Source organism: Rhodococcus tukisamuensis NBRC 100609 (assembly GCF_001894985.1).
GTDB classification, from domain to species: Bacteria; Actinomycetota; Actinomycetes; order Mycobacteriales; family Mycobacteriaceae; genus Rhodococcus_G; species Rhodococcus_G tukisamuensis.
The window spans coordinates 1-42263 of record NZ_BCXG01000035.1; the positions used below are offsets into that span (position 1 = coordinate 1).

Consider the following 42263-nt stretch of genomic DNA (forward strand, 5'->3'; position numbering starts at 1 on the left):
GGGGTGGCGCCACTGGGTGGCGCCGAGCAGCGACCACGGCCCGCCGAGCCACTGCCAGGACCGGATCGTCTCGACCAGCACCCACCCGGCGGGCACCCCCACCACGGCGCAGGCCGCGCGGGGTCCGGTGACGGGCGCCCGCAGCAGCGCGCGGACGAGCACCGCCCACCCGGTCCACAGCAACGCGAGCGCACCGATGGCAAAGGGGAAGAAGAACACCAGGTTCGGCGCCAACCAGTAGAGGCCCGCGCCGAGGAAACCGACGCCGACCAACCATCCGAGCAGCGCGGCCTCACCGGGGGACGGCGCGGCCGCGATCAGGAGCAACAGCGGGACAAGCGCCACCCATGCCAGGACGGACAGGTCCGGTGCAGGGAAGGCCAGCGCCGGCAAGGCCCCCGCGGCCACCGCGGCCAGACGCGACGCCCACCGCGACTCACGAAATCTCGCGGGTCCCCGCCTCCCCCACGGCCAGGTGCGCGCGAACGAACTCGCCGACCCGCCCAATTGCGCGGCCGGCCTCCGGAACCCAGTCCGCCGCGGCATGGAAGACGTGGATCTGCCGGTCCCACACCTCGAGGGTGACCGGCACGCCCGCGGCGCTGAGGCGCTGCGCCATCAGTTCCGCGTCCGGGTACAGGATCTCGGTCGAGCCAACCTGGATCAGCACCGGCGGCAACGCGCCGAGGGCGGCGTCCACCGGCGAGACCCGGGGCGGGGACGACGGGTCGGCGTGACGCTCGGCCCGGTCCGCCAGAGCGGTCAGGACGGGCAGCACCGAGCGTGGGAACACCGGGCAGGCAGCGGCTTTCGGGTCGGCCAGCTTGGCCGTCGGGTCCATGTCCGTGAGCGGCGACAGCGCCACCAGCGCGGCCGGCTGCTGCAGGCCGCGCGCGTCGAGCTCGAGCGCGGTCGCGAACGTGAGGTAACCGCCCGCCGAGTCCCCGGCGATGGCGATGCGCTCGGGCGCGAAACCCTGTGCCAGCAGCCATCGGTACCCGGAGACCGCGTCGGCGACGGAGTCGGCGATCGTGTGCCTCGGCAGCATCCGGTAGTCGACGCTGAGCACGGCAGCCTTCGCGGCCGCGGAGACCCACGACTCCAGCCGGCGATGGGTGTTCAACCCGCAGACCAGGAACCCGCCGCCGTGCAGGTAGAGCACCGCGGACGCGTCGTCGACCGCGCCGGCCTCGAGCCACTCGGCGTCGCAGTGCGGCAGGCACACCCGGCGCCGCCGAACGTCGCGGACGGGCGGCAGGAAACGGGCGGCGAGGTCGACCAGACCCGCGGGCCACAGCGGCCCCGGACAGCGCGCCCAGAGCGCGATGAACGGCTTCACCGTGCATCGCACCGTCGCGGCGAGGACCTGCGACCGAAGGCTCGCGCCCGCCACGAACGTCGGCTCGGCGGCGGCCGCGATCGCCCGGGTCGCGGCGGGCTTGCGGCGCGGGCGCGCCCGCGCGCGAGCACCTTGGGCGGACCCTGCTGTCGACGTCGAATTCACGGACATCTTCGGCTCCCGGCATGTCTGGAACGAACACCTGATGCCGACCACGAGTGGCACGAACCAGGCACTGCCGAGACGCGAAGGGCAGCACCGACGATCGTACTTCGCGTAGATCACATTGACCAGAGTGGCGCGGGATGAACACGCAGGTCACAGCCCGATAAACGCGGTGGAGGACGGCGGTGGCGCACCCGTCGGCACACGCTTACGGTGGTTGGTGGAGGCCGCGCCGTGAGTGGGGCGGCCGAGTGCACGGGAGGGGCGATGGCCGCCCTGGGCGTACTTGCCTTGTTGCTCGGCGTGCTGCTGATCCTGGTGGAGGCACACGCCCCGACTGCCGGTGTGCTCAGCGGCATCTCGGTGCTCGCCATTGCCGCGGGCGTGTGGATGCTGTTCGTCGCCGGCGGCGCCGCCGAGACCCTGGCGGTGCCGATCGCCGCGGGCACCGCGGTCGTCGGCCTCGGCGTCACTGCGGTCGCGGGCCGCAAGGTGATCGCCGCCCGCCGCGAACCGGTGCGGGGCGGGGCACAGTCCCTGGTCGACCGCGAGGCGACGGTGACCAGTTGGTCCGGGTCGCAGGGCCAGGTGCAAGCCGACGGCGGCCTGTGGCGGGCCCGGATCGAGTTCGGCTACGACGCCGACCCGGCCCCCACTGCGGGCGATCCGGTGGTGGTGACGGGTGTGCACGGGCTCACCCTGGCTGTCCGCCGCGCGCAGCCATGGGAGGTGAGGTAAGTGACTGCACTCCTGGTCATCGTGGTGATTCTGGTCATCGCGGCCCTGGTCGTGCCCGGAACCGCGGTGCGGGTGCTGCGTGAGTACGAGCGGGCCGTCGTCTTCCGCCTCGGCCGGGCACTCGAGGTGAAGGGACCCGGCGTGGTGCTGCTGATCCCGGTGGTGGACCGGATGGTCCGGGTGGGCCTGCGCACGGTGACGCTGAAGGTCCCGGCGCAGGAGGTGATCACCCGCGACAACGTGCCCGCCCGGGTCACCGCGGTGGCCTATTTCCGGGTGCTCGACGCCGACCGCGCTGTCATCGAGGTGGAGGACTTCCTCGCCGCGACGATGCAGATCGCCCAGACCACGCTGCGGTCGGTCCTCGGCAAGGCGGAACTGGACACCCTGCTCTCCGACCGCGAACGCCTCAACGAGGACCTGCAGAAGATCATCGACCAGCAGACCGAGCCGTGGGGCGTCAAGGTCACCACCGTCGAGATCAAGGACGTCGAGATCCCCGAGAGCATGCAACGCGCCATCGCGCGGCAGGCCGAGGCCGAACGAGAGCGGCGCGCCAAGATCATCAACGCCGAGGGCGAGTTCCAGGCGTCCGCGAAGCTTGCCGAGGCCGCCGAGGTGATCAGCCGGAACCCGACGACACTGCACCTGCGCTACCTGCAGACGCTGCGCGAGGTCGGCGGCGAGCACAACTCGACGGTGATCTTCCCGTTGCCCATCGACCTGATCCGGCCCTTCCTCGACGCGAGCGCGCCGACCACGACGACGGCGGCTGCGTCGACGGCGTCGCCCGCGCGGCTGAACTCTGACCATTCCGGGGACAGTCCGCCGACCCGGACCTAGCCTGCTGTTCGTGCCCCGACTCCGGTTTCTCCGAAGCCCCGCAGCGGTCCGAACCGTCGCCCTCGTCCTCGCCCTGGCAGCGGCGCCGCTGATCGCCGCGGCGCCCGCGCAGGCCTCCCCGACCGACCTCGGCTCGGGCTTCGAGTGGGGCGTCGCGACCTCCGGGTTCCAGGCCGAGGGTCCCCCGCCGGACAGCAACTGGTCGCGGTACGTCGCGGCCGGCAAGACGCACGACGAGTACGGCTCCGGACCGGACTTCCGGCACCGCTACGTCGAGGACATCGCCAATGCGGCCGCGATGGGCGTGCAGGTGTTCCGGTTCTCCGTCGAGTGGGCACGGGTCCAACCCGCGCCCGGGGTCTGGGACGAGGCCGAGTTCGCCTACTACGACGACGTGGTCCGGCAGGTCCGCGCCCACGGCATGCGGCCGATGATCACCCTCGACCATTTCGTCTACCCGGGCTGGGTCGCGGACCGCGGCGGCTGGTCTGACGAGGGCACCGTCGACTCCTGGCTGGCCAACGCCGAGCGGGTGGTCCGGCGCTACGCCGGCGACGGGACCAACTGGATCACGTTCAACGAGGCGACCGTGTTCCTGCAGAAGGAGCTGACGTTCGGCGGGATCTCCCTGGCCGCGGCGCCGCAGATGCTCGACCGCATGGTCCGAGCACACCGCGCCGTCTACGACCTGATCCACCGGGTGGACCCGGCGGCACAGGTGTCGAGCAATGTCGCGTACATCCCCGCGGCGATGGGCGCGATGGACGGGATGTTCGCCGACCGGGTCCGCGACAAGCTGGACTTCGTCGGGATCGACTACTACTACGGCGTCTCGCTCGACAACATCACCGCCGCGAACGCGGTCACCGACGCGTTCTTCGACATCCGCCCGCAGCCGGACGGCATCTACCACGCCGCGATGTACTACGCCCGCAAGTACCCCGAGCTGCCGATCTACATCGTGGAGAACGGCATGCCCGGCGACGACGGCAAGGACCGGCCGGACGGCTACACCCGGTCGGACCACCTGCGCGATCACGTGTACTGGCTCGGCCGCGCCCAGGACGACGGCGCCCGCGTGATCGGCTACAACTACTGGTCGATCACCGACAACTTCGAGTGGGGCACGTACCGGCCCCGGTTCGGCCTGTACACGGTGGACGTGTTGACCGACCCGACGCTGACCCGCCGACCCACAGACGCGGTCGCCGCCTACCGCGACATCATCGCCGCGAACGGGCTGCCGGACGACTACCGCCCGATGGCACGGCAGTCGGTCTGCTCACTGGTCGACCCGCCGAAGAGCTGCCTGAACCCGCCCGCTGTCCCGGGTGTCAGCGATACCGGCTCTGCAGCATCGACAGGGTCGAGGTGATGCCCTCGCCGTTCTTCGCCGGAAACCCGGTGAGCTCGAGCATCTTTGCGAGCCCAGCCGACGAGTAGTCGAACACCTCGGTGACCCGGGTCCGCGGCGAGGCTGTCCCCGCCCCGGCCTCCGGCGCGGCTGTGCCACCGGTCGCGGCCTCCGGCTCGAACTCCCAACGCCACCGGTGCCCGAACGGGTGCCGCCACTCGATCAGCCGGCCCTCCTCGAAGGCCGTGACCCTGGAGGTGATCCGGTACGGGAAGCCGTACATCCGCATCGACACCGTGAACTTGTCGCCGAGTCCGAGCCGGTCCGGGCTCGACACCGCCCCCAGCACGGTTCCCGAGCCGTCCAGGTCACCGTGCCTCCGCGGGTCGGCGAGCTGGTCGAACAGTTCGGCGGCATCGGCATCCACGACGGCGCTGCGGGCAACCTGGCGTGGACCGCGGTCGACGGTGACGACGTCATCTGTGGCCATGCGGTTCAAGATACGCCTGGTTCGAGACGCGCCGGGGCGGTGACATATCGTCTCGGCTCATGGCATGGCAGGTGTGGTTGGCGTTCTTCGGCGCGGCGTGGGTGATCAGCCTCTCGCCCGGCGCCGGCGCCATCGCCTCGATGTCGTCCGGACTGAACCACGGTCTGCGGCACGGCTACTGGAACATCGTCGGGCTGCAACTGGGCCTGCTGCTGCAGATCCTGATCGTCGCCGCCGGCATCGGTGCGCTGCTCGCGAGTTCGGCGCTGGCCTTCACGGTGATCAAGTGGTTCGGCGTCGCCTACCTGGTCTACCTCGGCGTCCGGCAGTGGCGGGCTGCGCCCACCGAGGTGTCCGCCGACACCGAGGGACGCGGCCGGTCCGCGGCCGCGCTGATCGCGCGCGGGTTCCTCGTCAACGCGAGCAACCCGAAGGCCGTCGTGTTCATGCTCGCGGTGCTGCCGCAGTTCCTCGACCCGGCTGCGCCCCTGGCCCCGCAGTACGCGGCCATCGCCGCCACCATGGTCGCGGTGGACGTGATGGTGATGACCGGGTACACGGGGCTGGCGGCGCGGGTGCTGGCCGTCATGCGGTCACCGCGGCAGCAGCGCGTCACCGGCCGGGTGTTCGCCGGCCTGTTCTTCGCGGCCGCCGCATTCCTCTCGCTGGTGCGCCGAGGCACGACGGTGTGACGCGGGTGCGCGCCGCTCAGACGGCGGGACCCCCGATGTTGACCATCCAGCCGATCCCGAACCGGTCGTTGCACATGCCGAACTCGTCGCCCCACATCTGCTTCTCCAGCGGGACCAGAATCTCCCCGCCGTCGGTGAGCTTGTCCCAGTAGCCGCGCAACTCGTCGCCGTCGTCGCCGCTGAGACTCACGGTGATGTTGGTGCCCGGGTTGTACGCCATGCCCTCCGGGGTGTCCGCGCCCATCAGGGTGAATCCGCTGGGGGTCTCGAGCTTGCCGTGCATGATCAGGTCGGCGTCCGGACCGTCCTTGTCGCCGTACTCCCCGATGGTGGTCAGGGTGAGGGTGCCGCCGAAGACGCCCTTGTAGTACTCCATCGCCTCGCGGGCGTTGTCGGTGAAACTGATGTACGGGTTGAGACGAGAGGCCATCACGATCTCCTTAGCTCATGGGCACTTCAGCTCTGCAGCAAGGTACGGCTCTCACCCTAACGCGGCCTACATGTCCAGGCCGAGGTCCAGAACAGACACCGAGTGGGTGAGCCCGCCGACCGCGAGGTAGTCCACCCCGGTCCGGGCGAAGTCCGCGGCGACGTCGATCGTCAGCCCACCCGACGACTCGAGCCTCGTGCGCGGGGACTTCGTGTCCCGTCGCTGCACCGCGGCCTGCGTCTCCCACAGCGCAAAGTTGTCCAGGAGCACCAGGTCGACGCCCTCGGCCAGCACCTCGTCGAGCTGAGCGAGGCTGTCCACCTCGACCTCGCACTCGATGTCCGGTGCGGCGGCCCGGACGGCCCGCAGCGCGGCGACCACCGAGCCGGCGGCCGCGACGTGGTTGTCCTTGATCAGGGCGGCGTCGCCGAGACCCATCCGGTGGTTGACCCCGCCGCCCATCCGGACCGCGTACTTCTGCAGCGACCGCAGGCCGGGCAGCGTCTTGCGGCTGTCACGGATCTGGCAGTCGGTGCCGGCGACCTCGTCCACCCAGGCGGCGGTCGCCGTGGCGATCCCGGACAGGTGGCAGACCAGGTTGAGCATGGTGCGTTCGGCGGTGAGCAGCCCGCGGGTCGGCGCCAGCACGGTGAGCGCGGACTCCCCCGCCTCGATCCGGGCACCGTCGGCGACCCTGCCGAGCACCTCGTAGTTGCCCACTCCGAGCACCTCGTCGAGCACCAGCAGGCCCACGTCGAGTCCGGCGACGGTCCCGGCCGAGCGGGAGACCATGGCGGCCTTCGCGACGGCGTCGGCGGGCACGGTCGCCGTCGAGGTTACGTCGGGTCCGTACCGCAGGTCCTCGTCCAGCGCGACCCGCACCAGGGTGCGGATCTCCTCGAGGTCCAGTCCGTCGGGCAGTGTGGTCATCGTGCTCCTGTCAGGGTCAGGTCGGGGGTTTCCAGGGCACCGGACGCGCCGCGGCGCACCTCGATGCTGCGGCGCCAGCTCTCGGCCGGCTCCGGGTGGTCGCGGCGGGTGTGGGCACCGCGAGTCTCGGTCCGGGCCCGCGCGGCGAGCACCAGCGCGGACGCCGTCTCGGTCAGCGCGGCGTCCTCGAGGTCGGCGGTGGTCGCCGGCACCCGGTCGGGTGCCTCGGCGAGCGTGGCCGCGGCGATGGCCAGGCCGTCGCCGTCGCGGACCACCGAGGCGTGGGTGGTCATGGCGGACTGCAGTGCCGAGCGGTCCGCCGCGGCCTCGCGCGGCAGCGCCGCGTCGGTGACCTCGACCCGGACCCCGGCCCGTTCGGTCGCCGCCGCGCCGGCCCGCTCGCCGACCACGAGGCCCTCGAGCAGGCTGTTGGACGCCAGCCGGTTGGCGCCGTGCAACCCGGTGCGGGCCGCCTCGCCCGCCGCGTACAGGCCCGGTACCGCGGTGCGCCCGTGCACGTCGGTGACGACGCCGCCGCAGGAGTAGTGCGCGGCCGGGGCGACCGGGATCAGCTGGTGCGCCGGGTCGATTCCGACGGCCAGGCAGGACGCCGTGACGGTCGGGAAGCGCTCGGCGAATCCGCGCAGGTGGCGGGCGTCGAGGTAGACGTGGTCGGTGCCGAGCCCGCGCATCCGATCCGCGACCGCCCGCGACACCACGTCGCGTGGTGCCAGGTCGCCGAGCGGGTGGACCCCGGCGGTCACCGAGTTCCCCTCGGCGTCGACGAGTCTCGCGCCCTCGCCGCGGACGGCCTCGCTGACCAGTGGCCGACGCCCGACCCCGCCGGGGGTGAACAGCACGGTCGGGTGGAACTGGACGAACTCGAGGTCGGCGACGGCGGCGCCGGCGGCCAGCGCGAGCGCGACCCCGTCGGCGGTGGCGCCGGGCGGGTTGGTGCTGCACGAGTAGAGCTGACCGAGCCCGCCGGTGGCGAGCAGCACGGCGGGCGCATGGACGACGCCGACGGCGGTGCCGTCGACACCGTTGTCGGACAGGACGATCAGCCCGGTGACCCCGCGCTCGTCGGTGACCACCCGCGCGGCCGCGGCACCGAAGAGCACCGGCAGGCCCGCCGCGTTGAGGGCGCGCTGCACCTCGGCACCGGTGGCGTCGCCGCCGGCGTGGATGATGCGCCGGACACTGTGCCCGCCCTCACGGGTGCGGGAGACCGCGCCGTCCCGGCCGAGGTCGAACACCGCCCCGAGGTCGGTCAGCGCCGCGACGGCGGCGGGACCGCCCTCGACGATCGAGCGGACCGCGGCCTCGTCACACAGACCGGCGCCGGCCTCGACGGTGTCCGCGACGTGCCCGGCGACCGAGTCGTTCTCGGGCGCGACCACCGCGATCCCGCCCTGCGCGTACTGGGTCGCGGTGTCGGTGGGGCCGCCCTTGCTGACGGTGAGCACCCGCAGCCCACGCAACGACGCGGTGCGGGCCGCGGTCAGTCCCGCGACTCCGCCGCCGACGACGACCAGGTCGGCGTGAGCCTCCCAGCTCGCGCCCGGCACGGCCGTCGCCCCGCGCACATCCCCCGTCGCCTCGCTCGCCCCGCGCCGCGGGGTCACTACTCGCCGCCGCCCGGGTTGCCGATCTCGATCATCCGCTGCACGGACTTGCGGGCGCGCTCGGCCATCTCCAGGTCGACGTGCACCTCGTCCTTGCCCTCCACCAGGCAGCGCAGCAGCGCGGCCGGGGTGATCATCTTCATGTACGGGCAGGACGCGCGGTCGTTGACGGCCTGGAAGTCGATCTCGGGCGCGGCCTTGCGCAGCTGGTGCAGCATGCCGACCTCGGTCGCGACCAGCACCTGCTTGGCGTGGCTGGCCCGGGCGGCGTCGAGCATGCCGCCGGTGGAGAGGATCTTGACCTTGTCCTCGGGCACGAAGCCCTCGCCGGCGAGGTAGAGCGCCGAGGTGGCGCAGCCGCACTCGGGGTGCACGTACAGCTCGGCGTCCGGGTGCGCCTTCGACTGGGCAGTGAGCTCGTCGCCGTTGATCCCGGCGTGCACGTGGCACTCACCCGCCCAGATCTGCATGTTGGTGCGGCCGGTGACCCGCTTGACGTGTGCGCCGAGGAACTGGTCCGGGAGGAAGAGCACGTCCCGGTCCGGGTCGATCGAGTTGACCACGTCGACCGCGTTCGAGGAGGTGCAGCAGATGTCGGTCAGGCCCTTCACCTCGGCGGTGGTGTTGACGTAGGACACCACCAGCGCGTCCGGGTTGTCGGCCTTCCACTCGCGCAGCTGCTCGGCGTTGATCGAGTCGGCCAGCGAGCAGCCGGCCCGCTCGTCCGGGATCAGCACGGTCTTGGTGGGGCTGAGGATCTTGGCGGTCTCGGCCATGAAGTGCACGCCGCAGAACACGATGGTGTCCTCCGGGGCCTCTGCCGCGATGCGCGAGAGGGCGAGCGAGTCCCCGACGTGGTCGGCGACGTCCTGGATGGCGGGCAGCTGGTAGTTGTGCGCCAGCAGTGTCGCGCCGCGTTCGCGAGCCAGACGCTTGACCTCGGCGGCCCACTCCGGGGTCGCCTCGACTCCGGTGTACCCACCGGGGCCGTCCTGGATCTGCGAGGTCAGTCCCTCCCACAACGTCGTGCTCGTCATGGCGTTCTCCTTCACCGTGAACCCGGACGGGCTGGCCCGGATTTCCACTGTCGAGGTTTTCGTCTTAGAATCGAAAACGTGCCCAATAGTAACACCATCCACGAAGTGCTCACCGCGGTGTTCCAGGTTCGCCCCGTCCCCGACGCCGTCTCCGCAGGTGACGGGCCACACACCGGCCGAGGTGACGGCCAGCACAACGGCGGCGGCGAGGAACTCTCCGTGCTGCTGTGGCAGCGCGCCCTCGACCCCCAGAAGGGCACCTGGTCGCTGCCCGGCGGAGTGCTGCGCGACGACGAGGACATGACCACCTCCGCGCGCCGTCAGCTCGCCGAGAAGGTCGACGTCCGCGACGTCGCGCATCTCGAACAGCTGTCGGTGTTCAGCGACCCGCAGCGGGTGCCCGGCTGCCGCCTGATCGCGTCCACCTTCCTGGGACTGGTCCCCCTGCCCGCGGACCCGGACCTGCCGCCCGACACCGCCTGGCACCCGGTCTCGGCGCTCCCGGAGATGTCGTTCGACCACGGCGTCGTCGTCGAGCATGCCCGGGCCCGGCTCGCGGCCAAGCTGTCCTACACCAACATCGCCTTCGCCCTTGCCCCCGCGGAGTTCTCGATGTCGGAGCTGCGCGACATCTACTGCGCCGCACTGGGCTACCAGGTGGACGCGACCAATCTGCAGCGCGTCCTCAAGCGCCGCAACGTGCTCACCGCGACCGGCCACACCGCGCCGTCGGGGCGGGCGGGCGGCCGTCCACCCGCGCTGTACCGGTTCACCGACTCGGGTCTGCGGATCACCGACGAGTTCGCCGCGCTGCGACCGCCGGCCTGAGGCGCCGACGACGCCTGCCGGGTGCGGGCCTCAGAGGAAGTGTCTCCGCCGCACGAGCATCGAGAGCCGCTTGCACTCGCGTTCCATACCGCCGTGCCAGAGCCGGGTCTTCCAACCGTTCAGCGGGATGTCGTAGGCGCCGGTGTAGTCGGTGACCTCCTTGTTGAAGGTCCGCTTGAACTTGCCGATGCCGTAGAAGTAGTTGTCGGGATTGTCCGCCTCGGCCGAAGGCGGGGTGCCGCACATGTCGTACTCGGTCGCCCCGGCCTCCATGGCCCAGCGAATGACCTCCCACTGCAGCGCGTGGCCGGTTCCGTGCGAGCCCAGCCCGTTGACGCTCGCGTCGCCGGACGTCTTCCGGATCGATCCACCTTGCAGTCCAAGAGATTTGGTGCCGATCTTGACTTCGAAGGAACAGGCGAGGACCTCGTCGCCGATCTTGGCGAAGAACATCTGACCGTTCCCACTCTCGGCGTACCGGCGGTAGACGAATCGGCAGTACTCGCGGCTTCGGACGCCGAACCGACCGTTCCCGGTCGCCGCCAGCATGTCGTACATCGTGTCGCAGTTCGCGTCGGTGCTCGGCACCCGCTCGACCACGACGCCGTCGCGCTGTGCCCGCTTGATCGCGCGGCGTGCGTTCTTACTGAAGCCGGCGAGCACCTCCTCCTCGGTGCCGGACAGGTCGAGGACCACCGTGTACTGGTTGGGGGTGAACATGCCCGCGGGAACGTATCCCTCGGCCTGAAATCGTGACTTCACTGCGTCGTCGACCTTCAGCCGAGGATCGATACGCAGTGCGAATGCACCCTGCTCGGCGGCGTAAGTAGCAAGCACCTTCGCCTTCGGCAGCACCTCGTCCAGGGTCGCCCCGGACGGACCACTCGGCACGATCCAGATCGGCCCGAGTAGCGGTACGTCCTTCACATGCACCGTCACCGCGTCGTCACCGACGAAGAGGTACCGGATCGAGTACCCGAGAGTTTCCTTCGCCTTGGCGTTGTCGAGGCCACGCCACACGTCGCCGCCGTCGCGGGCCGCGACGACGAACTCGTCCCAGCGCGCAATCTCCGACACGTCCGCGGATCGAACCGCGGACAACTCCAAACCTGACCCTCGTTGCGGCATGACGCCCCCCTGTGCCGAGCAGTTTCGGGCAGCAGAACTACCCCCCTGCGACACATGATGTCTTCCGCTTGCGCATTGCGAGGCGATTCAGTTGCAGGTTCGACCGGTCGAATGACCAGCGTCACCGGGTCTGAGGGGGTAGGCACGAGTGGGCACCGCGAGCCGTGAACTTCGGCCCGGGGCGGTTGTTCGTCGCGGTGCGGTTACGGGAGCGTCGGCAAGGAGGAGGCGTCGGCGGGTGCACCCTCGGCGCCGGTGGCGCCGCTCCCCGAGACCCCGAGGTCGTCGCGGGGACTGAGCGAGACCAGCATCAGGTAGACCATGGCCGCCGCGAACGGCTGCAGGATCAGGGCCATCGGCGTACCCAGCGCGGGCGTCGCGGACACGATCTGCCCGACCTCGACGTTGTCGAGCGGCGGGTAGCGCAGGTTCGTCACCGCCAGGCCGACCAGGGCCATGGTCGCGGCCCCGACCGCGGACCCGATCAGCAGGCCGGCCAGCACAATCGGACCACGCACCGGCCGCCACAGCCAGACCGCCACCGCGGACAGCACGCCCACGATCAGCCCGATGCACAGCAGCAGCGCGACGGCGTCGAACCGGTGCAGGCTCTCGGAGGTCAGCGACGCCGCACCGTTGGTCGTCACCAGGAAGTGCTCGGCCGGGGCGAGCAGCCCCCACACCGCGCCACCGAGCGCACTGACGCCCACGAGCGCCACCACGGTGCGGGCGGCGGCGCGGACCTCCGGCCTGCGGGTACCGCTGTCTACTGCTGTTGTCACGTCGCACACCCTAGTTGGTGACGCCCCACCACAGCCGAGTCGGCGAGGCCGCTCTGTCGCGGACCGCGGCGACGTATCGTCGGGAAGATCCTGTCGTGCCGGCCGCGGGTCGGTGAACCAGGCACCGCAGTCCTCTCTGCCGAGGTTGCACCCCCGTCGACGCGTGGAGGAGCCTGCGTCATGGCATCGGTTGACACACCGCCGCGAGAACGCGGCGCCCTGGCCGGACTGATCGTCCGCCACCCGCTGGCGTCGTACTTCGTCATCGCCTACCTCCCCGCGTGGCTCGCGCGGTCTCAGTTCGTGCCGTCACGGGACGGCAGCGGATGGCTCCCGTTCCACGCCACCTACCCGTACCTGGTGTCGGTCGGACTCGGGACCTTCGGACCGGCGCCGGCCGCCGTCGTGGTGATCTGCGTCCGCGAGGGCGACGCCGGACTGCTCGCGTTCCTCCGGCGAATCGTGTTGTGGCGGGTCGGCTTCCGCTGGTGGGCGTTCGCGATGCTCAGCTTCCCGATCACCGCGACCCGTCGGCTGCCTGCTGGCGGCGTTCAAGATCTTCCCCACCGTCAGCGAACTGACCTCGTTCGGCGGCCTGCGGCTGTACATCGGCCCGGCCGCCGGCTTCTGGTTGTTCGCGATCGCGGTGATCGTCGGCAGCCGGGGCCGGCTCGGACTCCCGGCGGGGACCCGGCCACCGGGGGCCCCGGTGGACCGAGACCAGCTGCCGTCAGCGCAGGCCCAGTAGCGCCGAGTCGAGCACCCCGTGCCGCGAGCACTTCGCCCACCAGCCGTCGGGGCTGATCTGCACGATCATCCGCCGGCCGCAGTCCTCGCAGAACCGCGGCGGCTCGAGACCGAGCTGCGCGGCGGCGGGCGTCGTGTCCTCGACCCCCGGCACCAGCCGCAGCCCCGTGAACGGGTTGTACCGCTCGGGGAACTCCTGGTCCGCCTCGATCGCCGCGGCGACGGGCCCGGCGGGTGCCGGCTCAGAGGGTGTCATTGAACGCCTTGATCGGCATCGACAGCTCGCCGAGCAGGTCCAGGTCCGCCTCGGCCGGACGGCCGAGCGTGGTCAGGTAGTTGCCGACGATGACGGCGTTGATGCCGCCGAGGATGCCCTGCTTCGCGCCGAGGTCGCCGAGGGTGATCTCCCGGCCGCCGGCGAACCGGAGAATGGTACGCGGCAGCGCGAGCCGGAAGGCGGCGATCGCACGCAGCGCGTCCGAAGCCGGCAGCACCTCGAGGTCACCGAACGGGGTGCCGGGGCGCGGGTTCAGGAAGTTCAGCGGCACCTCGTCGGGCTCGAGTTCCGCGAGGTTCGCGGCGAACTCGGCGCGCTGTTCGAGGGTCTCCCCCATGCCGAGGATGCCGCCGCAGCAGACCTCCATGCCGGCCTCGCGGACCATCCTCAGGGTGCCCCAGCGCTCCTCCCAGGTGTGGGTGGTGACCACGTTCGGGAAGTGCGACTTCGAGGTCTCGAGGTTGTGGTTGTAGCGGTGCACGCCCATCGCGGCGAGCTGGTCCACCTGCTCCTGGGTGAGCATGCCGAGCGAGCAGGCGATCTGGATGTCCACCTCGTTGCGGATGGCCTCGATGCCGGCGGCCACCTGGGCGAGCAGCTTCTCGTCGGGTCCGCGGACGGCGGCGACGATGCAGAACTCGGTGGCGCCCGACTTCGCGGTCTGCTTGGCGGCCTCGACCAGGCTGGGGATGTCGAGCCAGGCGGCGCGGACCGGCGAGGCGAACAGGCCCGACTGCGAGCAGAAGTGGCAGTCCTCGGGACAGCCGCCGGTCTTGAGGGAGATGATGCCCTCGACCTCGACCTCGGGGCCGCACCACTTCATCCGGACGTCGTGGGCGAGCGCGAGCAGCTCCTCGAGCCGGTCGTCGGCCAGCTCGAGCACGGCGAGCGTCTGCTCCTGCGTCAGCCCTTCGCCGCGCTCGAGGACCTGGTCACGGGCGATCTCGAGGATGTCGGTACGGACGGCGGCCTGGGTCACTGGGAACTCCTCGGAACTGGGACTGGGCAGGTTCGGCGCGGGAACTTGAACACCGTACAAGTTGAACGGCGTTCAGGTTAGGTTCGTGGTGGAATGGTGTCAACCACGGCGCCGGTTACCGGCCGACAGACCCAGGGAGATGTGCACGGTGCAGCTACGCAGGAAGGACGTGCTGGACGGCGCGATCGCGATCCTCGACGAGTACGGCCTCGGCGACCTCACGATGCGCCGGCTGGCCACCTCGCTCGGCGTCCAGCCCGGGGCGCTGTACTGGCACTTCCCCAACAAACAGACCCTGCTGGCCGCCATCACCGACCAGATGCTGGCCGGGGTGTCCGCCGCGCTGGATTCCCCGGAGTGGGATGTCCGGCTGCGGACCCTCGCGCACCGGATGCGTGACGGCCTGCTCGCCCACCGCGACGGCGCCGAACTGGCGGCGGCGTCGTACGCGGCGCGCCTGGCCACCAACGACGCGCACGCCACCGTGACGGCGTCCTGCGTGGCGGCCGGGCTGCCCGCCGACGAGGCCCCGCTCGCCGCCGACACCCTGCTCTACTACGTCCTCGGCCAGACCATGGACGAGCAGTCCCGGATGCAGATGGACTCGCACGGCGCGCTGACCGAGGAGGCGTCGCCGATGTACGAGAGCCCGCACGGCACAGCACGATTCGACTACGGACTGAGCCTGTTCGTGGACGGCGTGCGCAGCCGGCTGCGCACGCCCGTCGCCGACTAGGCACTTCGTGCTCGTGCGTGGTTGACGGGTCCTTCGGACCCGTCAACCACGCACGAGTGGCGCAACCGCCTAGCGCGGTTTCAGCGCGACCTTGCGGATCTTGCCGGCCGGCGTCATCGGCAGGGACTCGACCACCTCGATCCGGTCGGGCACCTTGTACTTGGCCAGCGTGGCCCGGCACATCTCGACCAGCCGCTCGGGGTCGACCTCGGCCCCCGGCGCCGGCACCACGAAGGCATACCCGGTCTCCCCGAAGGTCTCGTCGGGCACGCCGATCACCGCGCACATCGCCACCGTCGGATCGCTCACCAGCACGTTCTCCACCTCGGCCGGGTAGACGTTGAAGCCGCCCCGCACGTACATCTCCTTCTGGCGGCCGAGCAGGACGACGTGCCCGTCCTCGGAGATCGACGCGACGTCGCCGGTGGCGAGCCAACCGTCGGGGCGGAACGCACCGCGGACTCGTCCGGCAGCTGCCAGTAGCCGGCGGCGACGCACGCGCCCCGGACCTGCAGCTCACCGGCCTCGCCCGGGGGCAGGGGCACGTTCCGATCGTCGACGACGCGGCCCTCGAAGTCGCCGGTCATGGTGCCGATGCTGCGGCCGACAGTCTCCAAGGAGTCCCCCGGCGGCGAGATGACGCAGGCGCCGGACGTCTCGGACATGCCGTAGAGGTTCGCGATCCGGACCCCCTCGAACGTCGCCGCCACCTGTGCCGCCAGCGCCGGCTCGAGGTTCGACCCACCCACCACGCACAGCCGCACGCTCGACATGTCCGCGATGGCAAGCGATTCCGCTGCCAGCACCATCTTGTACATGGTGGGGACGCCGACGAACATCGTCACCCGGGTGCCGGCCATCGCGTCGACCACCAGGTCCGGGTGGAATCTCGGCAGCAGGGCGACGGCGCCCCCGGTGGCGAGAGTCGAGCCCAGCGTGCAGGTCAGTCCACCGACGTGGTTGAACGGCATGACGCCGAGAATCACGTCCGCGGCCGTCTGCCCGAACCGCTCCACCTGCGCGGCGGCCGAGGCGATCAGGCTGCGATGGGTGAGGGTGGCGCCCTTCGGGGTCCCGGTGGTCCCGGAGGTGTAGAGGATCACCACCGGGTCCGCGGGCCGGATCATCGCCGCGGCACGCGCCAGCAGTTCCGGATCGGGTTCGGCGGCCGCGAGGTCCGCCCACCGCCGTCCGCCCGGGACCTCGTCCCCGCCGAGGAACACGATGTGCTCGACCGTCGGGATGTCGGGCCTGAGCCCGTCGAGGAAGGGGCCGAACTCGAATCCGTTCGACTCCGCGTCGCAGACCAGGGCCCGGGCCCCCGACTGCGTGAGCATGTGGGTGAACTCGCGCTCCCGGTAGACGACGTTGAGGGTGACCAGCACCGCCCCGATCTTCGCCGCGGCGAGGTACGCGACGATCCAGTCCGGCGAGTTCGCCGCCGCGATCGCGATCCGGTCCCCGTGGCCCAGGCCCAACCGCAGCCAGCCGGTGGCGACGCGGTCGGACCGTGCGTCGATCTCGGCGTAGCTCAACGCCTCACCGCCGAAGTGCACGAAGGCGGAGTCCGGGGCGGTCGTGACCCGGTCGGCGAGCAACGCCGGAATCGTGGAGGCCGGCGCGGTCATCGCGCTGCCACCATCGCGCCGTCGGACCAGTTCGCACGCAGTTCGCGTTTGAGGATCTTGCCGGTGGCGGTCCTGGGCAACTCGTCGACGAACACGACGGCGCGAGGACACTTGAAGTGCGCCAACCGTTCCCGCAGCCAGGAGATCAGCTCGTCCCCGCCGACCTGCTGACCGGGCTTGCAGACGACGACGGCGGCCACCGCCTCGCCCCAGGTCTCGTCGGGGACGCCGATCACCGCGACCTCCGCCACCGCCCGGTGCCGGTAGAGCTGCTGCTCGACCTCCGCCGGGTAGACGTTCTCGCCGCCGCTGATCACCATGTCCTTCTTGCGGTCCACGATCGTGTAGTAGCCGTCCTCGTCACATCGCGCCAGGTCGCCCGAGTGGAACCAGCCGTCCCGCAACGCCTCCCGGGTCGCGTCGGGCTTCTGCCAGTAGCCGGCGAAGATGTTGGGCCCCCGCATCACCAGCTCCCCGACCTCCCCGACCGGGACGTCGCGGCCGTCGTCGACGATGCGGAAGTCGACGTGCAGCACCGGCCGGCCGATGGAACCGGCGTGGGTGACCACGTCGTCGGCGTCGAGCACCGCGGCGATCGGGGAGGTCTCGGTGAGCCCGAACCCCTCGGTGAAGGTGATGCCGCGACCGCGCAGCGCCTCGATGAGCACCACCGGGCAGGGCGCGCCGCCGGAGATGGTGAACTTCAGCGAACCGAGGTCCCGGTCGCCGATGCTCGCGGCGTTGTCGATCGCCGCCCACATCGCGGGGACACAGAAGGCGACCGTGCCCCGGTGCTGCTCGACGGCGTCCAGCCAGGCCTCGGGCGCGAAGGACTCGAGGATCACCGACGTGGCACCGAGGTAGAGCATGGGCAGGGTGAAGATGCCGAGCGCACCGATGTGGAACATCGGGGCCGAAGTGACGTTCACGTCGCGGGGGGTGAGGCCCTCGGCGATCGAGAAGTTGTGGACGGCGTTCCACAGGAAGTTGCCGTGGGTGAGCATCGCCCCCTTGGGCCGGCCCGTGGTGCCGGACGTGTACATCACCACGCACAGGTCGTCGTGGCCGATGTCGTACTCGACGCGGGCGGGGTCGCCGGAGGCCAGCAGCGCGTCGTACGCGGAGCGCTCCCCCGCGACGCGCTGCGCGGCAGAGCCGATCTCGACGGTCTCCCGCACGTAGGTGCCGTCGGCGGCGTCGTGCACGGTCGCGGTGAGCTGCGCGGAGTGGAAGACGATGCAGGCGCCCGAGTCCTGCAGGATGTAGCGCATCTCCGGCGCGCTGAGCCGGTAGTTCACCGGGACCGTGACGGCGCCGAGCTTCGCGGCGGCGAAGAGCACCTCGAGCATGTGCGGGCTGTTGAAGGTGATCAGCGCGACGCGGTCGCCCTTGCGCACACCGCGCTGCCGCATGGCGTCGGCCAGCGCGTTGGTGCGCCGGTCGAGCTCGCCGAAGGTGAGGGCCGCGCCGGTGTCGGCGTCGACGAGCGCCGTTCGATCCGGCCTGCGCAAGTGGTGGATCGACGGCCAGTTGCCAATTCCATTGTCCATCAAGGCTTCCGATCAGTGTGGTGATGGGCGTCACAGGTGGCGGACGTGCCGCCACTGTAGGCCAACCCCACGGGGCAAGCAAGCATGATTGCTTGTTTTGGATTCCGGCCACACCCCCGGCAGGCCCGACCCCGGATCGACCTCGGCCAGGCGCTTCGCGCTCGTACGCGGCTGCCTCACGCCGGCAGCGACTTGATGCCCCGCAACTGCACCGCCCACACCGCCGCGATCCTCGCCCGGCGTGCCGAGTCGTCGGCGAGCACGTCGGCCAGGCCGAGGCCGCGCGCGAGGTCGAGCGTCGCCTGGATCATCCGGTGCGTGTCCGGGTCCGAGTCGTCCGCGCGAAGCAGCCGGACCGCGAGGTCGTGCACGGCGCGGGCAAACTTCCGCTCGAGCGGGAGGACGTGCTTCCGGAGTTCCTCGTCGGCGCCGGCGACGGTCCACACCTGCAGCGCAGCCTTGAACAGGGTGCCGGAGTAGTAGTCGAGCAGCAGCCCGACCACGTGCTCCTCGCGCCCCTCGTCCTCGACGAACCGTCCCAGCTCCTCGTCGACCTGACGCACCCGCTGGTCGAACATGTAGTCCAGCGCCGCGATGATCAGGTCCTCGCGCGTCGGGAAGTGGTGCTGCAGCGCGCCGCGACTGGTGCCGGCGGCGTCGGCGATCACGCCGACAGTGGACGCGTTCCAGCCCTTCGTGGCCAGGCACTGCACCGCGGACTCGAGGATTTTCCGCCGAGTCGACCGGCTCCGCCGCTCCTGCCCGGTGATGCTGTCGTCGCCGGGGAGGCCGTCGTCGGAATTCGTCACGAAGCCAGATGTTAGCCGACGGACTCAAACAAGCAGGCATGCTTGCTTGCGTGTTTGGGCACTGCTAGCGTCGCCCGGAACGTCAGTGTGACGGCCACCACAGAGGAGTGCCATGCAGCCCGATCTCGCCGGAATCCCGCCCGTGCACGTCAATCTCGCCACCCGGGCGGTGGTCGGCGACGCCCTCACCCGCACCGCGCAGATGTTCGGGGCACGCACGGCCGTCGTCGACGGCGGACGCGAGGTGACGTACCGAGAGCTCGACGAGACGTCCAACGCTCTGGCGCACGCACTGCTCGACACCGGCCTCACGCGCCAGCAGCCGGTCGCGATGTTGATGCGCAACACCTGGCAGTTCGTCGCCACCTACTTCGCCTGCGCCAAGTCGGCGCTGGTCGCGATGCCGGTGAACATCGCCCTGTCGCCCGACGACATCGCCTGGATCCTGCGGGACGCAGGCGTCACGACAATCGTTGCCGACGCCGCCGCGCTGCCCCTGCTCGAGACGTTCCTGGCGGGCGAGCACCCCGAGCTGACCGTCGTCGCCGTGGGCGAGAGCGCCCCCGGCACCGTCGGCGACCTGGACGTGATCGACTGGGACGAGTTCGCCGCGCGCGGCTCCCGGACCGCCGTCGAGGTGATCGTCGAGGACCGCGACACCGTCCAGTGCCTCTACACCTCGGGCACCACCTCCCGCCCCAAAGGCGTTCTCGTCAGCCATGTCTCGGTACTGGTCGGCGGCATGACCAACGCCCTGCAGATCGGGCACAGCTGGGGCGCCGACCCCTCCACGCTGGTCAACGTCCTGCCGCTCTTCCACACCACCGCCCTGAACACCCTCGTCCTGCCGGTGCTCTTCACCGGCGGCGCGGTGGTTTTGCACGCACAGTTCGACCCCGCCGCGATCCTCGCGGACATCGAGCATCACTCGGCGACGCATCTGATGCTGCTGCCGATCATGTACCGAGCGCTCATCGCCGCCCGCGGCGAGATCGGCGCCGGTCTGCCGTCGGTGCGGCGCGCCGTCTACGCGATGGCGCCGATGCCGGCCGAACTCCTCGACCAGGTGGACGAACTGTTCCCGAATGCCTCGGTGATCCTGGGCTCCGGGCAGACGGAGGTGGTGCCCGCGACCGTCCTGCAGTGGGAAGAGCATCGTCACACCAAGGCCAACTCCTGGGGTCCGGCGACCCCGACGGTCCGGATCGGCATCATGGACTCGGAGGGATCGCTCGTCCCCGACGGCGACACCGGCGAGATCGTCTACCGCGGACCGCACGTGGCGAGCGGCTACTGGAACAACCCCGACGCCAACCGGGCGGCCTTCGCCCACGGCTGGTTCCACAGCGGCGACATCGGGCACCTCGACGACGAGCAGGTGGTCTGGTTCACCGACCGGCTCAAGGACATCATCAAGTCGGGCGGTGAGAACGTCTCCTCCGTCGACGTCGAGCGGGTGGTCACCTCCGCACCCGGCGTGGCCGAGTGCTCGATCGTCGGTGTGCCCGACCAACGCTGGGGCGAGGCGGTGTGCGCCGTGGTCGTGGCGAACGACCCCGCGGCCGTCGACGACGAGTTCGCCGCACGGGTGATCGCGCACGCCAAGTCGAACCTCGCCGGGTTCCAGGTACCCAAACGCGTCGTGGTCGTGGACTCGTTGCCCAAGACCGCGACCGGCAAGACCCGCAAGCACGCGCTGCGCGCCCAGCTCGCCAACTGAACCCGGCACCCCCGAAAGGTCCCACGGCCCCATGGAATCCACCGATCGCCAGTTCTTCCCCGTCCCCGAGATCGCGGACCTGCCGGGCGGCATGCAGTCGCTCTTCGCGAAGGCGGAGGCCGAACTCGGTTTCGTGCCCAACGTCTTTCGTGCATACGCGCACCGGCCCGAACGCTTCTCCAGTTGGTTCTCGCACTACCGACAACTAAACGAGCCGACCGAGACGCTGAGCCTGGCGGACCGGGAGATGATCGCGGTGGTCGTGTCCAACATCAACGGCTGCACGTACTGCCTGGTCTCCCACACCCACGCGCTGCGCGTCGAGCTCGGCGACGTCGTGAAGGCCGATCAAATCACGTTCAACTGGCGCCACGCCGGACTGGACGATCGCCAGCGCGCCATCTGCGGGTACGTCGAGAAGCTCACCAAGGACCCGGCGACCGTCGAGCGCTGCGACCTCGAGGCCCTCTCGGCCGCCGGGCTGACCGATCAGGACATCTGGGACGTCGTCGAACTCGCGTCGATGTACGCGTTCACCAACCGGATGTCCCTGGCGATGGGCCACACGCCCAATGCCGAGTACCACCACCACGACCGGGCGGTCGACACGTCCAACTGAGCGGTCGAGCCTGCGGCTCGTGCGCACTTTTTGCCCCCAGGGCAACCAAAAGCACTCACGAGCCGCAGGCCGTTCAGCAGGCGAAACATCATTGTCATCGAATGTGCGTGCGAGTAGAATTTGGTGTATGAAACTCGACGCCAGGCTCACCGACCCCGCCCGGGTCGAGGCATGGCGACTCGACGAAACCGAGATTCTGGCGGCGGTGCCCGAGCTGGTTCAGGACATGCGCAGACGCGACGCCCTCCTCGTCCGACTCGTCCACGAGGCCGACCAAAGGTGCCTGCCCGAACACGCCGGCGCCGCCGACACCACCGCCTGGCTCGCCGGCGCCACCCGGATGCACCGTGCCCGCGCCGCCCAGATCGTCCGCCTCGCCCGCGAGCTCCCCCTGCACCCGCATGTGGCCGACGTGCTGGACGAGGGACGGATCGAACTCGGGCACGTGCAGGTGATCGTCAACTTCCTCGATCGCCTCGCGAAGCTCACCAAGGACTTTCAGGTCGAACCCGCGGAAACGGACTGGGAACACCCCGACCCCAACAGCGGCCGGGCCGACGACTGCGAGGCCTACCTGCTCATCGCCGCCCAGGTCGACGACCCCACACAACTCCGCAACAGGGCCCGCGAACTGGAGATCATCTTCGAACGCGACAGCGACCTGCCGTCCGACGCAGAGAACCCCGAACTCAACGAGTTCCACGCCAGCGCCACCCTGGGCGGTCGGGTGCTCGTGAAGGGCAGTTTTGACGCCGAGACCGGCGAAGCCCTTCAGACCGCCCTCTCGGGACTGTCCAAGCCGCACCCGAGCACCGACGAGGATGGCCACCCGATCCGCGACCCCCGCACCGCCGCCAAGCGCCGCGCCGACGCGTTGGAGCAGATCATCCGCGGCCACCTCGACAACGCACGCGGACCGATGGAAGGCGGCGAACGACCCCACGTCACCGTGACCATCGACGTCGACGCACTGAAGGACGCGGTCGCCGCAACGGCGCCGACACCCGCGACCGGGGCCTGGTCCGGGAACGACTGGGACTACCACTCCGACAACGCAACCGGCCCAGTCGGCGGCGAACGCCGCGACGGCTGTTCAGACGTCCGGCCCCCTCGGCACTACCGCCGACGCCGCCACGCCACCATGCCCTGGGCCGGCCCAGTCTCCGCGGCCGTCGCCGCCCGCATCTCCTGCGACGCCCAGGTCACCCCGATCTTCGTCGACCGAGAAGGAAACCCACTCGACGTCGGCCGCACCACCCGCATCATCTCCCCGAAACTACGGAAAGCGCTGGTCGCGAGGGACTGCGGCTGCGCCTTCCCCGGCTGCGGCCGACCCGCCGCCTGGACCGACGCCCACCATATTTGGCATTGGTCCAAGGGCGGCCCGACCGCACTGTCCAACCTGGTACTCCTCTGCAAGAAGCACCACACGATCATCCACAGGAACCACTGGGCCGTGCAGATCGAATCAGACGGCCACCCGTGGTTCACCCCACCCGCCTGGGTAGACCCCTTACGAAGACCGAGGCCGGCCCACAACCGGCGCGCAATCCACGGAGCCTGACCCGCAGGCACAGACCCGGTACGTCACCAAGCGATGACCTGCACCACCACAACCGGACCGGTTGCGGCCGAGACACACTCGTCCGCAACCGGTCCGCGCCGCATCAAGGGTGGATCCGGTCAGCTCCACGGCATGCCCCACCGGCCGACCACCTGTCGGCCGACCACACTGCCGCCACGCCCGCCAGCGGTTGTGCCCAAAGCCAACAGGGCGTTTCATGTCAGGGGTGAGCGAATCCACCGGGATCGACCCCACCGCCGCACCCAGCGGCACCGGCTGCGCCGAGTGCCTCGATCTTGACGGCTGGTGGTTCCACCTTCGCCGCTGCGCCCAGTGCGGCCACATAGGCTGCTGTGACAGCTCCCCCGGCCGGCACGCCACCCGGCACGCCGAGGCCACCGGGCATCCGTTGATCACCAGCTTCGAACCCGACGAGGACTGGTACTACGACTACCGGGACCAGCAGATGTACGAGGGTCCCGCGCTGGCGCCGCCGCGACACCACCCGCTGGACCAGCCCACACCCGGACCAGCTGGGCGGGTGCCTCCCGACTGGACCGAACAACTCCACTGACCGACCCCGGCATCCCCCGGCACACGGACGGCGCCTGAACCACGCGATGCCGCTCGGCAGTCGCCCGATCCCGACCGCGGCACCGCCTGAGCGGGCGCCCGTGAACACGGAAATCCCGCCGGACCGCCACACTGATTCACGTCGTGACCTCTCGTTCTTCCCCGCATGGAGTCCAGTGCGTCCACACTGAGGTAACGACATCAGCCGAAGGGGCAGGATGACGCCAACTCAGGGTCGCCGACATCGCCCGAGGCTTCGCCCGAGGAGTCGCGTCGCGATCGCGATCGCCGTCGCGCTCACCGCGGGCCTGCTCGCCGTCCCCGCTCAGGCGCGGCCCGCCCCACCGCCCGCCGCGGTCCAGGACGGACCCGGCAGCGTGGTCACCACCACCCCACTGTCCGGGGACGCGGTGCCGGGCGGCGTCGCTCACGCGTCGGTGCTGAAGTACCGGACCACCGGCCCGCAGAACGCGCCGGCGCTGAGCACCGGCGCTGTGTTCGTGCCGCCCGGAAACCCGCCGCCCGGCGGGTGGCCGGTGATCTCGTGGGCGCACGGGACGGTCGGGATCGCCGACGCCTGCGCCCCGACCGTGTCCGGGAAGATGGTCGGCCCGTACCTGCAACGGTGGCTGGCCCAGGGGTATGCCCTGGTGGCAACGGATTACGTGGGACTCGGCACTCCGGGCGTGCATCCCTACCTGGACGGCCCGTCGGAGGCGCACAGCGTGATCGACATGGTACGGGCGGCCCGCGCCGTGACGCCGTCGCTGTCGGATCGGTGGGTGGCGCTCGGCCAGTCGCAGGGCGGGCAGGCCGCCATGGTCACGGCGTCGATCGCGACCACCTACGCCCCGGAGCTGGACTACCGCGGCGTCGTCGCGACCGGCGTCCCGGCAAACCTGGACCGGCTCGCGCCACTGGTCGGACCGGGATTTCCGGAACTTCCGCTAGAGGGAACCACGGTGTTCATCGCGTATGTCCTCGCCGGTCTGCGTGCGGCGCAACCGAACCTGGGGCTCGACAGCTACCTGAGTCCGGTCGGCCTCCGGGTCCTCGATCAGGTGCAGTCGCTGTGCTACGCGGACGCCGCTCCCCTGCTCGCGGGCATCTCGATCGGCGACCTGATGGCCCGCCAGTTGGACGATCCCGTGGTGCTCGACGCGGTGCGCCAGTCGCTGCACGTGCCCGCGTCCGGCTACGACCGGCCGGTGTTCCTGGGGCAGGGCCTGCTCGACACGATGGTGCCCGCACCGTTCGCGCTGACCCTCGCCGCGGAGATGGCCGTCAACCGTCAGGACATGGTGTTCCGGACGTATCCGGCGGGCCACATCGAGACCATGCTGGCGGCGCAACCGGAGGCGATGAACTTCGTGCGCGGACTGTTCGGCGGCTGACCGTGGCGCGCGCGCCACGGTCGTCGACGTCGCATCGCTACCACCCTCCCCGTTCCGTCGAGTCTGTCACGCGGTCGCGGCCGAACCAGGAGACCGGCGACCCGGCCGCTCAGCGCCGCCGCGCGTACTCGACGACGGCAACCCCGGAGTCGAAGGTGCGGATGTCCACCACGTCGAACGTGCCGGGCTGGTACGCGCCGGCCGCGAACAATGGGATGCCGGCGCCGAACAGCACCGGATGACGTTTGATCACGAGGCGGTCGACCTCGTCGACGAGTTGGCCTGCCAGCCGACCGCCGCCGCACAACCAGATGTCCGCGCCGGGTTCCTGTTTGAGCTCACGCACCACATCGACGGGGTCGGCATCGGTCACGACCAGATTCTCGGCCTGGGCGCGGCGGCTGCCGGAGAACACGATCTGACGCAGGTGGCGGTACGGGCTGGTCCCGCCCGGCCCGTCCAGGCCGACGGCGTAGGTGTTCCAACCCATGAGGACGGTGTCGAACCGGGTCCCGGGCTGGGCGACGCCGAGGTGCTCGGCCGCCGCCGTGGGGAGCGCGTCTGCGTACCGCACGAGATCGCCCATGTGGTCCCCCTCCATGAGGAACGCATCGAACTGACCGTCCGGACCGGCGATGTACCCGTCCAGGCTGACGGCGACGTAGTACACAAGTTCACGCATTTCCACTCCAATCACTTCAGCTGTAGTGGTTAAAGTACAACAGGTGTAGTGATTCGGCTAGGATTTCTCCATGGCACGCAACGACGAGCGCCGGAACCTGCTGGCCGACGCCGGCCTGAGAGTCCTGGCCGACGAGGGTGCGCGGGGGCTCACACACCGCGCGGTCGATCGCGCCGCCGACGTCCCCCTGGGGACCACCTCGAACTACTTTCGCAGCCGCGACGCCCTCGTCGCCGGGCTGGTGGAGCGCATCGGCGAACGGTTGACGCCGAGCGAGGACGTGCTCGCGTCGCTGGCCGACCGGGAGCCGAGCCGTGAGTTGTTCGCCGACTACGTGCGCTACATCGTCCGGCGGCTGACCGAGAATCGCGAGGTGACGTTGGCGCTCTTCGAGCTCCGGCTCGAGAGCAGACGACGCCCCGAGGTCGCCGAAATGCTCTCGCACTGGGGACGATCGGGCTTCGAGGCGGACGTGGCCTTCAACACCGCGGCCGGCCTGCCCGGCGGTGCCCGCGAGATCGCGCTGCTGCACTACGCCGTCGACGGGCTCGTCTTCGATCGCCTCACCACGCCACTGATGCCAGACCGGTCGACCGACGAGATCATCGACGACCTGGTCGCCGGCCTACTCCCGCGGTGAGCCGCGCTCGACTCACCACGCGATGTTGATCGGCCCCGGGGTCCACGTGCCCGAGCGCGGCACCGTCGCGGTGTCGAGTTGTGCCGGTACGGCATTCGCGTCGCGGCGGGTGTACTTCTCCAGGCTGCCCCAGTCCTGGTCCCAGGCGTCGTCGAGGTAGGTCGGCAGGGTGCGGCCGGTGGAGGTCAGGTCGATCCAGCCGAGGGGGCCGCCGCCGAAGTGGTCCTGCCACAGGCTCGTCATCACCGCCGCCGGACGGTCCGGGAGGATGCGGTACTCCGGGGTCTCGGCCACGCCGAGACGATGGTTGAACGGCTGCTGGCACGGGAACTGCAGCGCCACCGACCAGTCGATCATCGCGGGCGTGTCGGGCCCGAGCAGCGCGTCGAGGGTCTGGGTCTGCGGGACCCGCGGCGGCGTGACGGCGAGCCACTGGTCCGGCCGGGTGTCGCTGTCGTCGGCCACGATCCGGACGGCATTCGCCTCGGCCGGGAGCTGGTCGAGCGGCACCCGGAGGTTGCGCCACGAGGGGGCCGGGCCGATGTCGATGGGCAGCGCGGTGCCCAGCTTCTGGACGGTCCCGTCCGCGCTGCGGACGCCGTAGTCGATGTCGACGCGGGCACCCGGAGTCGCGATCCCGTCCGAATCCACCGAGTACACCCGGCCCGCAACGGACATCGAGACGAGGTCGCCACCGGCGGGGAGGGCGTACCAGTCCGAGGTCAGCGACGCCGGCCCGTTCGCCCCGTAGGTACCGAGCACCGGCGTACGGGCCGGGTCCAGACCGAAGGGCAGCGCGACGGAACTGCCGTTGATGCCGGAGGCACCCTGGCCGCCGGCGGTGCCGGCCGCGTTGCTGGACTTGGCATCCTCGTTGTCGAGGGACGTGGCCATGCCCTCGGAGGCGGCCTTCTCGTCGGACGTGAGGTCGCCGGCCACCCCGTTCGGGGTGAACCCGACGTTCTGCACACCGAGCGCGGCCCCGGCCCCGGCGGTGAGCGGTTGCAGCACAGACGCATTGGTGTCCGTCTCGACCAGCACGTCCTCGGCCAGGCCGCAGGAGTGCCCGGCGAGGGCGCCGAAGTTCGACTTCGCCAGCGAGAACGACGGGTACTGGGCGATGGCCCCCTTCGTCATCGAGAGCACGAAGAACGCGACCATGAGCCCGGCCGCGACCGTCAGCGGGGGGATCGACCACACTCGGCCGGGCGACACCGACCGGTCTTCGTGCGGTTCCCGGACGAAGCACCAGGCGGCCACCAGCAGCATCACCACCGTGGCGGCGAGCAGGATGGTGCCCGCGCCGAACCCGGCGATCATCACCGGCTTGTCCCAGAACGGGACACCCCAGGCCGACACGTACCACCAGCTGTTGCTGCTGGTGAAGGCGAGCGCGAGGACGAACAGCACGGCGGCCGCGAAGAGTGCCCGGTTGCGCCTCGACCTCAGCACCAGCGGGCCCACCGCGACGGCGGTCAGCACTGCGAGCGAACCTGCCAGGCTGGCGAACACCCCGAAATGGTGGGTCCACTTGGTCGGCGTGAACATCATGAGCACCATCGCGGCGGCGGTGATGCCGATGATCCGGCGGGACGGACCGGACGCGGTGCCGGGGATCCGCCCACCACGCCGCAGCATCACCACCAGGCTCGCGACGATCGAGAGCACCATCACGAACACCCCGAACCGTCGGGCCAGGGACCCGTCGGCGTTGATGTTGAACAGCCACTCGTAGCGCTTGTACTCCTCGAACCAGGCGTTGGTCGGCGGGATCGCATGGACCCGCTGCATCTCGAGGACCGCGGCGAGGGACTGGTCCGCGAAGGCGGCGACGATGATGACCAGACCCGCCGCGACGATCGGGCCGAGCAGCGCGAGGTAGCCGACGGCCTTGGCCCGCGCCCAGACGATCTGCAGCACCGGCCGGGCGCCCGCGATCAGGGCACCGAAGCAGATGATGCCGGAGGGCCCGACGGTCACCGTGAGTGCGGCGACGAGCACGGCGACGGCGGCCGGGAGCAGGCGCCGGGTCGCGATGGCGCGTTCGACGGAGCACCACGTGAGCAGCACCCCCGCGGCGACGATCGGCTCGGGGCGCAGGCCGTTGTTGTACGGCAACCAGAACGCGAGGAACACCAGTGCGCCGGTCCACAGCGCGACGCGGTTCCTGCCGACCGCGACGCCGAGTCGCGGCGCCACCTCGCGGCTGATCACGAGCCAGCAGACGATGCCGGCGATCAGCGCGGGGAGCCGGACCCACGGGCTGGCGGTGGTCACCGTCGTCATCAGCGCGAGCAGGTCGTAGTAAGGGGTGCCGAACGGCGCCTCCGGGACCCCGAACCAGCGGAAGTAGTTGGCCATGTAGCCCGATTCGAGCGACGCCCTGGCCATGGTGAACTGGTAGCCGTCGTCCGAGGTGGTGGCGCCGATGAAGTGCCACAGCAGCAGGGTTCCGACCACCACCGCGTCGATCGGGGTGAACTTCCACCAGCGCGCGGGCAGGAACCGGCGGGACCGGCGGCCGTCGAGTCCGTCGATACGGTGCAGCGCGACCAGTGCGACGGCGGTCGCCAGCACCGCGACGAGCATGGCGACGAGCTTGATCGCGGACGGCGTGGACGTGAACCGGGTGTCGAGGTCGGCGTTCAACGCGAGACCGCCCGGAGGGTCACCCTGCAGGTCGCTGAACACGCCCACCAGCTGCGGGCGGAAGTCCCCGTCGAGGGTGGTGGGATCGCCGCCCGTCAGCGTGGTGACGGTCCGCTCCGGAGTCGACGTCACGGTCACCGAACGGCCGGCCAGGTCGTCGACGGGGATCGAGAGCAGGGTCTGGTCCCGTTGCACGACGTCGAACTGTGCGGGGACGCCGTCCGCGCCGGGGGTCACCCGGGCGACGAGGCCGTAGCGCGCCGCGTCCGGGGCGCCCACCGGAGCGGTCGAGACCACCACACCGCCCGACGATGCGAGCTGCGCCGCCGCGGCGGCGGGAATCGACACGTCGAACTCGACCGGAGCGTAGGAAACCAGCGGGGCCTCGATGCTGGTGAGCGAATCCGCCTGCGGCCAGGACAGACTCGCGGTCTCCTGCTGCACGGGCAGGAACGGCACCGACAGCGCGGCCAGGATGCCGAGGACCGATGCGACGATCGCCACGAGTCGACTTCGAGCGGCCCCGGCACGGGGCACCGATGTCATATCGGATTGATCTGTTTGTGGTCGCTCGTCCACGGCGCTGTCGGTCACGACGCTCGATGCTAGACGGCTCGCCGCGGTGCGGTTCCAGATCCAGCTTGGTCGCCGTGGCCGATTTGCCGGTTTCGACCCGGCCACCAGCCGTTTCCTTAGCTTCCCCGACTGGACGGCCGAGACATGCATCACCGAACCCGCCACTGGTCTTACCACTTGACCTCTTGCCAATTCTGGGCCTAGCCTTGGCCCCATGTTCGAGCCAATCGCACGACAGTCGGCGTCCGGCGCGGTGTACGACCAGATCACCACGCGGGTCCTCGGCGGCGACCTCGGGCCTGGCGACGCACTGCCGAGTGAACGCAACCTCGCCGAGGCGTTCGGCGTCTCGCGTCCCGCGGTCCGCGAGGCCATCGGGAAACTCGCACAGGCCGGACTGGTGGAGGTCCGCCAGGGCGACGCCACCTCCGTCCGCGACTTCCGCCGCCACGCGGGCCCCGAACTGCTCGGTGCCCTCCTGGTGCAGGGCGGCCGCCCCGACTGGTCGGTCGCGCGCAGTGTGCTCGAGGCCCGGCGACTGATCGGCGTGCAGGTGGCACGGTTGGCCGCCGGCCGGGCCGACGGTTCCCTCGCCGAGAACCTCCGCGCCGCGGTGGCCACCCTCGCCTCGGACCCGGATCCGATTGCGCAGCAGCAGCACGCCCTCGCGTTCTGGGAGCACGTCGTCGACGGCACCGACTCCATCGCCTTCCGGCTGATCTTCAACAGCCTGCGCAACGCCTACGAGCCGACCATGACGGCGATGGCCGTGGTGATGGTCGCCGAGGTGGGCCGCACCGATCTCTACCGGGACCTCACCACCGCGATCAAGGCCAACGACGAGGACGGCGCGGAGCGCGTCGCCACCACCCTGCTGGACCTCGGGACCGCGGCGCTGACCGCCGTCATCGACGAACTGCAGTCACACGATTCGGAGCCGGAGCGATGACCACCGAGCCCTCGACGACCAAGCGCCAGCTCCGCCGCTCCCTCGGCCTGCGCGAGGCCGCCGCGGAGTTCTGGCGTCACCCGTCACCGTGGATGATCGGCGGCATGCTGGTCGCGGCCGCCGCGGCGCGGGTCGCCGTCGGCAACTGGCAGCCCACCGACGCGCTGGTGCCGGCAGCGATGCTGGCGGTGTTCCCGTTCGCGGAGTGGGTCATCCACGTCTGCATCCTGCACTGGCGGCCGCGGCGGCTCCTCGGCGTCACCGTGGACTCGCTGCTCGCGCGCAAACACCGTGAACACCACGGGAACCCGCGGGACGTGCCGCTGATCTTCATCCCGTGGCGCACCCTGATACTGCTGATTCCGACGCTGATCGCGATCGCGCTGCTCGCATTCCCCCGGACCGGGCTCGGGCTGACCTTCCTGCTGACCCTCGGCGCCATGGGCCTGGTCTACGAATGGACGCACTACCTGATCCACACCGACTACAAGCCCAGGCATCGGATCTACCGCGCGGTGTGGCGCAACCACCGGCACCACCACTTCAAGAACGAGCACTACTGGTTCACCGTCACCACCGCCGGCACCGCGGATCGACTGCTGGGCACCTACCCAGACCCCGAGACCGTCGAGACCTCCCCCACCGCACGGAATCTGCACGCGGCGGGCCCGACGCGGCGCTGACGCCGCCGGGTCATCTCCCCTGGGTCATCTGCCCGGGCGACGGAAGAGCCTGTTGCCCAGCCAGACGATCGGGTCGTACCGCTTGTCCGCGACCCGTTCCTTCATCGGGATCAGCGCGTTGTCGGTGATGCGGATGTTCTCCGGGCACACCTCGGTGCAGCACTTGGTGATGTTGCACAGGCCCAGCCCGTGCTGCTCCTGCGCGGTGTCCCGGCGGTCGGCGACATCGAGGGGGTGCATCTCGAGTTCCGCGATCCGCATCAGGAACCGCGGTCCGGAGAAGGCCGGCTTGTTCTCCTCGTGGTCGCGCACCACGTGGCAGGTGTTCTGGCACAGGAAGCACTCGATGCACTTGCGGAACTCCTGCGAACGTTCGACGTCCACCTGCTGCATCCGGTAGTCCCCCGGCGCCAGGCCGGCGGGTGGGGTGAACGACTGGACCTCGCGAGCCTTGACATAGTTGAAGGACACGTCGGTGACCAGGTCCCGGATCACCGGGAAGGCCCGCATCGGGGTGACGGTGACCACCTCGTCCTCCGCGAAGGTGGACATCCGGGTCATGCACATCAACCGGGGCCGCCCGTTCACCTCGGCCGAGCACGACCCGCACTTGCCGGCCTTGCAGTTCCACCGCACCGCGAGATCCGGGGCCTGCGTCGCCTGCAGCCGGTGGATGATGTCGAGGACCACCTCGCCCTCGTTCACCTCCACCGCGTAGTCCTCGAGGTCACCGCCGTCGGAGTCGCCGCGCCACACCCGGAAGGACGCCTGGTAGCTCATGTCGGGTCTCCCTTCCCGGGATGACCGATGAGCTCGGCACCCGTGTAGTACTTGGACAGCTCACCGAAGTCGAAGAGCGCCAACAGGTCCGGGCGCATCGGCGTCTGCGGTTCGGGCACGACGGAGACGTCCGGCACCGTGACCTGCGCGTCGCCGGCGGTCCGGCCGATCACGCTGCAGACCAGCAGTGTGTTGCGCCACTGCGCCTCCATGTCCGGATGGTCGTCGCGGGTGTGGCCGCCGCGGCTCTCGGTCCGCATCAGCGCGGCCTTGGCGACGCACTCGCTGACCAGCACCATGTTCCGCAGGTCCACCGCCAGGTGCCAGCCCGGGTTGAACTGCCGGTGCCCCTCCACGGTGACGGTGTCGATCCGCTGCCGGATCGACTCGAGGCGCTCGAGCGCGGACCGGATCTCGGCGTCCGTGCGGATGATCCCCACCAGGTCGTGCATGCACTGCTGCAGTTCGGTGTGCAGCGTGTACGGGTTCTCGGCAACCACGCCGCCGGGCGGCGGGTCGAACGGCGCGAGTGCCATCTTCGCGGCCGAGTCCACGGCGGCGTCCGCGACCTGCGGCCGGCGCCCCAGCGACTCGACGTAGCCGGCCGCACCGAGACCCGCCCGGCGGCCGAACACCAGCAGGTCCGAGAGCGAGTTGCCGCCCAGCCGATTGGAGCCGTGCATCCCGCCGGAGCACTCCCCCGCCGCGAAAAGTCCGGGGACACTGGAGGAACCGGTGTCCGGGTCCACCTCGATACCGCCCATCACGTAGTGACAGGTCGGCCCCACCTCCATCTGCTCCTTGGTGATGTCGACGTCGGCGAGCTCCTTGAACTGGTGGTGCATCGACGGCAGCCGGCGCACGATCTCCTCCGCGGGCATCCGCGACGCGATGTCCAGGTACACGCCGCCGTGTTCGGTGCCGCGCCCGCCCTTGACCTCGGAGTTGATTGCCCGTGCCACCTCGTCTCGTGGCAGCAGGTCAGGGGTGCGTCGGGCACTTTCGTTGTCCCGCAACCACTTGTCGGCCTCCTCCTCGGTCTCGGCGTACTGACCCTTGAACACCGCCGGGATGTAGTCGAACATGAACCGGTTGCCGTCGGAGTTCTTGAGCACGCCGCCGTCGCCGCGCACCCCCTCCGTGACGAGGATGCCCTTGACGCTGGGCGGCCACACCATCCCGGTGGGGTGGAACTGGACGAACTCCATGTTGATCAGGTTGGCCCCGGCCCGCAGCGCCAGCGCGTGCCCGTCGCCGGTGTACTCCCACGAGTTGGAGGTGACCTTCCATGACTTGCCGATCCCGCCCGTCGCCAGCACCACCGCCGGCGCCTCGAACAGCACGAACCGGCCGGACTCCCGCCAGTAGCCGAACGCGCCGGCGATCGCACCGCCACCATCCTGGCCCTCGGGATCGCCGCCGCCGAGCAGCAGTTCGGTGATCGTGCACTCCGCGAAGACCTTCACCCGGGACTCGTAGTCACCGGTCTCCGCGAAGTCCTCCTGCTGCAGCGAGACGATCTTCTGCTGCATGGTGCGGATCAGTTCCAGGCCGGTGCGGTCGCCGACATGCGCCAGTCGCGCGTAGGTGTGGCCGCCGAAGTTGCGCTGGCTGATCCGACCGTCCGGGGTGCGGTCGAACAGGGCGCCGTAGGTCTCGAGTTCCCACACCCGGTCCGGGGCCTCGCGCGCGTGCAGTTCGGCCATCCGCCAGTTGTTGAGGAACTTGCCGCCGCGCATGGTGTCCTGGAAGTGCACCTGCCAGGAGTCCTTGGAGTTGGCGTTGCCCATCGCCGCCGCGCAGCCACCTTCCGCCATCACGGTGTGCGCCTTGCCGAACAGCGACTTGCAGACCACGGCGACGGACAGGCCCCGTTGGCGGGCCTCGATCACCGCCCGCAGGCCGGCGCCCCCCGCCCCGATCACCACGACGTCGTAGCTGTGCCGTTCAACCTCGGCCACCCCGGTCTCCCCTCCGCTGACGCTGTGATGTTCTCGCTGGTTGACGCCGCCCTAGTTGACGAATCGCAGATCCGAGATGGTGCCGCTGGCCACGAGCATGATGTAGAAGTCGGTGAGCATCAGAGTGCCGAGGGTGGTCCAGGCCAGTTGCATGTGCCGGGTGTTGAGGACGCTCACCTTGGTCCAGATCCAGTACCGGACCGGATGGGCCGAGAAGTGCTTGAGCCGGCCGCCGGTGATGTGACGACAGGAATGGCAGGAGAGCGTGTACGCCCACAGCAGCAGCACGTTCACCGTGATGATCACCGTGCCGAGCCCGACACCGAAACCACCGGAACCGCCATGGAAGGCCTTCACCGCGTCATAGGTGTTGATCAGCGACACGATCAGGGCGACGTAGAAGAAGTACCGGTGGGCGTTCTGCACGATCAGCGGCAGCCGGGTCTCACCGGTGTAGCTGGTGTGCGGCTCGGCGACCGCGCAGGCCGGCGGCGCAAACCAGATCGAGCGGTAGTAGGCCTTGCGGTAGTAGTAGCAGGTGAGCCGGAACCCGAGCAGGAAGGGCAGTACCAGGAACCCGAGCGGAATCCACATCGGCAGTTCGCCGACGAAGGTGCCGAAGTGGCTCGACCCCGGCACGCAGGAGTCGCTGATGCACGGCGAGTAGAACGGCGTGAGGTAGTGGTACTCGTCCACCCAGTACGCGGTCCGCACGAAGGACCGGATCGTCGCGTACACCACGAAGACGGCCAGACCCAGCGTCGTGAGCAGCGGCGGCTGCCACCAACGGTCGGTGCGTAGCGTGCGCGCCGAGATGCTCGCCCGGCGCGGCGATCGGACCCCCGCCGAATCGCGCGCGGGCGCGCTCACTGGTGCTCGTGGGGATGACCGCCGACACCCTCGTCGTCGGCGCCCAGCCAGAGCGTCTGGTCGTAGGGGGCTTCGGGGACCGGCACCCGCTCGGACTCGCCGACGGGATGCGCCAGGCGCGGCGGCGATTCGTCGAGTTCGGTTGCGTCGATGCCGAGCCGTTCGACGTCGTTCGCGAGCCGACGGACCGCGGCGGCGTCGCCGTAGACCGTCCGCAGCGACCCGACGCACTGGCGCAGGTGACCGATCGTGCGGTTGAGTTCCATCATTTCGGTGGTGGACATTCGAACCTCCGACACAGCTGATGTGATCGCTATCACACTACGTCATCCCGGTGCCACCGGTGGGCGGGTTGGGCGAGGTCAGAAGAACGGCTCGAGGACGCCCACGTCGAACCAGTTCGGAGCCGCCGCGACGAAGTCCGCGCGGCTCGACGCCCCGGCGCCGGCGGGCACCCGGCCGAGCAGGGGCACACCCGTGACCTCGGGCAGGTCCGCGAGATTGCAGCGCGCGGCCAGGTCCGGTTCGCCGGGCCACGACCCGACGACCAGCCCCGGGCAGGACAGACCGGCGGCGTTCAGCGTGGCGACGGTGAGGGCGCTGTGGTTGAGCGTGCCCAGCCCGGCCGAGGCCACCACCAGCACCGGCGCATCCAGTTCCCTCGCCACGTCGACGAGCGTGAACCCCTGCGCGCCAAGGCGAACCAGCAGCCCACCCGCGCCCTCGACCAGCGTGAGGTCGTGGCCGGCGTCGAGGAACCGGACGGCGTCGGCGACCGCGCCGAGTTCGAGCATCGGCAGGTCCGCGCGCCGGGCGGCGGTGTCGGGGGCCAACGGCTCCGGGTAGCGGGCCAGCTCGACGGTCCCGGTCACGCCCGAGAGTCGTTGCACCTCGGCAAGATCGCCCGGTTCGCCCGGCCCAACCCCGGTCTGGGCGGGTTTGCACACCGCGACCGTCCGGCCCAGCGAGCCGGCCAGGACGGCGAGCGCGGCGGTGACCACGGTCTTGCCCACGTCGGTCGAGGTCCCGGTCACCACCAGCACGCTCACGCCGGCGCCCCGGCCAGCACGTCCGTCAGCACCTCGCCGATGAGCGCCATCTCCTGATCGGTGAGGTTCGCCCGCGCGGTCAGCCGCAGCCGCGAGGTGCCGGCCGGGACCGACGGCGGCCGGAAGCACCCGACGTGCAGCCCACGCTCACGGCAGGCGCGGGCGGCGTCGAAGGCGCGCTGCGGATCGCCGAGCACGACGGAGACCACCGCGGACTCGGGCTCCGGGACGCCGGCGATTCGCGCCAGGTCCGCGGCCCGTCCGAGGACGGCGCCCGCGCGTTCCGGTTCGCGGCGCAGCACCGCGAGCGCGGCCCTCGCGGCGCCCACCGCGGCGGGTGCGAGGCCGGTGTCGAAGATGAAGGTGCGGGCGGCGTCGACCAGGTGCGCGCGGATCCTGGCGTCACCGAGCACCACGCCGCCCTGACTCGCCAGGGACTTCGACAGCGTCGCGGTGATCACCAGGTCCGGCTCCCCCGCCAACCCGACCTCGTGCACGAGCCCGCGCCCGCCGTCTCCACGCACCCCGATCGCGTGGGCCTCGTCCACCACCAGCACCGCCCCGTACTCGCGGCAGACCCGGTGCAGCTCGCGCACCGGCGCCAGGTCGCCGTCGGCGCTGAACACCGAGTCGGTGAGCACCAGCGCGCGCTCCTCGGTCCTGGTCGCGAGCGCGTCGCGGACCGCGTCCACGTCACCGCGCGGGCTGACCTGCACCCGCGCCCTCGACAGCCGGCACGCGTCGACGAGCGAGGCGTGACTGCCCGCGTCGGAGACGATCAGCGAGCCCTTGCCGGACAACGCGGTCACGGCGCCGAGGTTCGCGGTGTAACCGGACGAGAAGACCAGCCCGGACTCCGCTCCGACGAACTCGGCCAGTTCGAGCTCGAGCAGTTCGTGCTCGGTGGTGGTGCCGGTCACCAGTCGCGATCCGGTGGCGCCTGCACCCCAGCGCCCCAGCGCCGCCGCCGCGCCGGCGAGCACCTCGCGGTGGCGGACCAGCCCGAGGTAGTCGTTGGACGCGAGGTCCACAGGCTCGAGGCCGGCCGAGCGCGGGTGCAGTTCCCGACGCAGACCGGCGTCACGCCGGCGTGCGGCCACCTCGTCGAGCCAGCTCAGTGCTTGATGATTTCCCACGATGACGCACCATACGCGCCCACTTGAACGGCGTTCAAGTGGGCGCGGCCGAACGCCGACCCGACGCCTGACGCGTATGAGGAGTCTCACCCGGCCACGCCTGTTCCCAAACCTTCGCGGCGGGTCTTGGTTTCGCCGCGGACCGAACGGGTACGCCAACGGATATGACTGTGAAGGAACTCTTGAGTGCGTCCGAGTCCGTCGACGCCCTAGACCGGGTCAGCATTCCCCTGCGTGACCGGATCCTGCGCATCCTCGATGATCGTCCGGCGGCGAGCGTGCTGCGCGGCTCCTGGCTCGGCCATCCGGTGCACCCCCTGGCGGTCACGCTCCCGATGGGCGCATGGACGGCCGCGGTGCTCCTCGAGACGGTGCGGCGCGATCACCGCGCCGCGCGACGACTGATCGGCCTCGGCCTGCTGGGCATCCCGCCCGCGCTGGCTACCGGATGGGCGGACTGGTCGCTCCGCGACGACGCACAACGCCGTGCCGGACTGATACACGCAGCGGGCAACGGGGCAGCGGCGATGGCAATGGCCATCTCGTTCCGCCGTCGCAGGACAGGCCCGGACCTGCGTGCGCAGGCATGGAGCTGGTTCGGACTCGCGGCCGCTGGCGCCAGCGGAGCGCTCGGCGGTCACATCGCGTTCGGTGACAGCAGTGCGCGCGGAACCGAGGCCGCGCACGCGCGCATCGTGCATGCGACATGAACGCCACCGAACCCGACCGTCGGAACCGAGCCCGCGGTGGGTTCGGGCGCGATCCGACCGGACGAGTCGACCGGCCCGCCGCCGACCCGCCCGAGGATGACGCCGAGTGGAACCGCCGCGTCCGCAACGAGACCGAGACTCAACGACTGGATCGGAACTGGGCGAGCCTGCTGCAGGAACTGCGCGTGGCGCAGACAGGCGTCCAACTGTTGACCGGCTTCCTGCTGATCCTGCCGTTTCAGGAGCGGTTCGACGAACTGTCCGAGGTCGAGCAGGGCATCTACCTGGCGACGGTGTTCTGCTCGATCGCGGCCACGGTGCTACTGGTCGCGCCGGTAGGACAGCACCGAATCCTGTTCCACCGAAGACGAATTCGCACACTGGTCTCGGCGACCCATCTCTTTGCGCTCTGGGGCCTGGTATTTCTCGGGTTGACGCTGACCGGCGTCGTGGCACTGATCGTCGGGTTGGTAGTCGATCCGACCGTCGGCATGATCGCGGCCGCAGTCACCGTCGGCGCGTTCGGGTTCTTCTGGCTTCTGCTTCCGTGGCTCCTTCGGAGGCTTCCATGACGCACACCCCCCGGCACACCGGAACCCACGATTCGAGGGCCCTCGCGGCGAGACTGCTCCGCGAGGCGGGTACCACGTACGCCGACGAAGCGGGCATTTCGATGGCGAACAAACCGATGCCGCTGTTCGAGTTGGTGACGCTCGCGCTCCTGCTCAGCACCCGCATCTCTGCCACCATCGCGGTCAGGGCCGCAACCGAACTCATCCACACCGGGTTGCGCACCGCCGCGAGTGTGCACGCGGCGAACCGTGGCACCGTCATCGAGGCGCTGGGTCGCGCCCACTACCGACGCTACGACGAGAGCACGGCCACGCGCCTGCACGCCGCTGCCGAACGCACCCTCGAGGTCTACGGCGGCGACCTCCGACGGCTCGAGTCCCGGTGCGACAACGACACCGGCGTCGCGGCCGCGCTGCTCGAGGAGTTCGACGGCATCGGACCAGTCGGCGCCGCCATCTTCATGCGTGAGGTGCAGGACGTCTGGCCCTGGGCCCGGCCGTACCTCGACGACCGGGCGAGGACGGCCGCGCGCGCACTGGGCCTCCCGTCCGATCCGACGGCCCTCGCCGGGCTGACGGATACCCGAGCGTTTGCGCCGATGGCCGCCGCCCTGGTGCGGGTCTCCCTCGACGACAACCTGCGCGGGCGGCTACTGGACTGGGTGGACTAAAGGCTGACGCAACAGTTGCCACCCTCGCGGCGGATTGGTGTCGGCGGAGCGGCGGCGTAGGTCAGGCCACCTGTGCGCGGGCAGCTGCCACCATCGCGGCCGCGATCCGGTCCACGTCCTCCCGGGTACACACGTACGGCGGCATCGCGTAGATCAGCTTCCCGAACGGTCGCAGCCACACCCCGGCGTCGACGGCGGCGTCGGTCGCGGACCGCATGTCCACCGGCTGCCGCATCTCGATCACCCCGATCCCGCCGAGCACCCGCACATCTGCCACCGCGTCGAGCTCCCTGGCCGATGCCAGCCCCGCGGCCAGCCCCTCACCCAGCGCCGCGACCTCGGCGCGCCAGTCCCGCGAGAGCAGCAGTTCCACGGCCGCGACGGCGATCGCGCAGGCCAGCGGGTTCGCCATGAACGTCGGCCCGTGCATCAGTCCACCGGCCTCGCCCCCGCTGATCGCCGCGGCCACCTCCGCGGTGCACAGCGTCGCGGCCAGCGTCAGGTAGCCGCCGGTCAGCGCCTTGCCGACGCACATCACGTCGGGGCTGACGCCCGCATGGTCGGCGGCGAAGAGCGCGCCGGTGCGGCCGAACCCGGTGGCGATCTCGTCGAACACCAGCAGCACGTCGTGCTCGTCGGCGAGACGCCGCAGCTCGCTCAGGTAGCGCGGGTCGTGGAAGCGCATCCCGCCGGCGCCCTGCACCACCGGCTCGACGATGATCGCGGCCAGCTCGTCGCGGTGCTCGACGAGAATCGCCTCGAACTCGGCGACGTAGGCCGGGTCGAACTCGCGCGGCGGAATCGGCGCGAACACCTGCCGGGCCAGCACGTCGGTCCACAGCGAGTGCATGCCGCCGTCGGGGTCGCACACGCTCATCGGTGCGAAGGTGTCGCCGTGGTAGCCACCGCGCCAGGTCAGCAGCCGCTTCTTCGCGGGCCGGCCGAGCGCCCGCTGGTACTGCAGGCACATCTTCACCGCGACCTCGACGGACACCGACCCGGAGTCGGCCAGGAACACCTTGTCCAGCCCGGCCGGGGTGATCCGGACCAGCAGTTCCGCGAGCCGGGCGGCGGGCTCGTGGGTGAGCCCACCGAACATCACGTGACTCATCTTGGCGAGCTGCGCCGCGGCGGCGGCGTCGAGCACAGGGTGCCGGTAGCCGTGCACGGCCGCCCACCACGAGCTCATCCCGTCGACCAGCTCCCGGCCGTCGGCGAGGGTCAGCCGGGTGCCGGCCGCGCTTTCGACCACCAGCGGGCTGGTCGATGCGGGGAACGCGCCGTAGGGATGCCACAGGTGGTCGGCATCGAGAGTGGCGATGCGTTCCGGAGACAGCGCGTGGTCCGGTGACAGGGTGCGGTCCGGCGAAGGAGACTGGGTGCTCACACTGACCGACGATAGCGACGGCGATGACTCGGCCGACGCTCGGAGGTCTACCCGTGGAGAACCACACAGGACAGTGGAGAACCACACAGGACAAGGGAGACCACCGTGATCATCGTGGCCGGGGCATTGCACGTCGACCCGAGGGGGCGCGCCGCCTACCTCGACGGGTGCATCGAGGTGGTGACGCAGGCCCGCGCGAGCGACGGGTGCCGGGACTTCGCACTGTCCCCCGACCCGCTCGACCCGGGGCGCATCAACGTCTTCGAGTGCTGGGAGTCCGACGATCAACTGCAGCGGTTCCGTGAGGCCGGCCCGGACTCGGCGCAGCAGGGGGCGATTGTCCGAGCCGACGTGCGCGAGTACCAGGTCACCGAGTAGCGACTGCGGATCCCGCAGTTACTCGAGGAATATTCACAAACCAAGTTTCACAACTCGGCCCACTGTCGGCATGAACCGCCGGCAAGGGTTCAACACTTAATCGCCACCGCAGCGTTTAACGCTTAAAGACAATTCAGTACGCAATGCAATCTAATTTCCCTGGCGACACCTCAGCGCAAATTGCAGCGGAAGCCCTCCCGCCGCCGACGGCGTGCTAACGTCGCGCCCCAACTGCCTCGATCCCAATCGCCCCAGCTCAGGGCAACATTCCTTATTTCTGGCACGAACGTCCAGTTATTCGGAATTAATGCATGAGACCATTTACAGCAATTTGGCCGCAATTACTGATCGACTGCGCTACCTTTGGCCGGATCAGCTCAACTGGACATCCGTCTAGGACGCTCGTCTAGGGCGGTTGCCTTGGGGCACCTGGACGTTCGAGGAGAGGGAAACATGACGCAGAGCAGTACCCTTCGCGCGGTCGGAGGCTTGAGCGCGTTCGCTGTGGCCGCAGGATTCGCGGTCGCCTTGGGAGCCGGAACCGCAAGTGCGGCACCAGGTTCGGTCAGCTGGTCCGACGGCAGCAGCAGCTACACCCGCACGATCAGCAATGTGAATCCCTCCGGCGGGGAGATCATCACCGTTTCGACCCAGTTCAAGCGGAACTATGCCACGAGCAACGAGAAGATCACGATGGTCCGGGACCAACATCCGGCGTGCCTGACCTATGTCCCGGACTCGGCGCACATCAATGACGACGGCCCTCTGTCCAACGTGACGGTGGCCGCGGACTCGGTCACGCTTGCGGGAGATCCCCTGACGACAGTGACAAACCCCTTCATCCCCCCCGCGTTCTGGCCCACGTTCCATATTTCGTACAAGGTCGGCACCGACTGTGCGCAGGGTGTCCCGCTGGCGACAGGCTTGAATTACAACGGCAGCCTCGGCGCAGGCTCCTACCCCGGCAAGGGGCCGAGCATCACGGTAGGCAAGAACATCACGACGACGACGCTCGCGGCGGCTCCGTCCTCCGTGCAGCAGGGTCAGTCGGTGTCGCTGAGCGCGACGGTGACCGGCGGCTCAGACGGCAACACCGTCGAGTTCTACGAGGGTGCGAACAAGCTCGGTGAGGGCCACCTCGCCGCAGGTGTGGCTACGTTCGCGTGGACCCCACCCGCGGAGGGCCAGTTCTCGGTGACCGCGAAGTTCCTGGGGACGACGGCGGCCATCGAGTCGGTCTCGGCTGCGCAGACCGTCTCGGTCACCCCGGCCAATGTCAACACCCAGACCGCACTGACCGCTCCCGCCACCGCAGTGGTCGGTGAGGATGTCACCCTCACCACCACCGTCACCCCGGCCACCGCGACCGGTGAGGTCCAGTTCAAGGACGGCAACGTCAACGTCGGTGCTCCTGTCACCGTGGCGAACGGCACGGCCTCGATCACCCGAAAGTTCGATGAGGCAAGCACGCACAGCTTCACCGCGCACTTCACGGGCACCGGCCTCTACCAGGACTCCGTGTCGGCCGCGTCCACTTTGACCGTCAAGGACGCCGACTTCAACACCACCACCGTGCTCGAACCGGTCACCGCC

Annotated in this window: 42 protein-coding genes and 1 pseudogene; 19 read left to right on the forward strand and 24 right to left on the reverse strand. The window is 70.2% G+C overall.

Annotated features, from left to right (window positions below):
* Positions 1-408 (reverse strand): annotated as a pseudogene (locus RT2_RS23085) (apolipoprotein N-acyltransferase); the annotation flags it as partial.
* Between the two features lie 28 nt (positions 409-436).
* Positions 437-1510 (reverse strand): alpha/beta hydrolase, encoded by a 1074-nt coding sequence (locus tag RT2_RS23090; protein WP_083577567.1) that lies wholly within the window; start codon positions 1508-1510, stop codon positions 437-439.
* A gap of 261 nt (positions 1511-1771) precedes the next feature.
* Here RT2_RS23090 and RT2_RS23095 point away from each other — a divergent pair, with 261 nt between their 5' ends.
* The 3 genes from RT2_RS23095 to RT2_RS23105 all read left to right on the forward strand — a co-directional run bounded on the left by RT2_RS23095 (position 1772) and on the right by RT2_RS23105 (position 4460).
* Positions 1772-2242 carry an NfeD family protein gene (locus RT2_RS23095; protein WP_072847152.1) on the forward strand — a complete coding sequence of 157 codons (471 nt, stop codon included), beginning with the start codon at positions 1772-1774 and terminating at the stop codon, positions 2240-2242.
* A complete protein-coding gene (locus RT2_RS23100) occupies positions 2243-3085 on the forward strand; it encodes a slipin family protein (protein WP_083577568.1) in 843 nt (280 codons plus the stop codon).
* A gap of 73 nt (positions 3086-3158) precedes the next feature.
* A complete protein-coding gene (locus tag RT2_RS23105) occupies positions 3159-4460 on the forward strand; it encodes a glycoside hydrolase family 1 protein (protein WP_072847181.1) in 1302 nt (433 codons plus the stop codon).
* Here the strand turns inward: RT2_RS23105 and RT2_RS23110 are convergent.
* Entirely contained in the window at positions 4420-4929 is a 510-nt protein-coding gene (locus RT2_RS23110; protein ID WP_072847153.1) for an SRPBCC family protein, read from the reverse strand. The genes RT2_RS23105 and RT2_RS23110 overlap by 41 nt on opposite strands.
* 59 nt (positions 4930-4988) lie before the next feature.
* Between RT2_RS23110 and RT2_RS23115 the strand changes: the two genes are divergently transcribed.
* Positions 4989-5621: a LysE family transporter gene (locus tag RT2_RS23115; protein ID WP_072847154.1), complete on the forward strand. Its 633-nt coding sequence runs from the start codon at positions 4989-4991 to the stop codon at positions 5619-5621.
* A 16-nt stretch (positions 5622-5637) separates the two neighbouring features.
* On the opposite strand, the gene RT2_RS23120 is transcribed toward RT2_RS23115, so the two are convergent.
* From RT2_RS23120 to nadA, 4 genes are all read right to left on the reverse strand, one after another.
* On the reverse strand, positions 5638-6051 hold the full coding sequence (locus RT2_RS23120; protein ID WP_072847155.1) for a VOC family protein: 414 nt from the start codon (positions 6049-6051) through the stop codon (positions 5638-5640).
* A gap of 66 nt (positions 6052-6117) precedes the next feature.
* Positions 6118-6981 carry a carboxylating nicotinate-nucleotide diphosphorylase gene (gene nadC, locus RT2_RS23125; protein WP_072847156.1) on the reverse strand — a complete coding sequence of 288 codons (864 nt, stop codon included), beginning with the start codon at positions 6979-6981 and terminating at the stop codon, positions 6118-6120.
* A complete protein-coding gene (locus RT2_RS23130) occupies positions 6978-8549 on the reverse strand; it encodes an L-aspartate oxidase (protein ID WP_092776256.1) in 1572 nt (523 codons plus the stop codon). Before RT2_RS23130 ends, nadC begins: the two co-directional genes overlap by 4 nt.
* A 56-nt stretch (positions 8550-8605) precedes the next feature.
* Positions 8606-9643 (reverse strand): quinolinate synthase NadA, encoded by a 1038-nt coding sequence (nadA, locus tag RT2_RS23135; protein ID WP_072847183.1) that lies wholly within the window; start codon positions 9641-9643, stop codon positions 8606-8608.
* 78 nt (positions 9644-9721) lie between these two features.
* Here nadA and RT2_RS23140 point away from each other — a divergent pair, with 78 nt between their 5' ends.
* Positions 9722-10471 (forward strand): NUDIX hydrolase, encoded by a 750-nt coding sequence (locus tag RT2_RS23140; RefSeq protein WP_072847157.1) that lies wholly within the window; start codon positions 9722-9724, stop codon positions 10469-10471.
* 30 nt (positions 10472-10501) lie between these two features.
* On the opposite strand, the gene RT2_RS23145 is transcribed toward RT2_RS23140, so the two are convergent.
* The 4 genes from RT2_RS23145 to bioB all read right to left on the reverse strand — a co-directional run bounded on the left by RT2_RS23145 (position 10502) and on the right by bioB (position 14384).
* A complete protein-coding gene (locus RT2_RS23145; RefSeq protein ID WP_072847158.1) occupies positions 10502-11548 on the reverse strand; it encodes a lipid II:glycine glycyltransferase FemX in 1047 nt (348 codons plus the stop codon).
* 254 nt (positions 11549-11802) lie between these two features.
* Positions 11803-12381 (reverse strand): DUF2567 domain-containing protein, encoded by a 579-nt coding sequence (locus RT2_RS23150; protein ID WP_245709433.1) that lies wholly within the window; start codon positions 12379-12381, stop codon positions 11803-11805.
* A 730-nt stretch (positions 12382-13111) separates the two neighbouring features.
* Complete coding sequence (bsaP, locus tag RT2_RS23155; protein WP_245709432.1) at positions 13112-13384, reverse strand: biotin synthase auxiliary protein BsaP; 273 nt, start codon at positions 13382-13384, stop codon at positions 13112-13114.
* The gene (gene bioB / locus RT2_RS23160; protein ID WP_072847160.1) at positions 13371-14384 is read right to left on the reverse strand and encodes a biotin synthase BioB; all 1014 of its coding nucleotides are present in this window, start codon (positions 14382-14384) and stop codon (positions 13371-13373) included. Before bioB ends, bsaP begins: the two co-directional genes overlap by 14 nt.
* Before the next feature lie 148 nt (positions 14385-14532).
* Between bioB and RT2_RS23165 the strand changes: the two genes are divergently transcribed.
* On the forward strand, positions 14533-15120 hold the full coding sequence (locus RT2_RS23165; protein WP_072847185.1) for a TetR family transcriptional regulator: 588 nt from the start codon (positions 14533-14535) through the stop codon (positions 15118-15120).
* Positions 15121-15189: 69 nt separating this feature from the next.
* Here the strand turns inward: RT2_RS23165 and RT2_RS26660 are convergent, their stop codons facing one another.
* From RT2_RS26660 to RT2_RS23180, 4 genes are all read right to left on the reverse strand, one after another.
* Positions 15190-15477 carry an AMP-binding enzyme gene (locus RT2_RS26660; RefSeq protein ID WP_245709431.1) on the reverse strand — a complete coding sequence of 96 codons (288 nt, stop codon included), beginning with the start codon at positions 15475-15477 and terminating at the stop codon, positions 15190-15192.
* A complete protein-coding gene (locus RT2_RS23170; RefSeq protein WP_245709430.1) occupies positions 15426-16748 on the reverse strand; it encodes a class I adenylate-forming enzyme family protein in 1323 nt (440 codons plus the stop codon). The genes RT2_RS26660 and RT2_RS23170 overlap by 52 nt, the downstream gene beginning before the upstream one ends.
* Positions 16745-18298, reverse strand: coding sequence for an acyl-CoA synthetase (locus tag RT2_RS23175; RefSeq protein WP_072847161.1), 1554 nt, complete (start codon positions 18296-18298; stop codon positions 16745-16747). Before RT2_RS23175 ends, RT2_RS23170 begins: the two co-directional genes overlap by 4 nt.
* Positions 18299-18474: 176 nt before the next feature.
* Positions 18475-19107 (reverse strand): TetR/AcrR family transcriptional regulator, encoded by a 633-nt coding sequence (locus RT2_RS23180; RefSeq protein WP_245709429.1) that lies wholly within the window; start codon positions 19105-19107, stop codon positions 18475-18477.
* A gap of 112 nt (positions 19108-19219) precedes the next feature.
* Here RT2_RS23180 and RT2_RS23185 point away from each other — a divergent pair, with 112 nt between their 5' ends.
* The 5 genes from RT2_RS23185 (at position 19220) to RT2_RS23205 (ending at position 24977) form a co-directional block, all read left to right on the forward strand.
* Positions 19220-20827, forward strand: a complete 1608-nt coding sequence (locus RT2_RS23185) for a class I adenylate-forming enzyme family protein (protein WP_072847162.1) — start codon at positions 19220-19222, stop codon at positions 20825-20827.
* A 31-nt stretch (positions 20828-20858) separates the two neighbouring features.
* Positions 20859-21446: a peroxidase-related enzyme gene (locus RT2_RS23190; protein ID WP_072847163.1), complete on the forward strand. Its 588-nt coding sequence runs from the start codon at positions 20859-20861 to the stop codon at positions 21444-21446.
* Positions 21447-21573: 127 nt separating this feature from the next.
* A complete protein-coding gene (locus RT2_RS23195; RefSeq protein WP_072847164.1) occupies positions 21574-23010 on the forward strand; it encodes an HNH endonuclease signature motif containing protein in 1437 nt (478 codons plus the stop codon).
* A gap of 226 nt (positions 23011-23236) precedes the next feature.
* The gene (locus RT2_RS23200) at positions 23237-23584 is read left to right on the forward strand and encodes a UBP-type zinc finger domain-containing protein (RefSeq protein ID WP_072847165.1); all 348 of its coding nucleotides are present in this window, start codon (positions 23237-23239) and stop codon (positions 23582-23584) included.
* 217 nt (positions 23585-23801) lie between these two features.
* On the forward strand, positions 23802-24977 hold the full coding sequence (locus RT2_RS23205; protein WP_072847166.1) for a lipase family protein: 1176 nt from the start codon (positions 23802-23804) through the stop codon (positions 24975-24977).
* A 109-nt stretch (positions 24978-25086) separates the two neighbouring features.
* Here RT2_RS23205 and RT2_RS23210 read toward each other — a convergent pair whose 3' ends face one another.
* Positions 25087-25659 (reverse strand): dihydrofolate reductase family protein, encoded by a 573-nt coding sequence (locus RT2_RS23210; protein ID WP_072847167.1) that lies wholly within the window; start codon positions 25657-25659, stop codon positions 25087-25089.
* 70 nt (positions 25660-25729) lie between these two features.
* Between RT2_RS23210 and RT2_RS23215 the strand changes: the two genes are divergently transcribed.
* Entirely contained in the window at positions 25730-26299 is a 570-nt protein-coding gene (locus RT2_RS23215; protein ID WP_072847168.1) for a TetR/AcrR family transcriptional regulator, read from the forward strand.
* Between the two features lie 12 nt (positions 26300-26311).
* On the opposite strand, the gene RT2_RS23220 is transcribed toward RT2_RS23215, so the two are convergent.
* Positions 26312-29494, reverse strand: coding sequence for an arabinosyltransferase domain-containing protein (locus tag RT2_RS23220; RefSeq protein ID WP_072847169.1), 3183 nt, complete (start codon positions 29492-29494; stop codon positions 26312-26314).
* Between the two features lie 244 nt (positions 29495-29738).
* Between RT2_RS23220 and RT2_RS23225 the strand changes: the two genes are divergently transcribed.
* Together RT2_RS23225 and RT2_RS23230 are read left to right on the forward strand one after the other, a co-directional pair.
* Entirely contained in the window at positions 29739-30473 is a 735-nt protein-coding gene (locus RT2_RS23225; RefSeq protein WP_072847170.1) for a FadR/GntR family transcriptional regulator, read from the forward strand.
* Positions 30470-31156, forward strand: a complete 687-nt coding sequence (locus RT2_RS23230; protein WP_072847171.1) for a sterol desaturase family protein — start codon at positions 30470-30472, stop codon at positions 31154-31156. The genes RT2_RS23225 and RT2_RS23230 overlap by 4 nt, the downstream gene beginning before the upstream one ends.
* A 24-nt stretch (positions 31157-31180) precedes the next feature.
* Here the strand turns inward: RT2_RS23230 and RT2_RS23235 are convergent, their stop codons facing one another.
* From RT2_RS23235 to RT2_RS23260, 6 genes are all read right to left on the reverse strand, one after another.
* Complete coding sequence (locus tag RT2_RS23235) at positions 31181-31936, reverse strand: succinate dehydrogenase/fumarate reductase iron-sulfur subunit (protein ID WP_072847172.1); 756 nt, start codon at positions 31934-31936, stop codon at positions 31181-31183.
* Positions 31933-33897 (reverse strand): fumarate reductase/succinate dehydrogenase flavoprotein subunit, encoded by a 1965-nt coding sequence (locus RT2_RS23240; RefSeq protein WP_072847173.1) that lies wholly within the window; start codon positions 33895-33897, stop codon positions 31933-31935. The genes RT2_RS23235 and RT2_RS23240 overlap by 4 nt, the downstream gene beginning before the upstream one ends.
* Before the next feature lie 51 nt (positions 33898-33948).
* Positions 33949-34767 carry a succinate dehydrogenase subunit SdhC gene (gene sdhC, locus RT2_RS23245; protein WP_072847174.1) on the reverse strand — a complete coding sequence of 273 codons (819 nt, stop codon included), beginning with the start codon at positions 34765-34767 and terminating at the stop codon, positions 33949-33951.
* Entirely contained in the window at positions 34764-35051 is a 288-nt protein-coding gene (locus RT2_RS23250; protein ID WP_072847175.1) for an Rv0250c family protein, read from the reverse strand. Before RT2_RS23250 ends, sdhC begins: the two co-directional genes overlap by 4 nt.
* A 78-nt stretch (positions 35052-35129) precedes the next feature.
* Positions 35130-35816: a dethiobiotin synthase gene (gene bioD / locus RT2_RS23255; RefSeq protein ID WP_072847176.1), complete on the reverse strand. Its 687-nt coding sequence runs from the start codon at positions 35814-35816 to the stop codon at positions 35130-35132.
* On the reverse strand, positions 35813-36952 hold the full coding sequence (locus RT2_RS23260; protein ID WP_092776244.1) for an 8-amino-7-oxononanoate synthase: 1140 nt from the start codon (positions 36950-36952) through the stop codon (positions 35813-35815). Before RT2_RS23260 ends, bioD begins: the two co-directional genes overlap by 4 nt.
* A 170-nt stretch (positions 36953-37122) precedes the next feature.
* On the opposite strand from RT2_RS23260, the gene RT2_RS23265 reads away from it, so the two are divergent.
* The 3 genes from RT2_RS23265 to RT2_RS23275 are packed head-to-tail and all read left to right on the forward strand — an operon-like array spanning position 37123 to position 38905.
* Positions 37123-37662: a DUF2231 domain-containing protein gene (locus tag RT2_RS23265; protein WP_139191223.1), complete on the forward strand. Its 540-nt coding sequence runs from the start codon at positions 37123-37125 to the stop codon at positions 37660-37662.
* A complete protein-coding gene (locus tag RT2_RS23270; RefSeq protein ID WP_245709428.1) occupies positions 37659-38234 on the forward strand; it encodes a DUF6328 family protein in 576 nt (191 codons plus the stop codon). The genes RT2_RS23265 and RT2_RS23270 overlap by 4 nt, the downstream gene beginning before the upstream one ends.
* Complete coding sequence (locus RT2_RS23275) at positions 38231-38905, forward strand: HhH-GDP family DNA glycosylase (RefSeq protein WP_072847178.1); 675 nt, start codon at positions 38231-38233, stop codon at positions 38903-38905. Before RT2_RS23270 ends, RT2_RS23275 begins: the two co-directional genes overlap by 4 nt.
* 61 nt (positions 38906-38966) lie before the next feature.
* On the opposite strand, the gene RT2_RS23280 is transcribed toward RT2_RS23275, so the two are convergent.
* Positions 38967-40241 (reverse strand): adenosylmethionine--8-amino-7-oxononanoate transaminase, encoded by a 1275-nt coding sequence (locus RT2_RS23280; RefSeq protein WP_371851194.1) that lies wholly within the window; start codon positions 40239-40241, stop codon positions 38967-38969.
* A gap of 156 nt (positions 40242-40397) precedes the next feature.
* On the opposite strand from RT2_RS23280, the gene RT2_RS23285 reads away from it, so the two are divergent.
* On the forward strand, positions 40398-40670 hold the full coding sequence (locus tag RT2_RS23285) for a putative quinol monooxygenase (RefSeq protein WP_072847179.1): 273 nt from the start codon (positions 40398-40400) through the stop codon (positions 40668-40670).
* A gap of 612 nt (positions 40671-41282) precedes the next feature.
* Positions 41283-42263 (forward strand): Ig-like domain-containing protein (locus tag RT2_RS23290; protein ID WP_169888526.1); only part of this gene is annotated, 981 nt, incomplete at its 3' end.

Bases quoted from the DNA above. Each gene is read 5' to 3' on its own strand.
- RT2_RS23230 (WP_072847171.1), top strand. From the start codon at position 30,470: ATGACCACCGAGCCCTCGACGACCAAGCGCCAGCTCCGCCGCTCCCTC.
- RT2_RS23205 (WP_072847166.1), top strand. From the start codon at position 23,802: ATGACGCCAACTCAGGGTCGCCGACATCGCCCGAGGCTTCGCCCGAGG.
- RT2_RS23110 (WP_072847153.1), bottom strand. From the start codon at position 4,929: ATGGCCACAGATGACGTCGTCACCGTCGACCGCGGTCCACGCCAGGTT.
- RT2_RS23250 (WP_072847175.1), bottom strand. From the start codon at position 35,051: ATGTCCACCACCGAAATGATGGAACTCAACCGCACGATCGGTCACCTG.
- RT2_RS23170 (WP_245709430.1), bottom strand. From the start codon at position 16,748: ATGACCGCGCCGGCCTCCACGATTCCGGCGTTGCTCGCCGACCGGGTC.
- RT2_RS23115 (WP_072847154.1), top strand. From the start codon at position 4,989: ATGGCATGGCAGGTGTGGTTGGCGTTCTTCGGCGCGGCGTGGGTGATC.
- RT2_RS23120 (WP_072847155.1), bottom strand. From the start codon at position 6,051: ATGGCCTCTCGTCTCAACCCGTACATCAGTTTCACCGACAACGCCCGC.
- RT2_RS23210 (WP_072847167.1), bottom strand. From the start codon at position 25,659: ATGCGTGAACTTGTGTACTACGTCGCCGTCAGCCTGGACGGGTACATC.
- RT2_RS23225 (WP_072847170.1), top strand. From the start codon at position 29,739: ATGTTCGAGCCAATCGCACGACAGTCGGCGTCCGGCGCGGTGTACGAC.
- nadC (WP_072847156.1), bottom strand. From the start codon at position 6,981: ATGACCACACTGCCCGACGGACTGGACCTCGAGGAGATCCGCACCCTG.
- RT2_RS23095 (WP_072847152.1), top strand. From the start codon at position 1,772: ATGGCCGCCCTGGGCGTACTTGCCTTGTTGCTCGGCGTGCTGCTGATC.
- RT2_RS23175 (WP_072847161.1), bottom strand. From the start codon at position 18,298: ATGGACAATGGAATTGGCAACTGGCCGTCGATCCACCACTTGCGCAGG.
- RT2_RS23235 (WP_072847172.1), bottom strand. From the start codon at position 31,936: ATGAGCTACCAGGCGTCCTTCCGGGTGTGGCGCGGCGACTCCGACGGC.
- RT2_RS23190 (WP_072847163.1), top strand. From the start codon at position 20,859: ATGGAATCCACCGATCGCCAGTTCTTCCCCGTCCCCGAGATCGCGGAC.
- RT2_RS23185 (WP_072847162.1), top strand. From the start codon at position 19,220: ATGCAGCCCGATCTCGCCGGAATCCCGCCCGTGCACGTCAATCTCGCC.
- RT2_RS23270 (WP_245709428.1), top strand. From the start codon at position 37,659: ATGAACGCCACCGAACCCGACCGTCGGAACCGAGCCCGCGGTGGGTTC.
- nadA (WP_072847183.1), bottom strand. From the start codon at position 9,643: ATGACGAGCACGACGTTGTGGGAGGGACTGACCTCGCAGATCCAGGAC.
- RT2_RS23215 (WP_072847168.1), top strand. From the start codon at position 25,730: ATGGCACGCAACGACGAGCGCCGGAACCTGCTGGCCGACGCCGGCCTG.
- RT2_RS23090 (WP_083577567.1), bottom strand. From the start codon at position 1,510: ATGTCCGTGAATTCGACGTCGACAGCAGGGTCCGCCCAAGGTGCTCGC.
- RT2_RS23220 (WP_072847169.1), bottom strand. From the start codon at position 29,494: ATGACATCGGTGCCCCGTGCCGGGGCCGCTCGAAGTCGACTCGTGGCG.
- RT2_RS23195 (WP_072847164.1), top strand. From the start codon at position 21,574: ATGAAACTCGACGCCAGGCTCACCGACCCCGCCCGGGTCGAGGCATGG.
- RT2_RS23275 (WP_072847178.1), top strand. From the start codon at position 38,231: ATGACGCACACCCCCCGGCACACCGGAACCCACGATTCGAGGGCCCTC.
- bsaP (WP_245709432.1), bottom strand. From the start codon at position 13,384: ATGACACCCTCTGAGCCGGCACCCGCCGGGCCCGTCGCCGCGGCGATC.